This window comes from Ruegeria sp. CI1, from assembly GCF_056536925.1.
This window is the reverse complement of the sequence record NZ_JBQFQP010000012.1, coordinates 110,615-154,778: the sequence shown is the minus strand read 5'-3', so window position 1 is coordinate 154,778 and position 44,164 is coordinate 110,615. Positions and strand designations below refer to the sequence as shown.

Genomic DNA, 44,164 nt, shown 5'->3' with positions numbered 1-44,164 from the left:
AGCCGAATAGGCGGTAGACCAAACTAAAGTGTCGCGGGATGGAGCAGCCAGGTAGCTCGTCAGGCTCATAACCTGAAGGTCGCAGGTTCAAATCCTGCTCCCGCAACCAAATATAACAAACAACATCAAATACTTACACGCCACCCAAGGGCGGCTTTTGGCGTTGCACCTCACCCGCTGGAAGCACTACGGAAGCAACAGGGACGGAAAAGTCGTGCGGCGAAAAGGCAACACTAACTTGGGTGCGTTCAGGAACACGCCCTAGCCAGATGAATTAGTAGTGAATCATCCGCATAAACGTAGTCCACCCAGATTGGACATCGATTGGTGGCATTAGCCAACTACGCAATCGCAAACCGGACACAGTTGGCGGTGTGGCGTGTTAAGCCATCATAGTTTATTGCGTAGTTTTCGGAGTTGTCAGGGAAAATTCATTGTTATCCAGTGTTTAGGCGCACAATGAGGTATAGTTTGGCTGGAAAAGCAGTCTGCCTCAACGGTCGGGTATACCGCAGGGCCGGTCCGATGAAGAACAGTTGACCGACGACATCATCGAGCTGGCCGACAAATACGGTCGCTACGGCTATCGCATGGTCAGGCCGCACAGCGCTTTGGCATATCGTCCGCCAGCACCAGAAAGCATCGTTCCGATAGACCAAAGGCCGACAATGCACTAACAATCAAACCGGACCACCCGATGGGGGCACGCCAATACAACGCGCGGAGGATCTCTTGTAAGTTTTTGAAAACAGTGGCGATCCCGCGAGGACTCGAACCCCGAACCTGCTGATTAGAAGTCAGCTGCTCTATCCAGTTGAGCTACGGGACCGCTTGCGCCTTTCTTGCGGCTTTTAGCCAGCAGGTTCAAGAGCCAAGCGCATGAAAGCGCTATTCGGGTCGGCGTCATAGCCGTGGATCGGGCCGCAATAGCTGTATCCCAATGCCTCATACAGTCTGCGTGCGGCGTCATAACCCGAAAGATGCGCTGCTCCGGTTTCCAGCACAATCGCCGTTGCGCCGCCCGCCCGCGCCTCGTGTGCCAACCGCTCCATTAGCACCCGAGCCAGACCCCGGCCGCGGGCGGCGGCGGTGATATGCACCGATTTCACTTCGGCTGTGCCATCGGGCAGCGTCTTGAGCGCGCCGCAGCCGATCGGCGTGTGACCATCGAAAAGCGCCCAGAAACGCGTGCCAGTCTCGCGCAGAGTGTCGGCATCCAAGGTGTGATTGCTTTCATCAGGTCCGGCGTCGCGGCCATGGGCCATATGCGCCTCAATCAGCGGGCGCAGGTCAACCGCGCCCGGGTCGGCCTCGCGGATGTCGATCATTCAGTGGGTCCAGGGGCTGCGCCGGTCGGTGGCGAAGTTTTCGCCATAGCCACGCGGGCGCAGATTGGGCTTTCGCTTGTGCGGCTCGCTGACCTGCGCCTCGATCCCGTGGGCCTGAGCATATTCCAGCGCCTCTTCCTTGGTGTCAAAGCGCAGGCGCACCTGGGTTTGCGTATCATTTGAAGAGGTCCAGCCCATCAGCGGGTCCACCTCGCGCGCGGAGCCTTGGGCATACTCCAGAACCCATTTGCGGGTCTTTGCCATGCCCGATGTCATGGCGTTTCTGGCAGGCTGATAAATCCGTGCGCGCATTGCAAACTCCGTCCTTTTCGGCTTGTCCCTATATGCGCGCAAGCGTGCGCCCGGGCAAGACTGTTTTGTCAGGTTTCGACGCCATCCAGCCGCCCCTGGGGGCTGCGGATTGCCGCAGCCAACGCCTGAGCCAGCGATTGGTGCGATGGAGGCAGGACCGGACAGCGCGAACAGACGTTGGGATCGGGTTCCAGTCGCGATGCACGTTCGAAGGCCTTGCGGGCAGCGTCCTGTTGTCCGCCCTCGCAGAGCGCCAGGGTGTGCATCAGATGCATCGCGCGTTCCTTTGGCCGGGTGTCCGCCGCCAAACGGGCGTCCTCGGCGGCCAGATCGAATTGCCCGGCGCAATAGTGGGCCACGGCCCTCAGGAACCGCCGATAGGGGATCATCGGGTTATGCACCTGCCGCTGCAACAATAGCCCGAACTTTTCGGCCGCCTCGGCAAATGCGCCTTCGAACATGAGGATATGGCCCGCGAGTTCGTGGTTTTCGGCATAGGCGGGATTCAGGGTCCTGCTGCGTTCCAGATCGGATCGGGCGCCGGGCGCGTCGCCCAGACAGTTGATCCGGAAATAGCCGCGGGTCCAGAACACGTAATCGCTTGCCGGGTTCTGTTCGACGGCCGTGTCCAGATCGCGCTCCAACTGTTCCAGCAGGCTGTCGGGCAAGGTCTCGTACCGGGCCGCGTTCAGCATGATCTCGGCCTCTGCCCGCATCGCCAGCGCCACCCCGTCCAGCGGGTTCATTTCGATGGCGCGTTTCATCAGGCGCAGCCCATCGGCCCAGTCCTGATAGGTCAGCCGGTAGAAGGAATTCGCCGCGCGCGCGCGGAGTTCGGAAACGCTCAACTCCTCCTCGGGAATGTGTGCCAGCCGGTCGCCATCGAAGGCGTTGGTCTGGATGCGCAGGTCGGCTTCGGCCCGTTCCAGTACCACGTCGCAGAAATCAAAGATGTCCTTGGTGCTGCGGTCATAGCTTTCGGACCAGACGGGGCGTCCTTCTGCGCGCAGCACCAGCGTGAGGCTCAGCCGCCCCTTGCCGCCCGCCACCCGCAAGCGGCTTTTCAGATCATAGGTGGCCACATCAACTGGTTTGGCTGCCGCATCCAGAATGACGATACCCTGCCTTCGCGACATGCGGATCACCAACTGATCGTGCAGGTCGCCAGCCAACGCCGCAGTGTCAGAGTCAAGCGGCGCATACTCTATGGCCGCGACCGCAATCGACGTCACGCCGTCCGAACCGCTTTCGCGCCGCCTTGCGGGGCGCCATTGGTAAAGCCTGACCGGTTGCGCGATGTTCTTCAGGCGGAAGATGCCGGCATCCTTCAAATCCGCTGCCACAGCGCCTGACAATTGCCGGAACAGATCCTCGGACACCATCAGGTCGCCGGGTGGGGCTTCGGCCTCGATCCGTTGTGCGATGTTCAAACCCGAGCCATAGAAATCCTCGCCATCTTCGACCACTTCGCCGATATGGGCGCCGATGCGCAGCTTGATATCGGTCTCGGCCTGCTTTTTCTGGATCGCCATGCCGCCTGCAACGCAGGTCGCGACTCCGGGAAACGACATGATCCAGCCGTCTCCCAGTCGTTTCAGGACCTTGCCGTCGTGCTGTCTTGCCAGTGGCTCGACCACGTTCTTGCGCAAGCTCCGCACGGCCTGGATCGTGCGGGCCTGATCCGCTTCCATCATCGCAGTATAACCGACGACATCGGCAAACATCAGAACCGCCAACTGGCTGTGCATGGACGTCCCCCTGGAAATATCCTGCCAGTCTAGGCAATCGGCACATTCTGTAAACCTCGCTAGCTTGTCCTTTCGATCTGCATGCTCACCCGCGCCAGCGTTCCCAGATGCGAAGCGCGTGACCTGAGAAAGGCCATCAACCGGTCCGGATATCCTTCAGGTGGTGCATGGCGGACCGAGGTGCGCTTGCTGACAGCTTTACGCCATGTTGCGAGTTGCAGGTTTGGTGGCATCAGGCCGAATTCCGCGATGTCATCCAACGTATCGAAATAGCGAAAGATCGTGCCCCAGACACCGTCGACCATAAAAAACTGTTCTCCTCCAAAGAAAGGCCCCGATATCTCGGGCGCAATACGCTCCAGCCTTTGGCGCACGACCTGCCGCTTCGCTTCGAACGCATCGGCATCAGGAGCGTTGTAGAGTCCGGCAATCGCCGCCAGCGTGTCGGAGCCAAATTCGATCCACGCCCGGTGCCGCGCCCTATCCAGAGGATCATCCGGATGCAGTGACCCCGGTGTCACCTCATCAAGGTATTCCGCGATCACCTGGCTTTCGAACAGGACCCGGCCACTGGTTTGCAGCACCGGAACCCGGCCCAGCGGCGACAGTGCTCGAAACCAGCCGGGCTTGTCCGACAGGTCGATATAGGTGCGGCGATGCGGGATGCCTTTTTCGCTCAGTACGATCACCGCGCGTTGCACATAGGGGCACAAGTGGTGGCTGATCAGATGAAGGTCGGTCATGGGGGTCTCCATTTGGATGCAATTGCATGTAAATGGGCCTCGCCTGTTGAAAGTCAATGCATATGCATCTAAACTCCGTACATGACCCTGTCTACCAAAGAAGCATTCGAGCTCTGGGTGCCGCTCGCGCGTGCCTACAAAGCCATTTTGAGTACGGTCGAACACGCCCTGAAACAGGCGGGGCTGCCAGGTCTAGACTGGTACGACGTGTTATGGGAGTTGGAGCAGGCCGACCCTGACGGGTTGCGGCCCTATGAGCTTCAGGATCGGCTGTTGCTACCGCAATATGGGGTGTCCCGACTGGTGCTTCGCCTGGAAAAAGCCGGCTACCTCAAGCGCATGTCCTGCGATGACGACGGGCGCGGGCAGATACTTGTCCTGACGCCACAGGGCGCCGCCACGCGGTTGCGGATGTGGGAGGTGTATGCCCCCGCGCTGACCAAACAGATCAATAACCCGATGATGCAGGTCGAGAGGCACGGATTGACTGGCACGTTGAAGCAGCTTGAACTGGCCTCGAAATCGGGTGCCAGTGAATAATAATTCAGGCTGAAACGACGCGCCCCCTTGAACAAGAACAAAAACAGACCAAAATCGGGCGCGAAAGGAATCCCCCCTGATGCCTTACGCGCATTCCGACAAGACCCAACTGACCGCCGAAGACGTACGCGCGCGCCTGAAACTTGAGGGTGGCAGGCAATTCGTGATGCATACCGAATTCAATCCGGCGGGCGATCAGCCAACGGCGATCAAGGAACTGGCAGGCGGCGTGCTGGACGGTGAACGCGATCAGGTGCTGCTGGGCGCGACCGGCACGGGCAAGACCTTCACCATGGCCAAGGTGATCGAGGAAACCCAGCGCCCCGCCATCATCCTTGCCCCCAACAAGACGCTGGCGGCGCAGCTATACGGTGAATTCAAGGGCTTCTTCCCCGAAAATTCGGTGGAATATTTCGTGTCCTACTACGACTATTACCAGCCCGAAGCCTATGTGCCGCGCTCTGACACCTACATAGAAAAAGAATCGCAGATCAACGAACAGATCGACCGGATGCGCCACTCGGCCACGCGGGCGCTGCTGGAACGCGATGATGTGATCATCGTCGCCTCGGTCAGCTGCATCTATGGCATCGGCTCGGTCGAAACCTATGGCGCGATGACGCAGGATCTGAAGGTCGGGCACGAATACGACCAGCGTCAGGTGATGGCCGATCTGGTGGCCCAGCAATACCGCCGCAACGATCAGGGGTTTCAGCGCGGGTCATTCCGGGTGCGGGGCGACAGTCTGGAAATCTGGCCCGCCCACCTTGAAGACCGCGCCTGGAAGCTGTCGTTCTTCGGCGAGGAACTGGAACAGGTCACCGAATTCGACCCGCTGACCGGCGAAAAGACCGACACGATGGACCATATCCGGGTCTATGCGAATTCCCACTACGTGACGCCGAAACCGACGATGCAGCAGGCGATCATCGGGATCAAAAAAGAACTGCGGATGCGCCTCGACCAGCTGGTCGGCGAAGGCAAACTGCTCGAGGCGCAGCGGCTGGAACAACGCACCAATTTCGATCTGGAAATGCTGGAAGCGACAGGCGTCTGCAACGGGATCGAGAACTATTCGCGCTATTTGACCGGTCGTGCACCGGGCGAGCCGCCTCCGACCCTGTTCGAATTCATTCCCGACAACGCCATCGTCTTTGCCGATGAATCCCATGTCAGCGTACCGCAGATCGGCGGCATGTACCGGGGCGACTACCGGCGCAAGTTCACGCTGGCCGAACACGGGTTCCGCCTGCCGTCCTGCATGGACAACCGGCCCCTGAAGTTCGAGGAATGGGATGCCATGCGCCCGCAATCCGTCTTCGTCTCGGCCACCCCCGCCGCGTGGGAGCTGGACCAGACCGGCGGCGTCTTCACCGAACAGGTGATCCGCCCCACCGGCCTGCTGGACCCGCAGGTCGAAATCCGCCCGGTGTCGATGCAGGTCGACGACCTGCTGGACGAGGTGCGCAAGGTCGCCGCCGATGGCTATCGCACGCTGGTCACCACGCTGACCAAACGCATGGCCGAGGATCTGACCGAATACCTGCACGAACAAGGTATCAAGGTCCGCTACATGCATTCCGATATCGACACGCTGGAACGGATCGAGATCCTGCGCGACCTGCGTCTGGGCGCCTTCGACGTGCTGGTCGGCATCAACCTGCTGCGTGAAGGGCTCGACATTCCCGAATGCGGGCTGGTCGCCATTCTGGACGCCGACAAGGAAGGCTTTCTGCGGTCCGAGACCTCGCTGGTTCAGACCATCGGCCGCGCCGCGCGCAACGCCGATGGCCGGGTGATCATGTATGCCGACAAGATCACCGGTTCGATGGAACGCGCGCTGGCCGAAACCGACCGCCGCCGCGCCAAGCAGATGGCCTATAACGAGGAACACGGCATCACGCCCGCGACCGTGAAAAAGAATGTCGAGGATGTTCTGGCCGGGCTTTATGCGGGCGACGTGGACATGAACCGCGTCACCGCCACCATCGACAAACCGATGCACGGCGCCAACCTCGAGGCGCACCTGAACGGGCTGCGCGACCAGATGCGCAAAGCCGCCGAGAACCTCGAATTCGAAGAGGCCGCCAATATCCGGGATGAGATCAAACGTCTGGAAGCGGTCGATCTGGCCATCGCCGACGACCCCATGGCCCGCCAATGGGCGGTCGAGAAAGCATCGGAAGACGCGGTGAAATCGCGCGGGCGGTCAACGGCTGGCAGACCGGGGCAGCGGGGTGGAAATGTGAAGAGAAGGAAGAGGTGAGTTCATTGAATAACCAAGAACTGATGGAAACCGTAAACGAGCACATCGAAATACTACGACTGAACATTGACGCTTTTGAAGCCAACCGCATTTCCAATGTGACAGCAGCAACAAACCCAACTACACCGAAAGTTGCTTGGAAGCTTCTAATATTTCGTGAAGCGCTGATGTGGAGAATCTTGGAGCTAGCTTCGGGAGCTCTTAGAGAAATCGAGTATGGCAACGCTCTGACAGGGATAGTAGCTTCTAGATCAGTGCAAGAATGCGCGGCGGCATGTCACTTTTTCACCAGAAAACTTGAAATCTGTTTTGGCAAAGACAGCGCTATTGGACTCGATGATACTGCAATGAAACTATTGCTGGGATCGCGTTGGGAGGACTGGGAATATGAGAGTGTGAATGTCCTCACAATGGTTGACAGCGTCGACAAAACCATCAGTGGATTTCGAAAGAGTTACGACAGTCTATCAGAGTATCTTCACCCCAATTACACCGGCGTTGCTCTTTGCTTCTCAAAGCACTTAAGCAAATTTGACATTGAATTCGGCAGCTATCCTCGCGGAAAAGGAGAACACTTGTTGAAAGCTACAAGTTCTCTATTGGGAAGTCTGACGTTGTTCGAACATGAGTACAACAAATCTGCCGATCTTATGCCAAGTGTGGTTTCGATATGCACCCGAGATCTGGAAACCAATTTGATTGATGATTGATCCAAAGCGGTAAGTGGTGTTGTCAATTTGTAGCGAAGCCAACCAATATTCCTAGGCCCCACATAAATCTTGCAGCCCAGTAAGCGTAGGATGGGTTTCCAACCCATCACTCCGAGGCGGCCCAATTCGCGAAATGGGATAAAATCCCATCCTACACACCGGGTCAAGAAAAGGGCGGGAAAACCCCGCCCGAACCGTTACCCCTTATCCCAATGGGCAATCACGTCATACCCAACTGGCGTTGGCGGGCCTTCCATGAATTCGGCGAAATGGCCCCACAGCTCGGCCACTTTGGGCGCGTTTGCGTTCGAGATCGCCTCGCTTTCGACCACCGAGATCACATAGCCCGAACCATCCTCGTTCATCACATTGGTAAAGCTGTGTATGCCGGGCATACCCATGATGTCGGATTTCAATGCGTTCATCTTCGCCGTCGCCGCCTCGCGCGTGCCGGGCTTCATTTTGTATTGGGTAATTCGTGCAAACATCACTTTCCTCCGTCGTCTGGCGAAATTGCCATGTAACGCGGCCGAAACGGCCCCGCCGCGCGCACCCTAGCACGGCAGTCCGAAATCTCGCATTGATACCAAAGATTTGCGCCGATTTTCAACCACACACCTCACCGCATCCGGGCAGCTGTCCCTTCAGGGTTGCACTCCAGCGCCTACTCTACCTTTGAAATCACAGATTGTGATTCCAAACGGCTGCCATGACGAACCCGAACACACGTTCCAATAAGCGCAGGATGGGTTTTCAACCCATCATTCCGAGCCCGCCAAAACGAAAGATGGGGAAAACCCCGCCCTAGACACCCAACTCCGCCCGCATCTTCCGGGTCAATCCGGCGACGACCAGATCATAAGAGGTCAGGATATGCTCGCGCAGCGAGGCGTCGCTCATGCCGCGGTCTTCATAGACCTGCAGCCATTTCATCCCCCGCGATGCCAGATAGGGGGCGGGGCGGATGCCGGGCTCATCCTGAAGTACTTCAAACGTCAGATCGGTGACCTTGAAAGTAAAGGCATCCTTTCCCTCGTTCCAGCCACAGATCGCAAAGACCTTGGCCCCCACTTTCCACACATCCGCATTGCCCCACTGCACGACGTGGGTGGTGGCCTTGAGGCCGGCGCAAAAGGTATTGAACTCATCTCGGGTCATGGCTTTGATCCTGAGGGCCTCGCTTGCAGTTATCAAGCTCAAGCGTCACGGATCTGCGGTTTATCGTTCCGCGCAGAAACAGGTCGGATTGCAGAACCTGTGGGTAACGCTCTGCCCAATCGCGAAACCTGTCGTTTGTTACTATCCGCGCGTTGCGATTCTGCGCATCCTCGATCAGCAGGGGATCGGCCGGGGTCCCCTTTGGCGCAACTGAAATCTGCCGAACCGGATAACGCAGCACCTTGGACAGCCTGGCAGGTCCCATGTATTGGTTTCGAACCAGATATCCGACATTCGCATCGAACCAGACAATCGGCTCAAGTCCGTTGGCGACCAGCTTTTCAATGACCAGCCGAACCGAGTGCAGGGATGGTGTCTCGTCCTCCCAATACAGGACATTTGATCCGTCAACGACCACCCAGGGAACGGGCCGTCTGAGCCGACGCCGGATAACGGACAGGATGGCGATGACAACGCCCAGAGCCCCGGCCAGCAGGGGCAGCGTGAGAATCCGGCCAAATGCCAGGACGGACCAAATCGACAGGCCCAGTGAAGCGATCAAAACAATAAGCCAAACAACCATAGGAGGTAGATACCTGAACGGCGCATGACTGCAAGAAATTTCAATGGCCCGCGCGCGGGTGTGAGTGAATGCGCCCGCCCAACTCCCGCCCAAAACCCTTGCTATACCCGGTGTCATGAAGATCGTGGAGCATACGCCCCAGCGGCTGGTTGTCGAGGATCGGCCCCGCATCATGGCCGGGCTCGTCTGGTTCATGGGCGGGCTGTGCCTGTGGGTGGCGCTGTCCGGTCAGACGGATGGCATGGCCGAAACCTTGCTGGTCGCCGCGCTGGGGCTGGGCGCTCTGGCCATGGCGCATCATTCCTTTCCGTTCCAGCGCCTGACCTTCGACCGCGCCAGCGGAACACTGACCCGGACCGAGGCGCGGCTGACCGGGCGCAAGTCCTCGACCCTGCCGCTGGCCGAGATCTCGCGCGCCGCCCTGCAGGCGCAGTGGAGCGAAAACGCCCGCCTTGAACGGCTGGTTCTGGTGGGCGATCAGGGCAAATTGCCGATGGAATACGGCTTTACCAGTGCCCCGCGCGCGCAGTTGGTGCAACGGATCAACGACTGGCTGGACGACGCGCATCGGCCCTAGCCGCGCCCGCGTCGCTTTCTGCAAGCATGTTTCGCAAACCTGCACGCGGTCCATGCGGGCGGGCGGCATGCTGTCTTTATGACGGAGGAGACAGACATGCACGATCTTGCGGCAAAACCCCGGTCCCGTTCAGGAGGACGCTCGGCGCGTCGCGCGGTCCGGACCGCCCCAAAGTTTGACATGCTGCCGGGGCTGACGCGGAACCTGCCCTTGTGCGAGGTGATGGACGGTGCTCAGATCGAGATGATCGATGCCGCCTCGATGAACATTCTGGAAAACGTGGGCGTTCAGTTCCGTGACCCGATCGCGCTGGAGGACTGGAAACGGGCCGGGGCCAAGGTTGTCGGAGAATTGGTCTATCTCGACCGCGGCCTGGTGCGGGAGTTGGTCAGGACAATCCCGTCGGATTTCACTTATCACGCTCGCGATGCCAGGAAAAATGTGCGCCTTGGTGGGCGGCATTCGATCTTTGTTCCGATGACCGGCGCGCCCTTCCTGCGCGATCTCGACGACGTGCGCCGGAATCCGACGCTGGACGACCTGGCGATGTTCCACAAGCTCAGCCACATGATGCCCGCGCTGCACAGTTCGGCGCATCATATTGTCGAGCCTTACGACCACCCGATCAGCCAACGACACCTGCGCATCACCTATTCGTCGATGAAACATTCGGACAAGACATTCATGGGCATGACCACCAGCCCCCGGAATGCCGAGGACGTGATCGAGATGTGCGCGATCCTGTTCGGTGACGATTTCATCGACAGCCACCCGGTGGTGACAGGCAATTGCAACGGCAACTCGCCGCTGGTCTGGGACGAGACCATGCTGGGGGCGATGCGCGCCTTCTGCCGCCGCAACCAGCCGGTGCTCTGCTCGCCCTTCGTGCTGGGCGGGGCCAATACGCCTGCCAGCGTCCCGGCCACGGTGGCGCAGCTCAACGCCGAGGCGCTGAGCGCGCTGGCCTATACCCAGGTGATCCGCAAGGGTGCGCCCGCGATTTATGGCCACTACCTGTCGACCGTCAGCATGAAATCGGGCGCGCCGATGGCCGGCACACCAGAGATTTCCCTGATGAATTTCATGATCGGCCAGATGGCGCGGCATTACGACGTGCCGTGGCGCACCTCGAACACGCTTGGTGGCGCCAAGACCTTTGATGCACAGGCGGGGTATGAAAGCGCCACCACCCTGCAGGCGGTGATCCATGCCGGCGCCAACTACATCTGGCACTCAGCAGGCTGGAACGAGGCCGGAATGCATTGCTCTGTCGCCAAGTTCATCGTCGATTCCGAACAATGCGCAATGGCCTATCGCATGGCCGAAGGACCGAAATGGCATGACTTCGATCAGGCGATTGCGGCGGTGCCGGATGTCGGGCCGGGCGGTCACTATCTGGGCCATCCCCACACGCAGGACAACTTTCAGGAGGCCTTCTTCATGCCCGAGCTGTTTGACAACAACTCGATCGAACAATGGGTGGCCGAGGGCGAGGTGGAAATCACCGAACGTGCCCTGACCCGCGCCCGCAAACTGTTGGCCGAATACGAGGAGCCTCGGCTTGATGTGGCAAAGAACGAAGCGCTGCTCGATTACATCGCCCGGCGCGAAAGGGAAATCCCGGCAGCGGACGAGTTGAACCAGAGTTATTGAACCCTCCCCGACTGGCCCGCCTCAATTCGGGCGGGCCGTTTTTTTGGGATGTCGGTGAAAACTGGTGTACTGCGGAAACATAAGGCGCAAAGCCGGTCACGGGCAGCATCCCGCGAGACAAGATATCGGAGAGAAACTGATGGTGCGTGATCCGCTTTTGGAACCGTTCCGATTGGGCAACCTGACGATCCGAAACCGCATCGTCAGCACCGCACATGCGCCGAATTACGTTCAGGACGGTCATCCCCGTGACCGCTATCGGCTGTATCACGAGGAAAAGGCCAAGGGCGGGGTCGGGATGACAATGATCGGCGGGTCCACAAACATTGCCCCCGACAGTCCATCGGTCTTCGGCCAGTTGTATGCCGGTGACGACAGCATCGTTCCGTGGTTCCGCAAGCTGACCGACGGGGTAAAATCGCACGGTGCGTCGATCATGTGCCAGATCACCCATATGGGGCGCCGCACGGCCTGGGATGACGGGCACTGGTTGCCGGTGATCGGCCCGTCGGGTCGGCGGGAACGGGCGCATCGGGCCTTTCCCAAGGTGATGGAGCCCGAAGACATCGCGCGCGTTGTGCAGGATTTTGCACAGGCGGCGCGCCGGTGCCGCGCCGGCGGCTTTGACGGGATCGAGGTGTTGTCCCACTCGCACCTTCTGGGCCAGTTCCTGTCGCCGCTGGTCAATGACCGGGACGACGCATACGGCGGCGCGCTTGAAAATCGCCTCCGGCTGACGGTCGAGGTTCTGCAGGCTGTACGCGGGGCCGTGGGCGACGAGCTTCTGCTGGGCATCCGTTTGACCGGGGACGAACTGGTCAATGGCGGCATCGAGGCGCTGGAATGTGCGACCGCCGCGTGCATGCTGGCGGATGCGGAGTTGGTGGATTTCTTCAACGTTATGGCGGGCGCGCCTTACGACGATCTGGGGCTTGCCGGATGGGTGCCGCCGATGGGCATGCCTTCGGCTCCTCATTTGCCCATCGCCGGACTGATCCGGCGCGAAACCGGATTGCCGGTGATCCATGCTGGCGGGATAGCCGACCTTGCAACCGCGCGCCACGCGCTAGAAGCCGGGCATGTCGATCTGGTCGGGATGACCCGAGCGCACATGGCCGACCCGCATCTGGTGTCCAAGCTTCAGCGCGGCGAAGAGGAATTCATCCGGCCCTGCGTCGGGCTTGGGTACTGCGTCGACCGGGTCAACCAGGGCAAACCCGCCGTCTGCGGTCACAACGCCGCCACCGGGCGCGAGGCGATGCTGCCGCATGTGATCCCTGTTGCAGACAGGCGTAAAACCGTTGTGATCGTGGGCGGCGGCCCCGGCGGGCTGGAAGCGGCGCGGGTCTGTGCCGCGCGCGGCCATAAGGTGGTGTTGTTCGAAGCGGCGCCGCAACTCGGCGGGCAACTATTGCTTGCGGCGCGGGGAACCGTCCGGCGACAGGTTCAGGGCATCACCGACTGGCTGGTGGCCGAGGCCGTGCGCCTGGGCGCAGAGCTGCGCACCAATGTCTATGCCGAAGCCGGGGATTTTCTGGCGGAAAAGCCGGATCTGGTGGTTGTTGCCACCGGCGGCTGGCCCGAACCACCAGACATACCCGGCGGGCATCTGACTGTCAGCAGTTGGGATGTTCTGAATGGCGGGCAGCGCCCCTCGGGCAACGTGCTTTTGTTTGACGAGACCGGCGATCAGCCCGCGGCGGTGACGGCAGATGCGCTGGCCGACATGGGCTGCAAACTTGAAATGGTGACGCCCGATCGCAGCCTGTTCCACGATCTTGGCCCCACAAACTCGGCCGTGATCCTGCGCCGGCTGGCCAATGCCGGAACGCAGTATACCTGTCTGCACGAACTGGCCTCGGTGGCCGACGCAGAGGGGAAGAAACACGCGAGCCTGCGCAACGTGCTGACCGGAGCGGCAGAGCAGCGCGTGGTGGATCATGTGGTGGTTGAATGCGGGCTGGTGCCTGCCGACGGGCTCTATCTCGATCTCAAAGCGGCCTCGCGCAACCTTGGGCAACTGGATCAGATCGCACTGGTCGGAGGCAGGGCCGTGTTTCCCGATCTCAACCCGGACGGCGGGTTTGTTCTGGCCCGCATCGGCGATGCGATAACGGGTCGAAACATGCACGCCGCCATTCTGGACGCGCTGCGGCTGTGTAAGGATTTCTGAGGTGATCTCTGAATCTTTGCGGCATGCTTCCCGCAGGCCGGACCGGAGCGTCCGATCACCCCAGGGCTGGCCTAGACCTCGACGGCGGGTAAATAGCCAAGTTGAGCTTGCCCTCAACTGAATTGATCCGGGACCCACAAGGCCCGGATCTTGCTTCTTTCTGGTCAAAATACCCCGGGGGAGCCGCCGCAGGCGGCGGGGGCAGCGCCCCCTCACACCTCATTCCTTGCCCGAGCGCCATTCCTTCCACACCAGATAGCTGTTGGCGCCGAGCGAGGCGAAGGGCTCGGGTGGCAGGCGGGGCATGTCGGCTTCGGCCAGGAAGTGATTGGCTATCTCGGACCCGTTCCCCAGCAACAGCTCCGCCACGCCCATGCCTTGCAACGTGCCACGGACGGTGCCCAACCCGTTCTGGCAACAGGCGGAAAACACCCCCTGATCCAGTTCGCCGAAAGCGGCGGAGCCATTGCGGCTGAGGCAAAGCATACCGGCCCAGCGATACTCCATCTTGACGCCGGGCAGGTGCGGGAATCGCTCGCGATACTTGCGATCATGCACCCAGCCTGCATTGCGCAGCCGCATGTTGCTGGTCTCGATGGTGGGATTGAAAGTGGCACAGGTGCGGATCAGGATGCGGTCGCCATAGCGGCCGGAAATCCGCCGCACAGAGGTACCCATCGGATCGGCGGGAGTCACACCCCATCGCGGTTGCCCACCCAATGTCCTGACCTGTTCTGCCGTCAGCCGTTCTGTCATCGAGGCGTAAAGGCAGATATGCATCAGTTGCCGCCGGAAAAAGCCGAAACTTTCCAGATGGCCGTTATTGGCAAGAACGATCCGCCCGGTGGCGATGCGTGCCTTGGGTGTCGTCACCTGCCAGCCCGCGCCCTGTTTCTCAAAGCCGGTGACCGGCGTGTTCTCGTAAACCTGGATCTGGTCCGCCAATCGGTTCGCCAGCGCACGGATATAACCTGCGGGCTGGATCATCACCGTACCGGGGCAGAACACGCCCGAGGTGTAATGCGGGCTGCCGGTGACTTCGCCAATCTGCGCCTGATCCAGCAAGGTGCAGGGCTCTCCCAGACGCTTCAGATGCGCGGCATAGTTCCGGTTGTGCCGGTCCCCGGCCCGCGTCGCGGCGGCGTTGTACTTACCGCAGGGATCAAAGATTTCCTCCGTCAGGTCACACTCGGCGGCCACCTCCTTTGCAAAAGCGATAGCCCGGCGGTTCAGCGCAATGGCGGCACGGTCGGCCTCCAGCGCGTCGCCGGCGTAATTGTCCGACACCAGATCATGCGGCAGGTCGATCATGAAGCCTGAATTGCGCCCGGCCGAGCTTTCGGCAAAGCGGCCCGCCTCGACAATCGCGATTTTCAGCGACGGGTCCAGCTGATACAGCCGACGCGCGGCCGACAAACCGGCGAAACCGCCGCCGATGACGGTGACATCGGCGGTCTGGTCCTGCTCCAGAACCGGCAGCGGGTCCTGAGGCGGCAGGATGGCGTTCCATCCCGCGGCGCCGGTCTGCCGGGGCAGGCGTTTGGCGGTGTACCTGATCAATCCAAGGCCTCGTCAGCATCGTCCGCCAGATCGATCCAGATGGTTTTCAACTGGGTATATTGGTCATGAGCATGAACCGAGTTGTCGCGACCGCCAAAGCCCGACTGCTTGTAGCCGCCAAAGGGTGTGGTGATGTCGCCCTCACCAAAGCTGTTGACCGTGACCGTGCCCGCCCGGATCGCCCGAGCCCCGCGAATTGCGCGTTTGACATTGGCGGTGAAGATCGAGGCGCAGAGGCCGTAATCGGTGTCATTTGCAATCCCGATGGCCTCGTCAAAGCCGGATACCTCGATCACGCTCAGCACCGGTCCAAAAATCTCCTCGCGGGCCAGTTTGACGTCGTTGCCCGGCACCTCGACCACCGTCGCCTCGACAAAGCCATTGTTCGCCTTGCCGCCCAGCACCACCTTGTCGGCCTGCTCAAGATAACCGCAGACCTTGTCGAAATGTGCCGCCGAGACCAGCGCGCCCATGCGGGTTTCCGGATCAAGCGGATCACCCACGTTCCATTGCCTGGCATGATGCGCGATCCGGTCAAGCAACTCGGCCTTGACATCCTTGTGCACGATCAGGCGCGACGATGCCGAGCAATTCTCGCCCATGTTCCAGAACGCGCCGTTCACCACATGCGCTGCCACGCGGTCGAGGTTGTCGGCGTCATCCATGACGATGGCAGGGTTCTTGCCGCCCATCTCCAGCACCACCTCCTTGGCGTTGGATTCCGCCGAATAGGTCAGAAACCTTTTGCCGGTCACGGTCGAGCCGGTGAACGAGACCATGTCGATGTCCATATGCCGCCCGATGGGTTCGCCCACTTCGGCGCCACCACCAGGCACGATGTTCAGCACGCCGCGGGGCAGGCCGGCCTCCATCGCGAGTTCCGCGACACGCAGCGCGGTCAGGGTCGTTTCCGCCGCCGGTTTCACGACCACCGAACATCCCGCCGCCAGTGCGGGGCCGATTTTCCACGCCAGCATCAAAAGAGGAAAGTTCCACGGCAGCACCAGCCCCACCACGCCAATCGGTTCGCGGACCACCATGGCGATGTGGTTGTCGCTGGCAGGCGAGACCTGATCGTAAATTTTGTCGATCGCCTCGGCATGCCATTTGATGCAGTGGATGGTTTCCGGCACATCCACCGTCTCACAGTCATAGATGGTCTTGCCGCTGTCGATGCTTTCCATCACCGCCAACTCACGCGCATTGCGGGTCATCAACTTGCACAGCCGGATCAGAACCTCCTTGCGTTCGGACGGGTGCAGTTTCGACCAGCGCCCGTCTTCGAACGCTTCGCGCGCCTTTTCGACAGCAAGGTCCACGTCCGCCGCGCCACAGGCAGCGATGCGGGTCAATTCCTCACCCGTGGCGGGGTTCGTTGTCACAAAAGTCTCGCCCGAGATTGCCGGGCAGAATTTGCCGTCGATGAACGCTCCGGTGGGCAGGTCCAGATTGGCGGCGATGGATTTGTATTCGTCCTGCGTCAGCAATGTCATAGCTCAGCCCTCTGCCACGATGTCGGAGATTTTCTGTTTCAGCACGCGCGTCACCTGTTCCAGCGCGCGCTTGTCGTCCTTGTTCAGCCCTTTGAGTGGGGGCCGAACGGGACCGGCCTGAATGCCGTTCATGGTGACACCATGCTTGATGGTCTGGATGAACTTGCCGCCCTGTTCCAGCACCCGCATCAGCGGCATCATCGCCGACATGATCCGTCGGCCCTTGGCAAAATCGCCCCGCACGACACAGGCCTCGTACAACGCTACGTGTTCGCGCGGCAGAAAATTCGACCCGCCGCACACCCAGAACGGCGCACCCCAGGCAAAGAACTCCAGTGCCTGATCGTCCATTCCGCAGCCCAGCTGGATATGCGGATAATCCCGCGCCAGCAGGTGCACCCGGTTGATATCGCCCGAGCTTTCCTTGATGCCGCAGAAATTCCGACTGCGTCCCACGCGGTCCAGGAACTCTTCGCCCATCATGGTGCCGGTGCGGTGCGGATAGTTGTACAGCATCACCGGCAGGTCGGCGGCCTTGTCGATGGTCAGAGCGTTCAGCGCATTTTCCCGGTCGGTCGGCACAGAATAAGGAGGCGAGGCCAGCAGGATCGCATCCGCGCCGATCTCGCGGGCGCCCGAGGCCAAGGCAATCGAATCCGGCGTCAGCATCGCGCCGGTGCCCACCACCAGCGGCAGCCGCCCTTTCAGCCGGTCGCGCGTGAACCGCGCCAGATCCAGCCGCTCACTCACAGTCTGGGCATAGTTCTCGCCGGTCGATCCGCCCGAGATCAGGCCGTGAACGCCGTTGTCGATCAGATAGTCGATGACATTCGCCAGACCGTCCCAGTTGACGGAGCCGTTCTCGTGATAAGGTGTCACGACAGGCGTATAGATCCCGTGGAATTGAAAGATTGGGGTCATTCGAAGTCCTCTAGGCAGTGGTTTTGCGTGCAACCGTTCCCAGCGGCACATCCAGCCCGGCGGGCATGACGAACAGCTCGATCTGGTCGCGCGACAGGTTCCAGTGATCGATTGCCAGCTGGGCGGCGGCGGCATCGTCCCCGGTTTCGATCGCAGCGATGATGGCGTCGTGCTGGGTGCTGGCTTGGGCCACGTTTTCAGCCATCGCTGCGCTTTGCGGGCGATAGAAAGTCATGGAAATGCGGGCGTGGTCGATCAGCAACCGCCGAAACGATGGCAGCAGATAGATGTTGTCGGCCATCTCGCCGGTGATCTCGTGAAAACGGTTGTTGGCCATGGCCCGATCCGCGCTTGAACCGCTGTGCAGGGCGTCCTTGAAATCCTCCTGCGCCGCTTTCAGCTTGTCGATCTGCGCAGGCGTTGCGTTCTTGGCCGCCAGTTGCAGAACCGCGCCATAGATCATCGGTGCCGCCAAAAAGAAATCACGCAAGGTGGTGTGGGACATTTCGGAAACCCGCGCCCCGCGTCCCGCGCGCAGTTCGATATAACCCTCACCCGCCAGTTCGCGGAACACCTCGCGCAGCGGGGTGCGGGACAGGTCGAACCTGTTGCACAGGCTCACCTCGTCCAGATCCTCGCCGGGCGCCAGCACCAAAGTCAGGATGTTGGTCCTGAGGTAATCGTGCACCTCGGCTTTGCGGTGTTTTCCGGTATCTTTCATGTTCAAAGCCTTCGGTGGCTGGTCGAGCCCAAACAGGGTCGATTCTTTTGGGATACGATGTGTACTAATCATGAATACATCTTGCATACAATCCTAAATCGTGCGATTTGATACTCCGGTGGTCAAAAAGGAATAACGGTGATGGCGGACCCGCAGCATTTCGTCTTCGCTTTGGTCGAGGAATTCACCCATATGGCGTTTTCCTGCGCGGTGGACCCGTTGCGCATTGCCAACTTGGTCAGTGGCCGCACATTGTATCGTTGGTCCTATGCCTCGGCTGACGGCAAGACCGCGACGGCGTCGAACGATTCGGTCACGCTGGTGCATCACGCCTTCTCCGAATTGCCCGCCTGTGACCGGCTGTTCGTGCTGTCCGGGATTCACATGAATGAACAGGACAATCGCGGCCTTATCGCCGCGCTGCGCCGCGCGCGGTCCCGCGGCACCCCGATCGGGGCGCTGTGCTCGGGCGCTTATATTCTGGCTCGGGCCGGATTCCTGGACGGGCAGCAGGCAGCGATCCACTGGGAATACCACGACAGTTTCATGGAGGAATTTCCCGAGGTGAATCTGGTGCGGAACGTCTTTGTGGTCGATGAAAGGCACATCACCGCATCCGGCGGCACCGCGACGGCAGATCTGATGCTGCACCTGATTGAACGCGATCACGGCTATGACCTGTCACTCGCCGTGGCCGATCAGATGGTTTACAACGCCGTGCGCAACGCTACCGCAGCCCAAAGAGTGTCGTTGCAATCGCGCAGCGGCATACGAAACCGGCATCTCGCCAAGGCGATCCAGATCATGCATGACCATCTGGACAATCCGGTGTCGCCATCGGCCATCGCCGACGAGGTCGGGATTTCGACACGCCAGCTTGAGCGCTTGTTCGGCAAATATCTTAACACCTCTCCCAAGAAATACTTCATGGAGATGCGTCTGGAACGCGCCCGCCACCTGTTACTGCAGACCGAGGCGTCGATCACCGAGGTTGCCTTTGCCTGCGGTTTTGAAAGCCCCGGCCATTTCTCGCGGGTGTATCGCGCCGCATTTGGCGTCAACCCGTCGCTGCAGCGGGACCGCCTGTCATAACCGCTTCAAAAGGTGAAGCCCCCGGCGATGATCCGGGGGCTTCTGCAGCGTCGCACGGGGTGCGTGTTCAGTTGATCGACACGGGGGCCAAAGCGTTCGACAAGCTCGCCTCCCCCTGACCGTGAATCGCGGGATTGTAACCGAGGATAGTATCCGTGCGCGCTGTTGTTAAAAGCTGATTGGCGATGGCGGTGGGGGTTGCCCCCGAAAATTTGTTCGACAGAACCGCCGCATAGCTGGCGACCATTGGCGCGGCAAATGATGTTCCCGCCAGGCCGGTCGTGCCACTTTCGACGCCGACCACCAGGAACTGCCCCTGAACCGTAGCATTGGTCCCGGCATAGTTGGAATAGCTGGCAAGCGACGCCTTGTTCGCGGCCGTGCCATGCCCGTCAAGGGCGCCGACAAACACGGCTGACGGCGCGCCGATCAGGTTTGTCGCAAGGTAATCAATCTGGCCCGCATAGGTGCCCGAGGCGATGACATCCCCGATGGCGACGCTTTCGTTGCCGGCGGATTTCGATACAAAGGCCGATCCGTCAAAGGCATAGTCGACGACCGAGATTTCCTGTGCGTCCAGACCGCCGAAGGCAGCCGGAAATTCCACCCAGCCATAGCTGGCGTTGATCACGTTGAACCCGTCACCCAACGCAAACCCGGCGCCAGAGGTGAATTCATGCGACACCATCGTTGCAGATGGGGTGAGCATCGAAATCTGCGCCGAGGTCCACTCACCATGCCGCTTGCGTTTCAGGCCCTCTCCCAGATTGCCGAACAGCTTTGTGCGACTGTTGAAATCGTCGACCACCGTGACAGTCACGTTCTGGCCCAGATATCCGTCGCTCCAGGCGCTCTGAATGTCTGCGTGCATCCAGGAGTAATATGTTGGGGTGCTTGGCGCGGGGTCTTCACCGCCGCCGTTGCCGGGTTTGTCTGGCTTGTTCCCGCCACGCGCGGCGATCAGCAAGGGGCTGTCTTCGGCAATAACCGGGGTTGGTGCAAAGGCCGCAAGCGCGACGGCAGAGGCAAGCACGGGTGTCAAATACTTTAATTTCATCTGGCCCTCCAATTGGCAGCTGGACTTGGGGCAATCCAATAAGAATGAAAGACTAAGGTGAAATTTGGGCAAAAATGCAGACATATGGGCGTTTTGGAGTGTATTTTTGGAGTTTATGTGCGTCACTCGGGTTAATCCCATAGGCTTTCACGGATTGTTGTCAAAACCGGAACAGGTAGCGTACGTGAAGCTGCAACCGCTCCATGGGTGACTCGTCGAGCATGTAATTCAGCGTCTCTTCGGGTGGCAAGGTAGATGCAGCAAGCCGGCAGTTCACCGTCTGGACGCCACCGATGGCGCCATAGTCTGCGGCACAGCTGTCCTCGCTCAGATTGCCACCGATCAGGCCAAGCACAGAAAGCGACAGCGTGCTGCTGGGGGTCGGCTGTGTCTGATACACGAACCCCAGCCTCAACGCCGGATCAATCGTGTATTTCTCTCCACGTTCACCGGTGCTGAAGCCCCAATAGACGCCAAAATTCGGGTGCAACTCGGTCATCCAGGTAAAATGGGTGTCCGCCCACCGGCTGCCGTACCATTGTCCGAATGACACGCGCTGCCCATTGGCCAGCTCATAACCACCGCGCCCGATCTTGCGAACGCTGTTGGACAGGGATGATCCGTCATTCGCCGAGATGAAATAGGTCTTGGACCACAGGTTTTGCGCCTGCCCCAAAGCCGGCAACATGCAGGTGAAAACCACCACAACCGCCAACAGGACACCGCGCGTGCCGTTCAGCGCTTGCGGGAGCGGTGCGCGCATGCCGGTCTTGTGTGCGGAACCAGGCCTCATTGTCCGGGTCGCTCGCGTCTACTCGCGGCGATGGCGCGTCGCGCGCTGCGCTTCGACCCGTCGGGCGGTGTCAGGAAACAGCAGTGGCAATAACACCGGCGCACACAGCAACAGGAACTGAACGAGGCTCATTTTGTCGATACCCTCCAATTGGCAGCTGGATTTCGGGTCGTTCGATCAAAAATGACAATCGCGGCAATTGTGAGGTGATAATCGAGCAAAGATGGCGATCATGCGGCAAAGCGCGTCTTTGCGTTTCCTCTTTCGCCCCAGTTCTTCGCAACCGGGTTGACTGAGTTCAGAATTGAAACAGATACCGGACCTTCAGTCGAACATTCTCGACAGCCGAGCCATCAAACAGCCGCGAAAGAGAATCGCGCATGGGCCGTGAGTCTCGGGGCCGGCAATGTCCCGTCCAGGTCACGGTTTCATTCGGGTCAAGCGATCCGCACGTGCGTTCACTGTCCGAGGAGGGCGCCAGATCGAACAGTGAAAAAGACAGTGTGCTGTTCCTGGTCGTTTCCGTTTGCAAGGTCAGGCCCCGATTGAGGGCAAGCGGGCTTGTCTCTTCCACCCGGCGTTTTTTGGGGCGTTCACTGACATAAGTTGATGGCGTGGCGTCATTCGATTTCCACTGAAAGTTGGGCCCGTTCCACCCGTTCGGAATAAGATTGCGAAAGCTCCATTTGCTGTCCGCCTCGAATGTCGTGTCTGCTTCGACCGTTGCCGGAAGAGGCGTGTCCAATGGCGGGACAGGTGGAATCCCAAACCTCAACCCGGCATCGCCCCCCTGTTGGGCCGTTGCGGAGGTTGCCAGAAAATACAACATGGATGCGGCCAGCACCGTCAGCCACCGAACGGGGGCCGCCGAGCCTGATTGGAAAATGCGTCGCGTCACCATTGCGGTCACGTCCTTGCCCAATGCGGAATCCCCTCGAGTGGAGTTGCAGAATACCAAAACTGTCGGCGACGGGTCTGAAAATCGCGTAAACGCTTTGCCGGTGTGGCTTTGACGCACCAAGGGTGTCGAAAATACGGAGCGGAAGCGGCTGGCGAAGCCGGATTCCCTTTCAAGCCACCGGCGCGGCGCGGCGGCCTCTTCCACCTGATCGTATTATCCGCTAAACGCGTTCCGACCCGAGATTACTGGCGGATTGCGACCGATGAAATTCACTCTTTCCTGGCTCAAGGATCACCTGGATACCGAAGCGTCGGTTGACGAGATTGTCGAGGCGCTGACCGACCTCGGCCTTGAGGTCGAAGAGGTCGTGAACCCGGCCGATGCACTCGGGGATTTCACGCTCGGATATGTCAAGCATGCCGAAAAACACCCCGACGCCGACAAGCTGCGTGTCTGCAAGGTGGATACCAGCGAAGGCGAGTTGCAGATCATCTGCGGTGCCCCCAACGCGCGCCAGGGGATCACCGTCGTCGTCGCCAAGCCGGGTGTCTATGTGCCGGGCATCGACACCACCATCGGTGTCGGCAAGATCAGGGGTATCGAAAGCTATGGCATGATGTGTTCCGAACGCGAGATGCAGCTTTCGGACGAACATGACGGCATCATCGAACTGCCCACGGGCGAGGTCGGTGATCGCTTTGTCGACTGGCTGGCCGAGAATGATCCGGCCAAGGTCGATCCGGTGATCGAGATCGCAATCACCCCCAACCGGCCCGACGCGCTGGGCGTGGCCGGTATTGCCCGTGATCTGGCGGCGCGCGGTCTGGGCACGCTCAAGATCCGTGACTATGTGCCGGTGTCGGGCGACTTCAAAAGTCCGATCAAGGTGATGATCGATGACGACACGCTGGACGGCGCGCCGCATTTCACCGGGCGCCTGATCCGCGGCGTGAAAAACGGCCCCAGCCCGCAATGGCTGCAGGATCAGTTGCGCGCCATCGGCCTGCGTCCGATCTCGGCGCTGGTCGACATCACCAATTACATGACCTTCGACCACAACCGCCCGCTGCATGTGTTCGACGCCGACAAGGTACAGGGCGACCTGCGGGTCCATCGTGCCAAGGGTGGCGAAAAGCTCGTGGCACTGGATGAAAAGGAATACACCCTGCAGCCCGGAATGATGGTGATCTCGGACGACAACGGCCCCGAGTCGATCGCCGGGATAATGGGCGGGATGGAAACCGGCTGTACCGAGGAAACGGTCAACGTGTTCCTCGAAAGCGCGTTCTGGGATTACGTACAGATCGCGCTGACAGGTCGGGCGCTCAAGATCAACTCGGACGCGCGTTACCGGTTCGAACGCGGGGTCGATCCGGAATACACCCGCGAGGGGCTGGAACACGCCACCCAGATGATCCTCGATATCTGCGGCGGCGAGGCGTCGGACGTGGTCGAGGCCGGCAAGGCGCCGAACCACGCGCGCGCCTTCCGTCTGGATGCCGAGCGGGTGCAATCGCTGGTCGGCATGGACATCCCCGAAAGCGAACAGCGCCAGACCCTGACGCGGCTGGGCTTCCGGCTCGAGGGCAGCATGGCCCATGTTCCCAGCTGGCGACCCGACATCATGGGCGAGGCCGATCTGGTCGAAGAGGTCGCGCGCATCGCCTCGCTGACCAGGCTGCAGGGCAGACCTTTGCCGCGCATTTCCGAAGGCATCCCGAAACCTGTGATGACCCCGGCACAGCGCCGCCAGTCGATGGCTCGCCGCACCTGTGCGGCACTTGGGTACAACGAATGCGTCAGCTATACCTTCATCGACAAGGCGTCGGCGGCTCTGTTCGGCGGCGGCGATGACGCCACGATGCTGGAAAACCCGATCTCGTCCGAGATGAGCCACATGCGCCCCGACCTGCTGCCGGGCCTGTTGCAGGCGGCGGCTCGCAATCAGGCGCGCGGCTTCATGGATCTGGCCCTGTTCGAGGTGGGGCCGGTGTTCCACGATGGCGAACCGGGCGATCAGCAAACCCAGATCACCGGCCTGCTGGTGGGCCGTTCCGGTCCCAAGGATGTTCAGGGATCGTCGCGCCCGGTCGATGTGTTCGACGCCAAGGCCGATGCCGAGGCTGTGCTGGCCGCCATCGGCGCCCCGGCCAAGGTGCAGATCCTGCGCGACGGGCCGGGCTGGTGGCACCCGGGTCGGCACGGCAAGATCTGCCTGGGGCCGAAAAAGGTTCTGGGCGTCTTTGGCGAGCTGCACCCGCGCGTGTTGCAGGCCATGGATATCAAGGGACCGGCGATGGCCTTTACCATCTGGCCCGACGAGGTGCCGTTGCCGCGCAAGACCGGCGCGACACGTCAGGCGCTGGAGCTGCGTGACCTGCAGGCGGTCGAACGCGACTTTGCCTTTGTCGTCGACGCGAATGTCGAGGCGCTGACGCTGGTCAACGCCGCCGCCGGGGCCGACAAGGCTCTGATCGAGGACGTGCGCGTCTTTGACGAGTTCATCGGCGGCAGCCTGGGCGAGGGCAAGAAATCACTGGCCATCACGGTGCGCCTGCAACCGACCGAATCAACCCTGAAGGAAAAGGATATCGAGGCGGTCGCCGAAAAGATCATCGCCAAGGTCACCAAGGCGACGGGCGGCACTCTGCGCGGCTGATCCCGCCCAGGCACACCCACCGACGCAAATGCAATTCAGCTCCCGAAAACCCATCGGGAGCTTTTGCCGCGATACCGAGTGACCGATGTCGGCTGTGCGGACTCTTCTGCCGGTCGCTGATGCAGCGAAATTGACTTCCGCACGACCGCCTAATTTCTGAGCCAGTTGTGGTGGAGCAGCATGATTTCCCGTTAGCGGTCGTTCAAAATGGTCAAAATGACCGAAGCCAGAGGCGGCCGTTCGTTGCGCCAGCGCTGGATGTCTCGCCATGGTCTCCGATCACTTCCCTAATGAGCTCCAAATCAATGGCCACTCAAGACCAAAGAAAACACCGGGAGCATAAATACTTGAATTCTCAAAATAATCGCGTGCACCAACCCCAGCGTATCCACGGCGTGTAGATAGACCCGCTCGACAGAACCAACGTCACCTTCGTGTAGAACGTCATGATGATTGCTGTATGCATTCGCCAGACACGTGGACCCGGTCAAAACTTCGTCGACACTGCCAGGATAAACAGGCTCCAGGAAAACCGTTAGGCTGCCCGGCAACAGGCCAATCTGCGGATCAAGAAGACGGTCCTCCTGCCTGATCTGCCCCGAGGGTAGAACATCCTGAATATCGACCACCACCATTGGAATTACAGTGAAAGGTTTGGAAAGGCAGGACATTTCGACGTAGCTTCCCACCTTGATAACAGGCACAGAAATCTGGCCGAAACTGGCTAGGAATCGCTTATTGCTGGAGAACTTTTCAGGGATCAGGATCCCTGCAGGGCGCAAGATCGGATTGACATAGTCTCCGACCTGCAAAGTGAACTGCTCGACTGAACCATCCACACCCGCGTAGATGTAAGTTTTCGCGAGCTCTGCTTCCGCCTGTTCCAGGGACGCTTTTGCAGCCTCCAATTCAGCAGGTATTTGTTCTTTCAAACGCTCTTGAGCGGCGAGCTGATTGGCCACGACAGCTTCCAACTCGTTCTGCCTCACCAAAGCCAGATTCGACGCTCTCACCAGTCGCTGTTCGAGAGCTGCGCCGGAATTCTTGTCAGCAAGTTCTCTTTCCTGGGCTAGGTCATATTCTGCTTGCGCCAGATTAGCCTTCGCCATTTCTACTGTTGCACTGGCAGCCGCCAAGTTCGCCTCGGCTACAGGAATTGAAGCTTCGGTTTGCAGAATTCTTGTTTTGGCCGCGAGAACAGCCGCCTCTTGGCTGGCGCTGTCCAGGCGGAAAAGAAGCTGGCCACCTTTTACAGATTGCCCGTTTTCGACCAAAACCTCAGACACCCGCCCCCCGGTTTCCGGGAGAATTGTAACCGTCCGAAAGAACGAACGGACATTCGTGGCAGATGGGTGATAGTAGAAAACTACGGTGATCAAGGCCAGCGTAAGAAGCAGACATGTCGTCAATCCATATCTCAGCTCGTACCATACTGAGAAGAGGTTTATCTCCTGCCCCCATTTCTTTCCTTGCCAGTAACGGCGAAACAGGTAATCCGGGAAAATTGTGACTAAAGAGCAAAGCAGGAACTCAAGCATTGCCGTCACTTTCCATTTTGGGCTGGGCAGTCTTCTCACCGCGGGGCGCAGCGACAGAAAGCTGAATTGCGTCAAGAGATGACGCAATCGATTTCAGCGGATTGAGAGATCGAGCTATGGATTTGATAGGGGTCAAGAAGTCGGGAAACTTGAAAGCCGCAATGACCAAGGCAATCACCCAAAACAGATTATTGTGCGTGAACAATGCAAGCAGTGCCAATATCCCCACCACTTGAAACTGGGCATGGCCAGCTTCATGTGCGATATTTTCCGGCACGGAATGAAGTGTAAAGTACACGGCACCTGCGACTACGAAAATTCCAATGATTGCAACCACGACCAGGATGAACAATAAGTCGCTTCCGTCGCTTGAAGGAAAAAACGACGGCAAATGGCCCGTCGCCAACGGGTGCATGCTTTGTGTCTCAGAAAGAGTACTCATACTTTATTCCTCCGTCTCGAATCTGCTGCGATCGTGCGATGCCTATAAGGCGCATTTACAAACCATTTGAGCGCGCCCATGATTTTCGCGTCAGTTGTTGTTTGACTGGATACGCTGCAGGATGACCTCTGGATTGAACGACGACGCTGCCTGTTGCGGTGGAAACTCCAAAAGACTCCTAAAAAAGTTCCTGGCCGTGGCTTGAGCGATCGCGCCGACAAACGTTCTGTCAAATGCCCACTGGTCATAGCTGTTGCTGTTGAAGTCTGCCGTTTCGAAGGGGTCTGTTCTGAGGTTGTAGAGCTTTGGGAAGCTGAGCGGGATCATCGGCTCTTGCCAAGCGCCCAAGGCAGTGCCTCGTTGCTCGCTAAAGACCAGCTTCCAATCACGGAAACGCATGGCCGCCACACCTCCGTTGTCAGTAAAATAGAAGAACTCCTGTCGAGCACCTTCCTCGGTTTCGCCGGTCAACAAAGGCAATTGATTGTAGCCATCCAGATGCACACGATATGGTTTCCCATTTAGCTCATGGCCTTCCCTCAGCTTCTCAACAATGTCTACTTCGCCTGCGGCTGCCAGCAGTGTTGGGAACCAATCAAGATTGGACATAATCTCGTTGGACACCGTTCCAGAGGGAATGCGGCCTGGCCATCGCACCGCTCCGGGAACACGGTATGCACCTTCCCAATTGGTGAACTTCTCGCTCCGATAGGGAGTAATCCCACCATCAGGCCATAGGCTCGTCTGAGGCCCGTTGTCGGCATGATAGATGACAATGGTATTCTCCGAGAAACCAAGATCATCCAGTTTTCCTAGAAGAGAGCCGACCCATGCATCATGCTGCAACAAACCGTCGGCATATTTGCCTTGTCCTGAAACTCCTTTCCACTCATCAGGCACATAGGTGGGGTAGTGCATTCTGGTAGAGTTCATCCAAAGGAAAAACGGTTGGTCGCTTTCTTTTGCCAGTTCAAGAAAATCAAAGCCCTCGGAAAGCACCTCATCATCAAAGGTCTTCATGCGTTCCCGATCCAGAGGGCCCATATCCTCGATGGTCTGCGTGCCATCACCGTTTGCGACACTTCTGACAGGATTTCGAGGCCCCAGGTTTTCCTTGAAAACTGGATTTCCGGGGTAATCTTCGTTTTCTAACTCGTTGTACGCATTCAGATGGTACAATATTCCGAAAAAGCGATCGAACCCGTGCATTGTTGGCAAGTGTTCATCGCGATCACCCAGATGGTTCTTTCCAAATTGCGCAGTGATATACCCCTGATCCTTCAAAGCAGTGGCTATCGTCGGATTCTGTTCGTTCATTCCATTCTTGTCGCCGGGCAGGCCCACCTTTGCGAGGCCAGTTCGAATTGTGGCCTGACCGGTGATCAAGGCGGAGCGCCCTGCGGTACAAGATTGCTCGGCATAGTAATCCGTAAAGGCCATACTGTCTTCGAACAAACCATCAATGTTCGGTGTTTTGTAACCTCTTGAACCTCTGTGATTGAAGCTGAGATCCCAGATTCCCGTATCATCACTCGTGATTATCAGAATGTTGGGCTTCCGCTCTTCGGCAAATGCAGCTCCCATGACCCCTGTCATCAGAGTTGCAACCATTACGCTTCTAATCAGGGATTTAGTCATAGCACTCCAAGTCCATTCTTTGCCTTCGCCACTTCAGCGCAGCGATTATTCAGCATGGCCACCATCGACCCAATCGTTGATCATTTGAGCGAAATCTTCTCGCTTATCCTGATATGAGAAATGCCCACACTCCTCAAAAACTCGAAGTTTCGCGTTTTTTAGTCGCTCCTGAAACTTGTACGCCGTTTCCACGAGTAAGAGTTTGTCATCCTCTCCCCAAAAGATTTGGATCGGCAGATCAATTTCGGGAAGATTTGGTTCAATTGTGCCAATGATTTCTGGATAGGCTTTGAACCATTGCATGATCGCAGGTATCCTGCCGCGGTATGACGCAAAATAATCCTCTACCTCGTCATCACTAGGAGAATAGTTTACATAGGCCAGCTTGTTGGCGCCAACCACGAATGGCCCGGCCCCTCCAATCTTGAATATCAAGCGCCACAATGGTGAAGTGACGGCCCGGTCGATGATCGAACCATTATGCGATGGGGTGACGCAAGGTCCGTCCCCCAAAACGAGACTCTTCAAACGATGGTCACGATGAATGGCGTAGTGTAGCGCAACCGGCATGCCAACGTCGGGTCCAACCAGATGGAAATCCGCGATACCAAGCTCGCGAACAAACAGATCCAGGATTTCGCTTTGAGCTTCGGTATTCATTACCTCGTGGCCGCCCTCGCTCCGGCCAAAGCCGGGAAGGTCGAACCCAATCAACCGGAACTTTTTGGCAAGACTTGGCCAGATTTGTTCGAAGCAACGAATGCTCTGCGGTAGCGGACTCAGAAAGAGTATTGCCGGACCGCTTTCGTTGCCGGCAACCGAGTACCTGAGGCGAAGACCCTTGATGGTCATGAACTGAAAGCTCATCTTGTAATCGGTCAACGCGTCCATTTTATCGCTGGACCTTTTCTGAACAGCTTTCAGCGCTCGATACTCGGGTGTTATGAGCATCAAACCTGACGCTATGAATTCGTTGAAGATTGCTCCAGGTATTGATGTGAACTTCATCGTCTGCCTCGCTGCTGGAGGTCAAGACTGCCTATAGCTAGGCAGGACGAGCAATCCATTGTACGATTCCGGCAAGATACGGACCGTCATCGTGGGGAAAATCGGACAAATGGAAGCTGGCGATCATCTGAGCCAACTGAAGCGCATTACACTGAGACTCAACCGTTTTGAGGACTTCCGCTATGCGATTCCAGGCTGGCGGGGAGAGTTCACATTGCTGTCCAAGGGTGCATTTGAGGGTAAGCTCGAGGTGGCGCAAATGCCTCACTTGAGAGCGTTTGTCGCAGAGACCAACAGTTCGCTCCTGACAAAGGGGCCCGCTGACGAAAACAGCGTCACCATTATTCCTATCACAAGACGCTCTCAGGCAACGCGTTGGCAAGGCAGACAGCTAGAGCTTGGCGACATTCTCATCAGAGGCACTGGCATTGAATATCATAACTGCACGGAAAGCTGTGCCCAAATTGAAGCCCTAATTGTCGGCAAGCGGGTTCTCCAGAACGCGATGCAAATTCTGTCTTATGGTGAATTGGACATCGATCTCGAGACTTGGACAGTTCTTCACACCAACCCTGAAGGTGCGATGCTTATTCAGCGGCAAATACAAATGCTATGCCATGGCGCAATATCGCATTTGTCACAAGCGGACACCGAGGCAAGAATCCTACGCTGTCTGGTCGAAGCGCTGCAAAAAACTCAGCTCAAATCCGAGCACACGATTGCAAACGAGAAGCAAAACAAACTTGTCGCCTCAGTGATCGAATACATGCATGCAAATATTTCTGCCCCTCTGACCGCCTTGGACCTGTGCAAAAAATTTCATGTCAGTGATCGTCTTCTTAGGCATGCTTTTCACAAGCACTATGGTATGGGGCCAATAGCATTTTTGAATGCGACTAGAATAAACCATGTAAAAAAATGTCTGGCATACAGTAGCCCTCATGATGTTCTGGTGTCAGACGTATTACGGGCTCACGGCGTAAAAAGGCCAGGAAGCTTTTCCCGCAAGTATTTCGACTACTTTGGAGAAAGGCCCAGTGAAACACTTGGAATACGCAAATATTGACCGCCTTTGAGCATTGTTTTTGCAGATAAGTTGCCCATAGATGAGGACACCCTGAGAATAACCGAGTCATCCAACCTCGGTATTTGTCGATCAATTTTGGGCCAAGCGATCCATGCCTAGAAAACGAGCGGTGACATTTCTGATCTTCTTTGACTGAAGTAACACCAGAAATTCGGATAGTTGGTTATTCGGCGTTGGGGACAGCCATCCTGTACAAAAAGGGGGTCCAAATATGTCGGCAGCGCCTTGCGCTGCGCTGCCGCGACTAGTTCCGCAATTTATCGGGCGTTCGACAGCGGAGTTCGGTAAAACCGCATCAGGCGATTTCGCCCGCAACTCGGGCATCAGCGCATGAAATCATGCTGACAAATGAATGAACGTCCGCTATTCGCGCTGCTTAGTAGCTAACGGCTATACTTGTTTCATCGCTGTATCTGCGAAAGTCAAAACCCGTGCACTTCCGCATTGGGCTCTGAGTTGACATTCGCTGAAATTTTCTTGTCCGCGGCGCGGACCATCCTTGACAATCTGCAACAACTGCAGCGAAGGGCTGGGTCTCCGCGCGTTTTTTCTCGGAGCTAGTCTTCCCCGCTGTCTCGTTCAAACCTCCGGGAAACCGCAAACGGCGGCAGCCAGGGCTCGCGCCGGATGGTCCACAGCTCATAGGTCGGCACGAACTGGTCGGGCGCGTCCAGCGTGCCAAGATGCACCTCGACCTCGCCCGGGCTGACGGAAAATAACGATGACCCGCATCGGGGGCAAAAATACCGCCCCCGGTACTCATGGGTGTCGCCCGCCACCGTTACCGCATCCTGCGGAAATATGGCCGAGGCGTGAAACAGCGCGCCATGATGCTTGCGGCAATCCAGACAGTGACAGACCCCAACGCGCAACGGGCGTCCCGATGTCTCGATCCGAACGTCGCCGCACAGACATCCACCCGCATGTCGCTCCATGATCCGGTACTCCGCAGCCGTCAGAAAGTCAGAAAAAAGCCTCCCCGACGGATCGGAGAGGCTCTGTTCAGCGCCGTGCGCGCAGCTCAGGTGTACTTCTTGATCTCACCTGATTTCAGGCGCGCCAGATAGCTGTTCAGCTCGGCCTTCACGATCGGCATCAGGAAGTAGAGGCCGATGATGTTGACCACCGCCATGGCAAAGATCGCCGCATCCGAGAAATCGATGACCGGGCCAAGGTTGGCCGCCGCACCGATCACCACGAAGATGCAGAAGATGACCTTGAACACCAGCTCCTTGGTGTGGCCTTCGCCGAACAGGAAGGTCCAGGCCTTGAGGCCATAATAGGACCAGCTGATCATGGTCGAGAAGGCGAACAGGATCACCGCAATGGCCAGAATGTACTGGAACCAGCCAAAGGCGGACGAGAACGCCGCCGAGGTCAGCGCCACGCCGGACACGCCGCCGACTGTCTGGATGGTAGTGCCATCTTCGTTCAGCAGGTAAAGCCCGGTATTCGGGTCGGATACCAGTTGCCCGGTGATGATGATCACCAGTGCGGTCATGGTACAGATCACGACGGTATCGATGAACGGCTCCAACAGCGACACGAACCCTTCGGTGATCGGCTCCTTGGTGCGCACCGCCGAGTGGGCGATGGCGGCAGAGCCCACGCCCGCCTCGTTCGAGAACGCCGCACGCTTGAAGCCCTGGATCAGCGCCCCGGCCAGACCGCCGGCAACGCCAAGCCCGGTGAACGCACCTTCAAAGATCTGGCCAAAGGCCCAACCGATCTTGTCCCCGTTCATTGCCAGAATGACCAGTGCGGTCGCGACATAGAGGATACCCATGAACGGAACCACCTTTTCGGTGACGCGCGCGATGGATTTCAAACCGCCCACGATCACCGCGAACACGATGGCCGCAAACAGAATGCCGGTGATCCAGCCCGGATACTCACCCACCACGTTCGAGATCTGCGCATGCGCCTGGTTGGCCTGGAACATATTGCCGCCACCCAGCGCGCCAAGGATACAGAAGATCGAAAACAGCACCGCAAGGATCTTGCCTGCCGGGATGCCGCGTTCCTCGAACCCCTTGGTCAGGTAATACATCGGTCCGCCCGAAACGGTGCCGTCCTCGTATTCGTTGCGGTACTTCACACCCAGCGTACACTCGGTGAATTTCGATGCCATGCCCATCAGACCCGCAAGGATCATCCAGAACGTGGCGCCCGGCCCGCCGATGCCGACGGCAACCGCCACACCGGCGATGTTGCCAAGGCCCACGGTGCCCGACAGCGCCGTTGCAAGCGCCTGAAAGTGGCTGACCTCGCCCGCGTCGTTGGGGTCGGAATAGTCACCCTTGACCAGCGCGATCGAATGCGGGAATGCCCGGAACTGGATCAGGCCGAAATATACAGTGAAGATCGTCGCGGCCACCACCAGCCACGCCACGATCCACGGAAAGTTTGTGCCCGGAAACGGGCTGAAGATCAGGTTGACGAACCAGCCCGTGGAACTGGCAAACACCTCGTTGACCTTTTCGTCGATGGTCTGCGCCTGCGCCGATGCGGCCATGGCCAACATCGCGGGCGCTGCAAAAGCAAAAGCTTTGAACACGTTTTTCATGACTGTCCCTTTTCTCGCGCTTACGGAACAATAGTGACCGGGACCGGCGCCGCCTGCGCCAGACTTCCCGCGACAGAGCCGAAAAGCCGGGATGACAGGGATGAATGCCCCGTTCGGCCAATCACAAGCTGTGTCGCACCGGTTTCGTTGATGATATCGCACAGCGTTTCCGCGACCTGTCCGTATTTGAGGACGGTCGACACAACCACGCCGCTGTCCTGCAAGCTTTTGCGGACAGGTTCGAGCAGCGCATCTTCGGCCCGCTTGAGCTCCTGAGACCGGCGCTTGTGACGCTCTTCGATCTCTTCCGGTGTCAGAAACGAGTAGGGTGACCATTCCAGCACGTGGGCGACGACAAGCTCGCATCCACGCGCCTTGGAAAGGTCGACCGCGAAATCAAGAGCCGACTTGGCGCTTGCGCTGTCGTCGTATCCAAGGACGATTTTTTGTGACACTGTTCCCTCCTGTTTGCCACACTTCCACAGGGGAAGTTTTGGCATGATACTCGCAATTCCCCGAAAAACATAAGTTTTCTTGCCTCGGTAGAATTTTCCTGTGCGATACCCTTCACCTGTCGCGCGGCTGTTCCACAACCGCGCCCGGATGGGCAAGTCGCAAATTCGGAAAATCCGTGCACTGGTGAGTTGGCTTTTTACGTAAGGGGAGGGGCGTTCTTTGTCGCAAGAAAGTCCGCCAGCAAATCGAAAACCAGCCGGATCCGGCGACTGGTGCGCAGCTCGCGGTGCGTGGTCAGCCAGACCGGAAAACGGATGGGGGCCATGTCGGGCAGAACCGGTTCCACCTCGGGGAACTTCGCTGCCACACTTTCCGACATCGCCATGACGCCAAACCCGTTGCGCACATATTCCCAGGCAACAATGCCGTTCTGCGTCTTCAGGCGAAAGTTCTGACCCTGCAGGTCGATGCCCAGCGGGGCCATGTACTCGATCATCCGGTCGGTATCGCCGAAACCGACGAATTCCATGCCGGACAGCTCGGCCTTGGTTGCGGGGCGGCCCACCTGATCCAGATAGGACGAGGCCGCATAAAGCCGCGCATTCGCCTCGCCAACAAGTCGTGCGATCAGGTCGGGCTGATCAGGCCGGATGTGGCGAATGGCGATATCCGCCTCGCGGCGCATCAGGTCGCGGATGTCGTTGGCGGCGATAACCTCGATTTCCAGCAATGGTGCCTGTTCGCGGATATCCCGCAACACTTCGGGCAGGTCATAGGCCGACAGGATATCGCTTGCGGTGATCCGGACCCGCCCTTCGACCGATTGCGCCTGCCCCGAGGCCGCCAGTGCGATCCGGTTGGCCGCCTCTCCCATCGCTCTTGTGTGATCCAGAAGCTCCAGTCCGGCCTGTGTCAGTTCCAGCGACCGGCCGACCCGTTCGAACAGCATCACCCCCAGATCGGCCTCCAGAGCGGATACCTGTCGGCCGAGAGTCGGCTGTGACTGCCCAAGCCGCCGCGCGGCCGCCGACAAGGACCCGGACTGCGCCGTTTCCAGAAAGGCGCGTATGTGGTTCCAGTCGAACTCGCCACGTTTATCCATGCATAAATGTATAAGCGCCCTGCAAATTTCGGCAATTTCTATTTCATATCTGCATGACTATTTTTGCCGCAAAGGAGATTGGTCATGATCGCAGCTGAAAAATTCTGGGATGGGATTGCCGAGAAATATGCCCGCACGCCGATCCGGGACATGGACTCTTATGAGCGTACCCTGACACGGACGGCATCCTATCTGAAACCGTCCGATCAGGTTCTCGAACTGGGATGCGGCACCGGCACCACTGCATTGCGGCTGGCCCCGCAGGTGGCCGGGATCACCGCAACTGATGTCTCGCCAGGCATGCTGGCCGTTGGCACCCGCAAGGCGGCAGAGCAACATCAGGCCAATGTGCGGTTTGTGCAGGCCGAGGCCGGACAACCGCCCGAGGGCCCTTTTGACGTGGTGATGGCGTTCAACCTGTTGCATCTGGTCGAAGATCTGGACGCCACCCTGCACGAGGCGCGCGAGGTGACGAAAACCGGCGGGCTGCTCATCTCCAAGACCTTTTGCGCCCCGTCAACGGGGAGCAGTCTGAAATACCGGGTGATGCGGCTGATTTTGCCGCTGATGCAGCTTGTGGGCCGCGCCCCCTTCGTTCGCTTCATGTCCGAGGCGCAGCTGGATTCGGCGATCGAACGTGCAGGGTTCGAAATCGTCGAGCGCGACAGCTTTCCCGCCAAGGACGCCCGGCGCTTCATTGTCGCCAGAAAGGTTTGACCCGGGTTTTCAGATTTTGCCGAAACCTGATACGATGGTCCCGTCACGCCGGAGGCGTCTGACCCTCTGGCCATGGGGGGATGCATCATGGACAAGGAACGTATCGGAACATTCGCCGCGCACGTCTATCGCGACATGGCCGGGACGATGGCAATCGGAATGGGCTATCTCGGCCTCAAGTCGGGCCTGTTCGAGGCAATGAAGGATGGCGAACCGGTCACCGCAGCAGAGTTGGCAGACCGGACCGGCCTGACCGCCCGCTATGTCAAGGAATGGCTGCACGGCATGACAGCTGCAGGATGGCTGGAGCATGATGAACAGGCCGGGACCTTTTCGATGCCGCCCGAACACGGTTTTCTGCTGGCCTCCGAAGGAACCGATCACTTCATGGGCGGGTTGTTTCTGGCAGGTCCATCGCTGTTGTCACAGGCCCCGGCGGTCACGCGGGCCTTTCGCGACGGCGGCGGCGTGAATTTCGACGCCTATGATCAGGACTGGATCGATGCGCTCGACCTGATGAACGGCGGCGCCTATCAGCACCGGCTGGCCAGCTATTGGATGAAACAACTGCCCGAAATTGACGAACGCCTCGCGGCCGGTGGCCGCGCACTGGATATCGGCTGCGGTGTCGGCAAGGTCTCGCTGGCGCTGGCCGCAGCCTATCCCGAGGCGCGGATCACCGGGTTCGACCCCGACGGCCCCTCGATTTCGCAGGCTCAGGCGGCGGCGCTGCAAGCGGGCGCGGACAATGTGCAATTCGTGCAGGGCGTGATCGCTGATATCGCACCAGAGCCGGTCTTTGACTTCGCCGGCATGTTCGACTGCCTGCACGATCTGGCAGAACCAAAAGCGACGTTGCGCAATGTCCGCCAACGCATTGCGCCCGGCGGCGTGCTGATGGTGATGGAGCCTCGGGCCGCGGATCGGCTGGCCGACAACACAAACCCGCTTGGCGCCGTCTATTACGGGTTCAGCCTGTTTCACTGCATGACGCAATCTCTGGCACAGGGCGGGCCCGGTCTGGGCACCTGCATGGGGCCGGACAAGGCGATGGCGCTGCTGCGCGAGGCCGGTTTTGCCGAGGTGCAGGAATTGCCGATCAAAAGCCAGACCAACATGTTCTTTGCCGCGCGCGCGTGACGGGTATTGCCAGCCCGGCGCTGCCGGTTTGTCCTGCGGCCCGTTCCCGTGATACACGCGCAACGAGCAAAGGAGATTGCAATGGGTTTGAACGTTTACCTTTCGGGCGAAATTCACACGGACTGGCGCGAACAGATCATCGACGGCGCGCAGGGACTGGATGTCACTTTCAACAGCCCGGTGACCGATCACGATGCCAGCGACGATTGCGGCACCACCATTCTGGGGGCCGAGCCGAACAAGTACTGGCACGACCACAAGGGGGCGATGGTCAACGCGATCCGCACCCGCAAGGGCATCGCCGATGCCGATGTCGTGGTGGTTCGCTTCGGCGACAAGTACAAGCAATGGAACGCGGCCTTTGATGCCGGGTATGCCGCCGCGCTGGGCAAGTCGATCATCGTCCTGCACGGCCCCGATCACCAGCACGCGCTGAAAGAGGTCGATGCCGCAGCCCTTGCCGTGGCCGAAGAGCCGCGTCAGGTTGTGGATATCCTGCGCTATGTCCTGACGGGCAAGCTGCCGCGCTGATCGCCCCGGACAGCGGACAAGCCGACAGAGTTACGGGGAAAACCGCCGATTCATACCCCTGGACCGCTTGAAACGGTTCTGGGATATGCCATCGAATTCCGCAATTGGGCGTGGAAATCGCCCGCAATGACAGAAGGAGAGGACAGTGGAAGAGGTCATGACACAGGCCGGAGCGTTCGCTCCGCTATTGCTGAGCGCGGTCAAGGCGCTGATCGTACTGGTTTTGGGCTGGATCGTCGCCGGAGCCATCGGCGGCATGGTCCGCAAGCGCATCAACGCGACACCACAGATCGACCCGACTCTGGGCAACTTCATGGCGAGCCTGGTGAAATGGGCGGTCCTGGCGATGGTGCTGGTCGCCGTCCTGGGCATTTTCGGTATCGAGGCCACAAGCATCGTTGCCATCCTCGGTGCCGCCTCGCTGGCCATCGGTCTGGCGCTGCAGGGCACGCTCAGCGATCTGGCCGCGGGCGTCATGCTGGTGGTGTTCCGGCCCTACAAGCTGGGCCAGTTTGTCGATATCGGCGGCACGGCGGGAACGGTGAAGGATCTCAATCTGTTCACCACCGAACTGGTGACCCCGGACAATGTGCAGATCATCGTGCCCAACGGTCAGTCCTGGGGTTCGATCATCATGAACTACTCCGCCCATGACACCCGCCGCGTCGATCTGGTGTTCGGCATCGACTATGGTGACAGCGCCGACAAGGCGATGGAGATCATATTGGACGTGGCCAGGGCCGACGGCCGGATCATGGCCGACCCCGAGCCATGGGTGAAGGTCACCAGCCTCGGCGACAGCTCGGTCGATCTGACTGCCCGGCTGTGGTGTGCGGCGGACGACTACTGGGACGTCAAGTTCGAACTGACCAAGGCCATCAAGGAAGCCTTTGACTCCAAGGGCATCTCGATCCCCTATCCTCATTCGGTGGAAATTCAGAAAGCGGGCTAAAGCCTTTCGGGAACACCCGGTATCGCCAATGCACTGACGCGCCCCGCGCTCTGGTGACATTGTCGATGCAGACTTCTCGGGTGTTTCTCCGAAAAGCCACAGGCGCTCCCGCCCGTCGTCATGGCGCTTGCGCACCATTCCTCCCGTTGGGCCCCGCGCCGCGCATTCCGCGCGGCGCAGTTGGTTCATTGAGATACCGTAAAACCCAAACCCAAACCCAAAAGCAAACGCGCCGCGCATGAAGCGCGGCGCGTAACAGGGCAGATGTCGCCCCGGCTAAGTTTATACCAGCGACTTGGGGTCGACCACGTCGAGGCCCAGCGCGGTGCCGACCGCTGCATAGGTCAGCTTGCCGGCGTGCACGTTAAGACCGTCCAGCAGGTGCGGATCGTCGGCACAGGCTTTCTTCCAGCCCTTGTCGGCCAGCGACAGCATGAACGGCATGGTGGCATTGCCCAACGCGATGGTCGAGGTGCGCGCAACCGCACCCGGCATGTTGGCCACGCAATAGTGCATGACGCCGTCAACTTCATAGACCGGATCGGCGTGAGTGGTAGCTTTCGAGGTCTCGAAACAGCCGCCTTGGTCGATGGCGACGTCCACCAGGGCCGCGCCCGGTTTCATCGTCGAAAGCTGTGCACGGCTGATCAGCTTGGGCGCGGCAGCGCCCGGGATCAGAACCGCGCCGATCACCATGTCTGCGGTCTCGATCAGCTCGGCCACGGCGCCCGCGGTCGAATACTGGTTCTTGAAGGTGCCGCCAAAAACGTCATCGAGGTAACGAAGGCGCGGGATCGACCGGTCGAGGATGGTGACATCAGCGCCCATGCCGGCGGCAATCTTGGCCGCGTGGGTGCCAACAACACCGCCGCCGATCACGACGACCTTTGCCGGACCAACACCCGGAACGCCGCCCATCAGGACGCCGCGGCCGCCATTGGCCTTTTGCAGGGTCCATGCGCCGACCTGCGGGGCCAGACGGCCGGCAACCTCGGACATCGGCGCCAGCAGCGGCAGGCCGCCATTGCGGTCGGTCACGGTCTCATAGGCGATGCAGGTCGCGCCCGAGGCCAGCAGATCATGGGTCTGGTCCGGGTCCGGCGCCAGGTGCAGATAGGTGAACAGCAGCTGGCCTTCGCGCAGCATCTTGCGCTCGACGGCCTGCGGCTCCTTGACCTTGACGATCATGTCGGCGGTGGCGAACACTTCTTCGGCGGTGTCGATGATCCGCGCGCCGATGGCGGTATAGGCGGCATCGTCAAACCCGGCACCCAGGCCGGCGCCGGTTTCGATGAGGACCTCATGGCCGCGCACGATGGCTTCGTGCGCTGCGTTCGGCGTCATGCCGACGCGAAATTCCTGAGGTTTGATTTCCTTGGGGCAACCGATTTTCATTTTTGCGATCTCCGTTCACAAACTGCCCAAATTATGTGCACTCTTATCTGCAATTTCTGTGAAACTCTGCTCGCGCTTTGAAGATAATTCGGGATAATCTTCGATATCTTGTCATAAATCTGCAATGGATGTGCGTGAATGAGCTTGGACGCAACAGATAGAAAGTTTCTCTCGGCCCTCCAGCGCAAGGGCCGCATGTCCAATGCCGAACTGTCGGAACAAGCGAACCTGTCGCCGTCCGCCTGCCATCGCAGGGTGCAGCGGCTCGAGGCCGAGGGGTATATCCGAGACTACGTCGCCCTGCTGGATTCCCGCAAACTCGGGGTTCCCACCACGGTCTTCGTGGAAATCACCCTGCAAGGCCAGGCCGAAGAGGTGCTTGAAGCCTTCGAAAAGGCAGTGGCGCGCATTCCGGACGTTCTGGAATGCCACCTGATGGCGGGCACGGCAGACTACATCCTCAAGGTCGTCGCCGAGAACACCGAGGATTTCGCCCGCATCCACCGGCAATACCTCTCACGCCTTCCCGGCGTGGCGCAGATGCAAAGCTCGTTCGCGCTGCGCACCGTGTTCAAGACCACCGCTTTGCCGGTCTGACGGAATCAGACCGGGGCGGGATAGGTGAACAGGGCGAGATGGGCAAAGTTGAACCCGAAATGCATCGCCACCGGCACCCACAGCCGACCGGTCGCCCAATAGCCCAGCCCACAGGCCAGCCCCAAAAGCGCGGCGAAACCGGCAAGCGCCACGCCACCGCCGATATGCGCAAGGCCGAATAGCCCGCTGGCGGCCGCCACCCCCGCGACCGGCCCCAGCCACCGGATCAGGCCGGTTTGCAGGTAGCCGCGAAAGAAGGCCTCTTCCCCCAGACAGGTCAGCAGCAGGTTGGACAGCGCAAAGATCAGCCACCAGCCGGGCAGGCCCGGCTCGAACCGCAGGGCGCCGGTCAGCAGGGTCAGCAGGAACAGGGCGGGCAGCAGGGCAAGGCCAAGCATCAGCGCACGCGGCCGAAACGGGCTGCCCTGATGCAGGATCACCGGGCAGGCCAGCACAACGGCAAAGAACACCATCGGCTTGTCGATGTTGTAATACAGGGTGAACGTCGCGCTTGCGGGCCCTGACATCACCTCGTCCAGCACCATCAGGTTCCGCACGCCAGGCAGCAGATGTGCCCCCAAGACGAGGCACCACAGCATCAGTGCCGCATGCCCGGCAATACCGGCCCGCCCGCTCAGCCGCCCAAGCCGCGACGCCCCCGCCAGCCCAAGCGCGATCACCCCAAGCGCCAAAGACGTCAGATAACCGAGCGCCACCACCACGCCGCCAAAAAGGCCCAGCAGCACAAGCGCCAGCCCCATGCGCTGCCTCAGCGCCGCGATGAGGGCCGCGAACAGAATGAACCACGGCCAGATCAACGGCAGAAACGATGGAAAAACGGGCATCGATACCTCTTTGGCAAGTTTGCGCCCTTGGTGGCGGCAAGATTGCGGCCGTTCAAGGGGGCAGGCGCTTGTATCTGCCTGAATTGAGGTCCACATTCAAATTTCCAGACATTACACCTCTCAAACCCACAGCGCGCCTCGCCTGTGCCGACGCGGCCGCTGACATGCCGGGGTCACAGAACCCGTCCAGTGTTTGAAAGACGTGAGCATTGAGGAGCAGAGATTGACCTACGAAAAAGAAATTTCACCCGAGGACTGGCTCGAAGCGGAGCTGCAGGACACCTTTGACGAAGATATCGAGATCGAATTCAACGAACCGATGCTGTCGATGGAGGTGCGCAAGATCTATCGCGATCAGCACCCCGAGATGCTCGACCGCCAGACTTATTTCCGCAACCTGCTGCGTCTGCAGGCGGAACTGATCAAGGTGCAGGACTGGGTCGTGCATACCGGCGCCAAGGTCTGCATCCTGTTCGAAGGCCGCGACAGCGCCGGCAAGGGCGGCGTGATCAAGCGGATCACCCAGCGCCTGAACCCGCGCGTCGCCCGCGTGGTGGCCCTCCCGGCCCCCAGCCGCCGCGAACAAAGCCAGTGGTATTTCCAGCGCTACGTGCCGCACCTGCCCGCCGCCGGTGAAATCGTGTTCTTCGACCGCTCGTGGTACAACCGCGCGGGCGTCGAACGGGTGATGGGTTTTGCAACCGAAGACCAGGTGGAACAGTTCTTTCAGGACGTTCCCGAATTCGAGCGCATGCTGGTTCGCTCGGGCATCATCCTGCTGAAATACTGGTTCTCGATCACCGACGAGGAACAGCAGTTGCGATTCCTCATGCGAATCCATGACCCGATGAAACAATGGAAACTGTCCCCGATGGATCTTGAATCCCGCATCCGCTGGGAATCCTATACCAAGGCCAAGGAAGACATGTTCTTCCGCACCAACATCCCCGAAGCGCCCTGGTATATCGTCGAAGGCAACGACAAGAAACGCGAGCGCCTGAACTGCATCGAACACCTGCTGACCAAGATCCCCTACGAGGATGTGCCGCAGGAAAAGGTCACGCTGCCGGATCGCAGATACAACCCGGATTACGAACGCCGGGTGCTGCCGGACGAGCTTTACGTGCCCAAGATCTATTGAAAGGTCCGGGCCGGCGCGCCCCGAAGTCTGCGCGCCGACCCGCGAGTGGTGTTTTGGCCAGAAAGGCGTACGTGAACTCACTCACGTTCTGCTCGATGGTGGTTGCCTGCAATCTTGTCGACAAGGTGCTGCAGGGTCGGTCTCGCTCGCGTCCAACGTCAGGGGGCGGTCCGTTGGTTGCGTATTTCGCGTCGACCTCTGCCAGCATATGTCGTTCGAAACTGCCTGTTACCGATCCAATATGCCTTTTGACACCCCTTTGTTTCCTTGATTCGTGGCGGTATTGAGGCGATGCCGTGACGGATTTGTTGCGGCGTTTGACGTTTGGGGCTTCCCGTAACAACCTATAATTGCGGGAAAAGCCGGAACCGGCCGCCTTTGTGGCTGGATCAAAACCTCTGCGCTGCGGACTGCCACAGCGCAAAACATATCGCAAAATAGCATTTTTTATTGACCAGGTCTGTCCGCGACCACCCGGTCGCCAACATGCAAGACGCCTGATGGCAACCGGTCATTCTCGATCCGGGAACATGCGGATTTCAGATGACCTCAAGCACGCCTTCGCCCTCGAATACCGGGCTTGCCCACGTTGACAACCATCCTTTGCAGGGGATTGCGTGGTTGTTGCTGGCCACGACATTGTTTCCGGTTCAGGACGTGATCATCAAAAGCCTCAGCGGTGACTTCGCCGTGCACCAGATCGTGTTCTGGCGCGGCCTTTTTGCCTTGCCGATCGTGGTTGCGATTGCTTGGTACGAAGGCTCTCTCTGGCCATTGAAGCTGGGCTCGGTGCCGCTGCAACTGCTGCGCGCGGGGTCGGGTTTTTGTTCTTACCTGGTCTACTACATGGCTCTTGCGGCCATTGGCATGGCCGAAACTGCCGCCATTACATTTTCAACGCCGATATTCGTCACCATCTTCGCGACCTTCTTTCTGGGTGAACGGATCGGGCTGTTCCGCTGGTTCGCGGTCGTGCTGGGGCTGATCGGCGTCGTGGTGATCGTGCAACCCGGCGCGTCCGTGTTCGAGCCCGCTGCCGTGCTGGCGCTGTTGGCTGCCGTGGCTTATGCGGTCTCGATCATCTGCACCCGGCGAATCGGAAGCCGCAGCAACGGCGGCACGCTGACGCTGTTTTCGATCCTGTTCTTTATCACGGCGGGCGGCCTCTTGGGGATCGTCTTTTCGATCGTCGACGTCGCATCGCCACATCCGAGCATTGCGTTTCTCTATCGGCAATGGACCACACCCAGCACGACCGACTGGGGTCTGCTGCTGGCGCTGGGCTGTATTTCGGGCGTCGGGTTCTTTGCTCTCAGCCAGGCCTATCGTCTGGCCGAGGCCAGTGTGGTCACACCGTTTGAATACACCTATCTGCCCTGGTCCGTGTTGTGGGGCTATCTCGTCTTTGGCGCATTGCCGGGGCTGACGACATGGGTTGGGCTGGTCCTGATCGTCGGGGCCGGGCTGCTGATCGTCGTCCGCGAAAGCTTGCAGGGCCGCCGCGTGGTGCGCCGCCGTGGGTTGGGTGTGATGCGACAGCGGTGAAACCACCCGGTTTTCTTTTGTACATTTCGTACAATGGGGGTGTGAAAACCGGTACAAAAACGACAAACCCCCGGGGCGGGGCCGCGGGGGTCGTCAAATAGTGTCATCCAAAGCCGGAGGCGGTTTGCTTACAGCAGACCTTCACGCTGGAGTTTCTTACGCGCCAGTTTACGGGCACGACGGATCGCTTCAGCTTTCTCACGCGCTTTTTTCTCGGACGGCTTCTCGAAATGTTGCTTGAGCTTCATTTCACGGAAAACGCCTTCGCGCTGCAGCTTTTTCTTCAGGGCACGAAGCGCCTGATCGACATTGTTGTCGCGAACACTAACCTGCATGTGGTTGTCACCACCTTTCTAGATAGAGTTGCAATGAAATTTGCAGGAGGTGGCCGTATAGCAAAGCGCAAAGAACTTGTCTAGTACTGGGCCCAAGATAAGGAGGCGGCGATGACCACGGCATATGAAGACGCAAAAGAG

Annotated in this window: 43 protein-coding genes and 2 tRNA genes (1 of these 45 only partly in view); 19 read left to right on the top strand and 26 right to left on the bottom strand. The window is 59.2% G+C overall.

All coding sequences use genetic code 11. The features are described from left to right. Positions 1–32: 32 nt before the first annotated feature. Positions 33–109 (top strand) — tRNA-Met (locus ACR0LZ_RS15525). Positions 110–536: 427 nt separating this feature from the next. Then, entirely contained in the window at positions 537–677 is a 141-nt protein-coding gene (locus tag ACR0LZ_RS15520) for a hypothetical protein (protein ID WP_480750749.1), read from the top strand. Positions 678–752: 75 nt separating this feature from the next. On the opposite strand, the gene ACR0LZ_RS15515 is transcribed toward ACR0LZ_RS15520, so the two are convergent. The 5 genes from ACR0LZ_RS15515 to ACR0LZ_RS15495 form a co-directional block, all read right to left on the bottom strand. After that, a tRNA-Arg gene (locus ACR0LZ_RS15515) sits at positions 753–829 on the bottom strand. Positions 830–851: 22 nt separating this feature from the next. Continuing rightward, positions 852–1,328: a GNAT family N-acetyltransferase gene (locus ACR0LZ_RS15510; protein ID WP_480750746.1), complete on the bottom strand. Its 477-nt coding sequence runs from the start codon at positions 1,326–1,328 to the stop codon at positions 852–854. Beyond that, positions 1,329–1,640, bottom strand: a complete 312-nt coding sequence (locus ACR0LZ_RS15505; protein ID WP_480750745.1) for an ETC complex I subunit — start codon at positions 1,638–1,640, stop codon at positions 1,329–1,331. 68 nt (positions 1,641–1,708) lie between these two features. Continuing rightward, positions 1,709–3,388, bottom strand: coding sequence for an adenylate/guanylate cyclase domain-containing protein (locus ACR0LZ_RS15500; RefSeq protein ID WP_480750744.1), 1,680 nt, complete (start codon positions 3,386–3,388; stop codon positions 1,709–1,711). Between the two features lie 59 nt (positions 3,389–3,447). Continuing rightward, complete coding sequence (locus ACR0LZ_RS15495; RefSeq protein WP_480750743.1) at positions 3,448–4,131, bottom strand: glutathione S-transferase family protein; 684 nt, start codon at positions 4,129–4,131, stop codon at positions 3,448–3,450. An 81-nt stretch (positions 4,132–4,212) separates the two neighbouring features. Between ACR0LZ_RS15495 and ACR0LZ_RS15490 the strand changes: the two genes are divergently transcribed. The 3 genes from ACR0LZ_RS15490 to ACR0LZ_RS15480 all read left to right on the top strand — a co-directional run bounded on the left by ACR0LZ_RS15490 (position 4,213) and on the right by ACR0LZ_RS15480 (position 7,647). Then, on the top strand, positions 4,213–4,671 hold the full coding sequence (locus ACR0LZ_RS15490; protein ID WP_480750742.1) for a MarR family winged helix-turn-helix transcriptional regulator: 459 nt from the start codon (positions 4,213–4,215) through the stop codon (positions 4,669–4,671). 79 nt (positions 4,672–4,750) lie between these two features. Then, positions 4,751–6,937 carry an excinuclease ABC subunit UvrB gene (gene uvrB, locus ACR0LZ_RS15485; RefSeq protein ID WP_480750741.1) on the top strand — a complete coding sequence of 729 codons (2,187 nt, stop codon included), beginning with the start codon at positions 4,751–4,753 and terminating at the stop codon, positions 6,935–6,937. After that, positions 6,934–7,647: a hypothetical protein gene (locus ACR0LZ_RS15480; protein WP_480750740.1), complete on the top strand. Its 714-nt coding sequence runs from the start codon at positions 6,934–6,936 to the stop codon at positions 7,645–7,647. The genes uvrB and ACR0LZ_RS15480 overlap by 4 nt, the downstream gene beginning before the upstream one ends. Positions 7,648–7,844: 197 nt before the next feature. On the opposite strand, the gene ACR0LZ_RS15475 is transcribed toward ACR0LZ_RS15480, so the two are convergent. The 3 genes from ACR0LZ_RS15475 to ACR0LZ_RS15465 all read right to left on the bottom strand — a co-directional run bounded on the left by ACR0LZ_RS15475 (position 7,845) and on the right by ACR0LZ_RS15465 (position 9,388). Further along, a complete protein-coding gene (locus ACR0LZ_RS15475; RefSeq protein ID WP_480750739.1) occupies positions 7,845–8,135 on the bottom strand; it encodes a hypothetical protein in 291 nt (96 codons plus the stop codon). A gap of 316 nt (positions 8,136–8,451) precedes the next feature. Next, entirely contained in the window at positions 8,452–8,805 is a 354-nt protein-coding gene (locus ACR0LZ_RS15470; RefSeq protein WP_480750738.1) for an MmcQ/YjbR family DNA-binding protein, read from the bottom strand. Continuing rightward, complete coding sequence (locus tag ACR0LZ_RS15465) at positions 8,792–9,388, bottom strand: NYN domain-containing protein (protein ID WP_480750737.1); 597 nt, start codon at positions 9,386–9,388, stop codon at positions 8,792–8,794. The genes ACR0LZ_RS15470 and ACR0LZ_RS15465 overlap by 14 nt, the downstream gene beginning before the upstream one ends. A gap of 64 nt (positions 9,389–9,452) precedes the next feature. Between ACR0LZ_RS15465 and ACR0LZ_RS15460 the strand changes: the two genes are divergently transcribed. The 3 genes from ACR0LZ_RS15460 (at position 9,453) to ACR0LZ_RS15450 (ending at position 13,791) form a co-directional block, all read left to right on the top strand. Further along, positions 9,453–9,965: a hypothetical protein gene (locus ACR0LZ_RS15460; RefSeq protein WP_480750736.1), complete on the top strand. Its 513-nt coding sequence runs from the start codon at positions 9,453–9,455 to the stop codon at positions 9,963–9,965. Between the two features lie 96 nt (positions 9,966–10,061). Continuing rightward, positions 10,062–11,618, top strand: coding sequence for a trimethylamine methyltransferase family protein (locus ACR0LZ_RS15455; RefSeq protein WP_480750735.1), 1,557 nt, complete (start codon positions 10,062–10,064; stop codon positions 11,616–11,618). A gap of 139 nt (positions 11,619–11,757) precedes the next feature. Beyond that, complete coding sequence (locus tag ACR0LZ_RS15450) at positions 11,758–13,791, top strand: oxidoreductase (RefSeq protein ID WP_480750734.1); 2,034 nt, start codon at positions 11,758–11,760, stop codon at positions 13,789–13,791. Positions 13,792–14,010: 219 nt separating this feature from the next. On the opposite strand, the gene ACR0LZ_RS15445 is transcribed toward ACR0LZ_RS15450, so the two are convergent. From ACR0LZ_RS15445 to ACR0LZ_RS15430, 4 genes are read right to left on the bottom strand one after another with little or no spacing between them, the layout of a single operon-like run. Further along, positions 14,011–15,351, bottom strand: coding sequence for an NAD(P)/FAD-dependent oxidoreductase (locus ACR0LZ_RS15445; protein WP_480750733.1), 1,341 nt, complete (start codon positions 15,349–15,351; stop codon positions 14,011–14,013). Beyond that, positions 15,348–16,844 (bottom strand): aldehyde dehydrogenase, encoded by a 1,497-nt coding sequence (locus tag ACR0LZ_RS15440; RefSeq protein ID WP_480750732.1) that lies wholly within the window; start codon positions 16,842–16,844, stop codon positions 15,348–15,350. The genes ACR0LZ_RS15445 and ACR0LZ_RS15440 overlap by 4 nt, the downstream gene beginning before the upstream one ends. Positions 16,845–16,847: 3 nt before the next feature. Further along, positions 16,848–17,765, bottom strand: coding sequence for a dihydrodipicolinate synthase family protein (locus ACR0LZ_RS15435; protein WP_480750731.1), 918 nt, complete (start codon positions 17,763–17,765; stop codon positions 16,848–16,850). Positions 17,766–17,775: 10 nt separating this feature from the next. Beyond that, the gene (locus tag ACR0LZ_RS15430; protein ID WP_480750730.1) at positions 17,776–18,558 is read right to left on the bottom strand and encodes a GntR family transcriptional regulator; all 783 of its coding nucleotides are present in this window, start codon (positions 18,556–18,558) and stop codon (positions 17,776–17,778) included. A gap of 69 nt (positions 18,559–18,627) precedes the next feature. Between ACR0LZ_RS15430 and ACR0LZ_RS15425 the strand changes: the two genes are divergently transcribed. Further along, positions 18,628–19,578 carry a GlxA family transcriptional regulator gene (locus tag ACR0LZ_RS15425; protein ID WP_480750729.1) on the top strand — a complete coding sequence of 317 codons (951 nt, stop codon included), beginning with the start codon at positions 18,628–18,630 and terminating at the stop codon, positions 19,576–19,578. Positions 19,579–19,645: 67 nt separating this feature from the next. Here ACR0LZ_RS15425 and ACR0LZ_RS15420 read toward each other — a convergent pair whose 3' ends face one another. The 3 genes from ACR0LZ_RS15420 to ACR0LZ_RS15410 form a co-directional block, all read right to left on the bottom strand. Then, positions 19,646–20,635: a S8 family serine peptidase gene (locus ACR0LZ_RS15420; protein ID WP_480750728.1), complete on the bottom strand. Its 990-nt coding sequence runs from the start codon at positions 20,633–20,635 to the stop codon at positions 19,646–19,648. 160 nt (positions 20,636–20,795) lie between these two features. Beyond that, positions 20,796–21,398 carry a hypothetical protein gene (locus ACR0LZ_RS15415; RefSeq protein ID WP_480750727.1) on the bottom strand — a complete coding sequence of 201 codons (603 nt, stop codon included), beginning with the start codon at positions 21,396–21,398 and terminating at the stop codon, positions 20,796–20,798. A gap of 328 nt (positions 21,399–21,726) precedes the next feature. Beyond that, positions 21,727–22,329, bottom strand: a complete 603-nt coding sequence (locus tag ACR0LZ_RS15410; RefSeq protein WP_480750726.1) for a hypothetical protein — start codon at positions 22,327–22,329, stop codon at positions 21,727–21,729. A 262-nt stretch (positions 22,330–22,591) separates the two neighbouring features. Here ACR0LZ_RS15410 and pheT point away from each other — a divergent pair, with 262 nt between their 5' ends. Then, a complete protein-coding gene (gene pheT, locus ACR0LZ_RS15405; RefSeq protein ID WP_480750725.1) occupies positions 22,592–24,988 on the top strand; it encodes a phenylalanine--tRNA ligase subunit beta in 2,397 nt (798 codons plus the stop codon). A gap of 302 nt (positions 24,989–25,290) precedes the next feature. On the opposite strand, the gene ACR0LZ_RS15400 is transcribed toward pheT, so the two are convergent. The 4 genes from ACR0LZ_RS15400 to ACR0LZ_RS15385 all read right to left on the bottom strand — a co-directional run bounded on the left by ACR0LZ_RS15400 (position 25,291) and on the right by ACR0LZ_RS15385 (position 29,614). Next, a complete protein-coding gene (locus ACR0LZ_RS15400) occupies positions 25,291–26,526 on the bottom strand; it encodes an HlyD family secretion protein (RefSeq protein ID WP_480750724.1) in 1,236 nt (411 codons plus the stop codon). Next, complete coding sequence (locus tag ACR0LZ_RS15395; RefSeq protein ID WP_145975742.1) at positions 26,519–26,968, bottom strand: hypothetical protein; 450 nt, start codon at positions 26,966–26,968, stop codon at positions 26,519–26,521. Before ACR0LZ_RS15395 ends, ACR0LZ_RS15400 begins: the two co-directional genes overlap by 8 nt. A gap of 90 nt (positions 26,969–27,058) precedes the next feature. After that, positions 27,059–28,579 (bottom strand): arylsulfatase, encoded by a 1,521-nt coding sequence (locus ACR0LZ_RS15390; RefSeq protein ID WP_480750723.1) that lies wholly within the window; start codon positions 28,577–28,579, stop codon positions 27,059–27,061. A gap of 72 nt (positions 28,580–28,651) precedes the next feature. Then, a complete protein-coding gene (locus ACR0LZ_RS15385; RefSeq protein ID WP_480750722.1) occupies positions 28,652–29,614 on the bottom strand; it encodes an alpha/beta fold hydrolase in 963 nt (320 codons plus the stop codon). 58 nt (positions 29,615–29,672) lie between these two features. On the opposite strand from ACR0LZ_RS15385, the gene ACR0LZ_RS15380 reads away from it, so the two are divergent. After that, positions 29,673–30,680 carry a helix-turn-helix domain-containing protein gene (locus ACR0LZ_RS15380; protein WP_480750721.1) on the top strand — a complete coding sequence of 336 codons (1,008 nt, stop codon included), beginning with the start codon at positions 29,673–29,675 and terminating at the stop codon, positions 30,678–30,680. Between the two features lie 578 nt (positions 30,681–31,258). Here ACR0LZ_RS15380 and ACR0LZ_RS15375 read toward each other — a convergent pair. From ACR0LZ_RS15375 to ACR0LZ_RS15360, 4 genes are all read right to left on the bottom strand, one after another. Further along, complete coding sequence (locus ACR0LZ_RS15375; RefSeq protein ID WP_480750720.1) at positions 31,259–31,636, bottom strand: GFA family protein; 378 nt, start codon at positions 31,634–31,636, stop codon at positions 31,259–31,261. Positions 31,637–31,722: 86 nt separating this feature from the next. Further along, entirely contained in the window at positions 31,723–33,267 is a 1,545-nt protein-coding gene (locus tag ACR0LZ_RS15370; protein WP_480750719.1) for an alanine/glycine:cation symporter family protein, read from the bottom strand. 20 nt (positions 33,268–33,287) lie between these two features. Next, a complete protein-coding gene (locus ACR0LZ_RS15365; protein ID WP_480750718.1) occupies positions 33,288–33,722 on the bottom strand; it encodes a universal stress protein in 435 nt (144 codons plus the stop codon). Between the two features lie 197 nt (positions 33,723–33,919). Beyond that, entirely contained in the window at positions 33,920–34,825 is a 906-nt protein-coding gene (locus ACR0LZ_RS15360; protein ID WP_480750717.1) for a LysR family transcriptional regulator, read from the bottom strand. 84 nt (positions 34,826–34,909) lie between these two features. On the opposite strand from ACR0LZ_RS15360, the gene ACR0LZ_RS15355 reads away from it, so the two are divergent. From ACR0LZ_RS15355 to ACR0LZ_RS15340, 4 genes are all read left to right on the top strand, one after another. Beyond that, positions 34,910–35,542, top strand: a complete 633-nt coding sequence (locus tag ACR0LZ_RS15355; RefSeq protein ID WP_480750716.1) for a class I SAM-dependent methyltransferase — start codon at positions 34,910–34,912, stop codon at positions 35,540–35,542. 87 nt (positions 35,543–35,629) lie between these two features. After that, positions 35,630–36,682 carry a class I SAM-dependent methyltransferase gene (locus tag ACR0LZ_RS15350; protein ID WP_480750715.1) on the top strand — a complete coding sequence of 351 codons (1,053 nt, stop codon included), beginning with the start codon at positions 35,630–35,632 and terminating at the stop codon, positions 36,680–36,682. An 81-nt stretch (positions 36,683–36,763) separates the two neighbouring features. Then, the gene (locus ACR0LZ_RS15345) at positions 36,764–37,213 is read left to right on the top strand and encodes a YtoQ family protein (RefSeq protein ID WP_480750714.1); all 450 of its coding nucleotides are present in this window, start codon (positions 36,764–36,766) and stop codon (positions 37,211–37,213) included. 157 nt (positions 37,214–37,370) lie between these two features. Further along, entirely contained in the window at positions 37,371–38,165 is a 795-nt protein-coding gene (locus ACR0LZ_RS15340) for a mechanosensitive ion channel family protein (RefSeq protein WP_480750748.1), read from the top strand. 282 nt (positions 38,166–38,447) lie between these two features. Here the strand turns inward: ACR0LZ_RS15340 and ald are convergent, their stop codons facing one another. Next, positions 38,448–39,560: an alanine dehydrogenase gene (ald, locus tag ACR0LZ_RS15335; protein ID WP_480750713.1), complete on the bottom strand. Its 1,113-nt coding sequence runs from the start codon at positions 39,558–39,560 to the stop codon at positions 38,448–38,450. A 138-nt stretch (positions 39,561–39,698) separates the two neighbouring features. Between ald and ACR0LZ_RS15330 the strand changes: the two genes are divergently transcribed. Next, the gene (locus ACR0LZ_RS15330; RefSeq protein WP_480750712.1) at positions 39,699–40,157 is read left to right on the top strand and encodes an Lrp/AsnC family transcriptional regulator; all 459 of its coding nucleotides are present in this window, start codon (positions 39,699–39,701) and stop codon (positions 40,155–40,157) included. A 5-nt stretch (positions 40,158–40,162) separates the two neighbouring features. On the opposite strand, the gene ACR0LZ_RS15325 is transcribed toward ACR0LZ_RS15330, so the two are convergent. Beyond that, positions 40,163–41,002 carry a CPBP family intramembrane glutamic endopeptidase gene (locus tag ACR0LZ_RS15325; RefSeq protein ID WP_480750711.1) on the bottom strand — a complete coding sequence of 280 codons (840 nt, stop codon included), beginning with the start codon at positions 41,000–41,002 and terminating at the stop codon, positions 40,163–40,165. Positions 41,003–41,225: 223 nt separating this feature from the next. Between ACR0LZ_RS15325 and ppk2 the strand changes: the two genes are divergently transcribed. Together ppk2 and ACR0LZ_RS15315 are read left to right on the top strand one after the other, a co-directional pair. Next, the gene (gene ppk2, locus ACR0LZ_RS15320) at positions 41,226–42,143 is read left to right on the top strand and encodes a polyphosphate kinase 2 (RefSeq protein ID WP_480750710.1); all 918 of its coding nucleotides are present in this window, start codon (positions 41,226–41,228) and stop codon (positions 42,141–42,143) included. A 543-nt stretch (positions 42,144–42,686) separates the two neighbouring features. After that, positions 42,687–43,688 carry a DMT family transporter gene (locus tag ACR0LZ_RS15315; RefSeq protein ID WP_480750709.1) on the top strand — a complete coding sequence of 334 codons (1,002 nt, stop codon included), beginning with the start codon at positions 42,687–42,689 and terminating at the stop codon, positions 43,686–43,688. A 128-nt stretch (positions 43,689–43,816) separates the two neighbouring features. On the opposite strand, the gene rpsU is transcribed toward ACR0LZ_RS15315, so the two are convergent. Beyond that, positions 43,817–44,023 carry a 30S ribosomal protein S21 gene (gene rpsU / locus ACR0LZ_RS15310; protein ID WP_024088814.1) on the bottom strand — a complete coding sequence of 69 codons (207 nt, stop codon included), beginning with the start codon at positions 44,021–44,023 and terminating at the stop codon, positions 43,817–43,819. Positions 44,024–44,134: 111 nt separating this feature from the next. Between rpsU and ACR0LZ_RS15305 the strand changes: the two genes are divergently transcribed. Further along, positions 44,135–44,164, top strand: partial view of a COQ9 family protein gene (locus tag ACR0LZ_RS15305; protein WP_480750708.1) — the start only. 663 nt of this gene lie beyond the right edge of the window; the window shows 30 of its 693 coding nt (coding positions 1–30); it begins with the start codon at positions 44,135–44,137; the stop codon falls past the right edge of the window.

Excerpts from the sequence above, each read along its gene's own strand:
- ACR0LZ_RS15510 (WP_480750746.1), bottom strand. The coding sequence starts at position 1,328 with ATGATCGACATCCGCGAGGCCGACCCGGGCGCGGTTGACCTGCGCCCG.
- ACR0LZ_RS15505 (WP_480750745.1), bottom strand. The coding sequence starts at position 1,640 with ATGCGCGCACGGATTTATCAGCCTGCCAGAAACGCCATGACATCGGGC.
- ACR0LZ_RS15500 (WP_480750744.1), bottom strand. The coding sequence starts at position 3,388 with ATGCACAGCCAGTTGGCGGTTCTGATGTTTGCCGATGTCGTCGGTTAT.
- ACR0LZ_RS15495 (WP_480750743.1), bottom strand. The coding sequence starts at position 4,131 with ATGACCGACCTTCATCTGATCAGCCACCACTTGTGCCCCTATGTGCAA.
- ACR0LZ_RS15490 (WP_480750742.1), top strand. The coding sequence starts at position 4,213 with ATGACCCTGTCTACCAAAGAAGCATTCGAGCTCTGGGTGCCGCTCGCG.
- uvrB (WP_480750741.1), top strand. The coding sequence starts at position 4,751 with ATGCCTTACGCGCATTCCGACAAGACCCAACTGACCGCCGAAGACGTA.
- ACR0LZ_RS15475 (WP_480750739.1), bottom strand. The coding sequence starts at position 8,135 with ATGTTTGCACGAATTACCCAATACAAAATGAAGCCCGGCACGCGCGAG.
- ACR0LZ_RS15470 (WP_480750738.1), bottom strand. The coding sequence starts at position 8,805 with ATGACCCGAGATGAGTTCAATACCTTTTGCGCCGGCCTCAAGGCCACC.
- ACR0LZ_RS15465 (WP_480750737.1), bottom strand. The coding sequence starts at position 9,388 with ATGGTTGTTTGGCTTATTGTTTTGATCGCTTCACTGGGCCTGTCGATT.
- ACR0LZ_RS15455 (WP_480750735.1), top strand. The coding sequence starts at position 10,062 with ATGCACGATCTTGCGGCAAAACCCCGGTCCCGTTCAGGAGGACGCTCG.
- ACR0LZ_RS15450 (WP_480750734.1), top strand. The coding sequence starts at position 11,758 with ATGGTGCGTGATCCGCTTTTGGAACCGTTCCGATTGGGCAACCTGACG.
- ACR0LZ_RS15440 (WP_480750732.1), bottom strand. The coding sequence starts at position 16,844 with ATGACATTGCTGACGCAGGACGAATACAAATCCATCGCCGCCAATCTG.
- ACR0LZ_RS15435 (WP_480750731.1), bottom strand. The coding sequence starts at position 17,765 with ATGACCCCAATCTTTCAATTCCACGGGATCTATACGCCTGTCGTGACA.
- ACR0LZ_RS15430 (WP_480750730.1), bottom strand. The coding sequence starts at position 18,558 with ATGATTAGTACACATCGTATCCCAAAAGAATCGACCCTGTTTGGGCTC.
- ACR0LZ_RS15425 (WP_480750729.1), top strand. The coding sequence starts at position 18,628 with ATGGCGGACCCGCAGCATTTCGTCTTCGCTTTGGTCGAGGAATTCACC.
- ACR0LZ_RS15420 (WP_480750728.1), bottom strand. The coding sequence starts at position 20,635 with ATGAAATTAAAGTATTTGACACCCGTGCTTGCCTCTGCCGTCGCGCTT.
- ACR0LZ_RS15415 (WP_480750727.1), bottom strand. The coding sequence starts at position 21,398 with ATGCGCGCACCGCTCCCGCAAGCGCTGAACGGCACGCGCGGTGTCCTG.
- ACR0LZ_RS15410 (WP_480750726.1), bottom strand. The coding sequence starts at position 22,329 with ATGGTGACGCGACGCATTTTCCAATCAGGCTCGGCGGCCCCCGTTCGG.
- pheT (WP_480750725.1), top strand. The coding sequence starts at position 22,592 with ATGAAATTCACTCTTTCCTGGCTCAAGGATCACCTGGATACCGAAGCG.
- ACR0LZ_RS15400 (WP_480750724.1), bottom strand. The coding sequence starts at position 26,526 with ATGCTTGAGTTCCTGCTTTGCTCTTTAGTCACAATTTTCCCGGATTAC.
- ACR0LZ_RS15395 (WP_145975742.1), bottom strand. The coding sequence starts at position 26,968 with ATGAGTACTCTTTCTGAGACACAAAGCATGCACCCGTTGGCGACGGGC.
- ACR0LZ_RS15390 (WP_480750723.1), bottom strand. The coding sequence starts at position 28,579 with ATGGTTGCAACTCTGATGACAGGGGTCATGGGAGCTGCATTTGCCGAA.
- ACR0LZ_RS15385 (WP_480750722.1), bottom strand. The coding sequence starts at position 29,614 with ATGAAGTTCACATCAATACCTGGAGCAATCTTCAACGAATTCATAGCG.
- ACR0LZ_RS15375 (WP_480750720.1), bottom strand. The coding sequence starts at position 31,636 with ATGGAGCGACATGCGGGTGGATGTCTGTGCGGCGACGTTCGGATCGAG.
- ACR0LZ_RS15370 (WP_480750719.1), bottom strand. The coding sequence starts at position 33,267 with ATGAAAAACGTGTTCAAAGCTTTTGCTTTTGCAGCGCCCGCGATGTTG.
- ACR0LZ_RS15360 (WP_480750717.1), bottom strand. The coding sequence starts at position 34,825 with ATGGATAAACGTGGCGAGTTCGACTGGAACCACATACGCGCCTTTCTG.
- ACR0LZ_RS15355 (WP_480750716.1), top strand. The coding sequence starts at position 34,910 with ATGATCGCAGCTGAAAAATTCTGGGATGGGATTGCCGAGAAATATGCC.
- ACR0LZ_RS15350 (WP_480750715.1), top strand. The coding sequence starts at position 35,630 with ATGGACAAGGAACGTATCGGAACATTCGCCGCGCACGTCTATCGCGAC.
- ACR0LZ_RS15345 (WP_480750714.1), top strand. The coding sequence starts at position 36,764 with ATGGGTTTGAACGTTTACCTTTCGGGCGAAATTCACACGGACTGGCGC.
- ACR0LZ_RS15340 (WP_480750748.1), top strand. The coding sequence starts at position 37,371 with ATGACACAGGCCGGAGCGTTCGCTCCGCTATTGCTGAGCGCGGTCAAG.
- ald (WP_480750713.1), bottom strand. The coding sequence starts at position 39,560 with ATGAAAATCGGTTGCCCCAAGGAAATCAAACCTCAGGAATTTCGCGTC.
- ACR0LZ_RS15330 (WP_480750712.1), top strand. The coding sequence starts at position 39,699 with ATGAGCTTGGACGCAACAGATAGAAAGTTTCTCTCGGCCCTCCAGCGC.
- ACR0LZ_RS15325 (WP_480750711.1), bottom strand. The coding sequence starts at position 41,002 with ATGCCCGTTTTTCCATCGTTTCTGCCGTTGATCTGGCCGTGGTTCATT.
- ACR0LZ_RS15315 (WP_480750709.1), top strand. The coding sequence starts at position 42,687 with ATGACCTCAAGCACGCCTTCGCCCTCGAATACCGGGCTTGCCCACGTT.
- rpsU (WP_024088814.1), bottom strand. The coding sequence starts at position 44,023 with ATGCAGGTTAGTGTTCGCGACAACAATGTCGATCAGGCGCTTCGTGCC.